The sequence below is a fragment of the Shinella sp. GW835-FHT14H05 genome (assembly GCF_058793575.1).
Map to the genome: position 1 here is coordinate 1 of NZ_JBXAFY010000009.1, position 54,848 is coordinate 54,848.

Annotated in this window: 56 protein-coding genes and 3 tRNA genes (1 of these 59 running past the window's edge); 29 read left to right on the plus strand and 30 right to left on the minus strand. The window is 64.2% G+C overall.

The genetic code is table 11. The annotated features are described in order from the left end of the window. Positions 1-7: 7 nt before the first annotated feature. From AC1Q6Z_RS23450 to gloA, 5 genes are all read right to left on the minus strand, one after another. A tRNA-Glu gene (locus tag AC1Q6Z_RS23450) sits at positions 8-82 on the minus strand. Between the two features lie 559 nt (positions 83-641). After that, positions 642-1,037: a hypothetical protein gene (locus AC1Q6Z_RS23455; RefSeq protein WP_492649482.1), complete on the minus strand. Its 396-nt coding sequence runs from the start codon at positions 1,035-1,037 to the stop codon at positions 642-644. A 225-nt stretch (positions 1,038-1,262) separates the two neighbouring features. Continuing rightward, positions 1,263-1,337: transfer RNA gene (locus AC1Q6Z_RS23460), tRNA-Glu, on the minus strand. Positions 1,338-1,477: 140 nt separating this feature from the next. Then, the gene (locus AC1Q6Z_RS23465; protein ID WP_492649630.1) at positions 1,478-2,803 is read right to left on the minus strand and encodes a YcbK family protein; all 1,326 of its coding nucleotides are present in this window, start codon (positions 2,801-2,803) and stop codon (positions 1,478-1,480) included. Between the two features lie 350 nt (positions 2,804-3,153). Then, entirely contained in the window at positions 3,154-3,594 is a 441-nt protein-coding gene (gene gloA / locus AC1Q6Z_RS23470) for a lactoylglutathione lyase (protein ID WP_439616896.1), read from the minus strand. A 196-nt stretch (positions 3,595-3,790) separates the two neighbouring features. On the opposite strand from gloA, the gene AC1Q6Z_RS23475 reads away from it, so the two are divergent. The 5 genes from AC1Q6Z_RS23475 to AC1Q6Z_RS23495 all read left to right on the plus strand — a co-directional run bounded on the left by AC1Q6Z_RS23475 (position 3,791) and on the right by AC1Q6Z_RS23495 (position 6,466). After that, positions 3,791-4,369: a cold-shock protein gene (locus AC1Q6Z_RS23475; RefSeq protein ID WP_492649483.1), complete on the plus strand. Its 579-nt coding sequence runs from the start codon at positions 3,791-3,793 to the stop codon at positions 4,367-4,369. A gap of 50 nt (positions 4,370-4,419) precedes the next feature. Further along, entirely contained in the window at positions 4,420-4,866 is a 447-nt protein-coding gene (locus tag AC1Q6Z_RS23480; RefSeq protein WP_435265443.1) for a DUF192 domain-containing protein, read from the plus strand. A 96-nt stretch (positions 4,867-4,962) separates the two neighbouring features. Beyond that, positions 4,963-5,039 (plus strand) — tRNA-Pro (locus tag AC1Q6Z_RS23485). Positions 5,040-5,387: 348 nt separating this feature from the next. Then, positions 5,388-5,573, plus strand: a complete 186-nt coding sequence (locus AC1Q6Z_RS23490) for a hypothetical protein (protein WP_435265444.1) — start codon at positions 5,388-5,390, stop codon at positions 5,571-5,573. A 404-nt stretch (positions 5,574-5,977) separates the two neighbouring features. Continuing rightward, a complete protein-coding gene (locus AC1Q6Z_RS23495; protein ID WP_492649484.1) occupies positions 5,978-6,466 on the plus strand; it encodes an RrF2 family transcriptional regulator in 489 nt (162 codons plus the stop codon). A 57-nt stretch (positions 6,467-6,523) separates the two neighbouring features. On the opposite strand, the gene AC1Q6Z_RS23500 is transcribed toward AC1Q6Z_RS23495, so the two are convergent. Beyond that, complete coding sequence (locus AC1Q6Z_RS23500) at positions 6,524-7,450, minus strand: pseudouridine-5'-phosphate glycosidase (protein ID WP_256115698.1); 927 nt, start codon at positions 7,448-7,450, stop codon at positions 6,524-6,526. 58 nt (positions 7,451-7,508) lie between these two features. Continuing rightward, complete coding sequence (locus tag AC1Q6Z_RS23505) at positions 7,509-8,456, minus strand: carbohydrate kinase family protein (protein ID WP_492649485.1); 948 nt, start codon at positions 8,454-8,456, stop codon at positions 7,509-7,511. A 230-nt stretch (positions 8,457-8,686) separates the two neighbouring features. On the opposite strand from AC1Q6Z_RS23505, the gene recA reads away from it, so the two are divergent. The 3 genes from recA to AC1Q6Z_RS23520 all read left to right on the plus strand — a co-directional run bounded on the left by recA (position 8,687) and on the right by AC1Q6Z_RS23520 (position 14,189). After that, positions 8,687-9,781, plus strand: coding sequence for a recombinase RecA (gene recA, locus AC1Q6Z_RS23510; protein ID WP_435265447.1), 1,095 nt, complete (start codon positions 8,687-8,689; stop codon positions 9,779-9,781). 409 nt (positions 9,782-10,190) lie between these two features. Beyond that, a complete protein-coding gene (alaS, locus tag AC1Q6Z_RS23515) occupies positions 10,191-12,854 on the plus strand; it encodes an alanine--tRNA ligase (RefSeq protein ID WP_492649486.1) in 2,664 nt (887 codons plus the stop codon). Between the two features lie 102 nt (positions 12,855-12,956). After that, entirely contained in the window at positions 12,957-14,189 is a 1,233-nt protein-coding gene (locus AC1Q6Z_RS23520; protein ID WP_492649487.1) for a GGDEF domain-containing protein, read from the plus strand. On the opposite strand, the gene AC1Q6Z_RS23525 is transcribed toward AC1Q6Z_RS23520, so the two are convergent. After that, positions 14,186-15,853, minus strand: a complete 1,668-nt coding sequence (locus AC1Q6Z_RS23525) for a SulP family inorganic anion transporter (protein WP_492649488.1) — start codon at positions 15,851-15,853, stop codon at positions 14,186-14,188. The two genes, AC1Q6Z_RS23520 and AC1Q6Z_RS23525, sit on opposite strands and share 4 nt — an antisense overlap. A 184-nt stretch (positions 15,854-16,037) precedes the next feature. Here AC1Q6Z_RS23525 and AC1Q6Z_RS23530 point away from each other — a divergent pair, with 184 nt between their 5' ends. After that, entirely contained in the window at positions 16,038-16,895 is an 858-nt protein-coding gene (locus AC1Q6Z_RS23530; protein WP_492649489.1) for an AraC family transcriptional regulator, read from the plus strand. Positions 16,896-16,922: 27 nt separating this feature from the next. On the opposite strand, the gene AC1Q6Z_RS23535 is transcribed toward AC1Q6Z_RS23530, so the two are convergent. Both AC1Q6Z_RS23535 and AC1Q6Z_RS23540 read right to left on the minus strand, forming a co-directional pair. Then, on the minus strand, positions 16,923-17,561 hold the full coding sequence (locus AC1Q6Z_RS23535; RefSeq protein ID WP_492649490.1) for a glutathione S-transferase family protein: 639 nt from the start codon (positions 17,559-17,561) through the stop codon (positions 16,923-16,925). 113 nt (positions 17,562-17,674) lie between these two features. Next, positions 17,675-18,889, minus strand: coding sequence for an NADP-dependent isocitrate dehydrogenase (locus AC1Q6Z_RS23540; protein ID WP_435265453.1), 1,215 nt, complete (start codon positions 18,887-18,889; stop codon positions 17,675-17,677). Between the two features lie 217 nt (positions 18,890-19,106). Here AC1Q6Z_RS23540 and AC1Q6Z_RS23545 point away from each other — a divergent pair, with 217 nt between their 5' ends. The 9 genes from AC1Q6Z_RS23545 to AC1Q6Z_RS23585 all read left to right on the plus strand — a co-directional run bounded on the left by AC1Q6Z_RS23545 (position 19,107) and on the right by AC1Q6Z_RS23585 (position 27,408). Beyond that, positions 19,107-19,682 (plus strand): hypothetical protein, encoded by a 576-nt coding sequence (locus AC1Q6Z_RS23545; RefSeq protein WP_492649491.1) that lies wholly within the window; start codon positions 19,107-19,109, stop codon positions 19,680-19,682. A gap of 68 nt (positions 19,683-19,750) precedes the next feature. Continuing rightward, a complete protein-coding gene (locus tag AC1Q6Z_RS23550; RefSeq protein ID WP_492649492.1) occupies positions 19,751-20,587 on the plus strand; it encodes an RNA methyltransferase in 837 nt (278 codons plus the stop codon). Next, on the plus strand, positions 20,571-21,386 hold the full coding sequence (murI, locus tag AC1Q6Z_RS23555) for a glutamate racemase (protein ID WP_492649493.1): 816 nt from the start codon (positions 20,571-20,573) through the stop codon (positions 21,384-21,386). Before AC1Q6Z_RS23550 ends, murI begins: the two co-directional genes overlap by 17 nt. An 18-nt stretch (positions 21,387-21,404) precedes the next feature. Further along, positions 21,405-22,205: a carbonic anhydrase gene (locus AC1Q6Z_RS23560; RefSeq protein ID WP_492649494.1), complete on the plus strand. Its 801-nt coding sequence runs from the start codon at positions 21,405-21,407 to the stop codon at positions 22,203-22,205. A gap of 139 nt (positions 22,206-22,344) precedes the next feature. Next, the gene (locus tag AC1Q6Z_RS23565) at positions 22,345-23,856 is read left to right on the plus strand and encodes an ATP-binding protein (protein WP_492649495.1); all 1,512 of its coding nucleotides are present in this window, start codon (positions 22,345-22,347) and stop codon (positions 23,854-23,856) included. Between the two features lie 221 nt (positions 23,857-24,077). Further along, positions 24,078-24,695 (plus strand): 30S ribosomal protein S4, encoded by a 618-nt coding sequence (gene rpsD / locus AC1Q6Z_RS23570; protein ID WP_256115713.1) that lies wholly within the window; start codon positions 24,078-24,080, stop codon positions 24,693-24,695. Between the two features lie 73 nt (positions 24,696-24,768). Beyond that, positions 24,769-25,698 (plus strand): glutaminase, encoded by a 930-nt coding sequence (locus AC1Q6Z_RS23575; RefSeq protein WP_492649496.1) that lies wholly within the window; start codon positions 24,769-24,771, stop codon positions 25,696-25,698. A gap of 31 nt (positions 25,699-25,729) precedes the next feature. Continuing rightward, positions 25,730-26,590, plus strand: a complete 861-nt coding sequence (gene ttcA / locus AC1Q6Z_RS23580; protein ID WP_492649497.1) for a tRNA 2-thiocytidine(32) synthetase TtcA — start codon at positions 25,730-25,732, stop codon at positions 26,588-26,590. Further along, on the plus strand, positions 26,587-27,408 hold the full coding sequence (locus tag AC1Q6Z_RS23585; RefSeq protein ID WP_492649498.1) for an inositol monophosphatase family protein: 822 nt from the start codon (positions 26,587-26,589) through the stop codon (positions 27,406-27,408). The genes ttcA and AC1Q6Z_RS23585 overlap by 4 nt, the downstream gene beginning before the upstream one ends. Before the next feature lie 172 nt (positions 27,409-27,580). On the opposite strand, the gene AC1Q6Z_RS23590 is transcribed toward AC1Q6Z_RS23585, so the two are convergent. From AC1Q6Z_RS23590 to AC1Q6Z_RS23615, 6 genes are all read right to left on the minus strand, one after another. Beyond that, on the minus strand, positions 27,581-28,786 hold the full coding sequence (locus AC1Q6Z_RS23590; RefSeq protein ID WP_256116176.1) for a multidrug effflux MFS transporter: 1,206 nt from the start codon (positions 28,784-28,786) through the stop codon (positions 27,581-27,583). Positions 28,787-28,913: 127 nt separating this feature from the next. After that, entirely contained in the window at positions 28,914-29,246 is a 333-nt protein-coding gene (gene grxD, locus AC1Q6Z_RS23595; RefSeq protein WP_256115717.1) for a Grx4 family monothiol glutaredoxin, read from the minus strand. A 152-nt stretch (positions 29,247-29,398) separates the two neighbouring features. Next, on the minus strand, positions 29,399-29,662 hold the full coding sequence (locus tag AC1Q6Z_RS23600) for a hypothetical protein (protein WP_492649499.1): 264 nt from the start codon (positions 29,660-29,662) through the stop codon (positions 29,399-29,401). A 6-nt stretch (positions 29,663-29,668) separates the two neighbouring features. Beyond that, positions 29,669-29,902, minus strand: coding sequence for a BolA/IbaG family iron-sulfur metabolism protein (locus tag AC1Q6Z_RS23605; protein ID WP_256115719.1), 234 nt, complete (start codon positions 29,900-29,902; stop codon positions 29,669-29,671). A 19-nt stretch (positions 29,903-29,921) separates the two neighbouring features. Then, on the minus strand, positions 29,922-32,159 hold the full coding sequence (gene purL, locus AC1Q6Z_RS23610; protein ID WP_492649500.1) for a phosphoribosylformylglycinamidine synthase subunit PurL: 2,238 nt from the start codon (positions 32,157-32,159) through the stop codon (positions 29,922-29,924). Between the two features lie 104 nt (positions 32,160-32,263). Then, positions 32,264-33,682, minus strand: coding sequence for an aminotransferase-like domain-containing protein (locus AC1Q6Z_RS23615; RefSeq protein ID WP_492649501.1), 1,419 nt, complete (start codon positions 33,680-33,682; stop codon positions 32,264-32,266). A 94-nt stretch (positions 33,683-33,776) separates the two neighbouring features. Between AC1Q6Z_RS23615 and AC1Q6Z_RS23620 the strand changes: the two genes are divergently transcribed. After that, positions 33,777-33,992: a DUF1127 domain-containing protein gene (locus tag AC1Q6Z_RS23620; protein ID WP_492649502.1), complete on the plus strand. Its 216-nt coding sequence runs from the start codon at positions 33,777-33,779 to the stop codon at positions 33,990-33,992. Positions 33,993-34,002: 10 nt separating this feature from the next. Here the strand turns inward: AC1Q6Z_RS23620 and AC1Q6Z_RS23625 are convergent, their stop codons facing one another. The 5 genes from AC1Q6Z_RS23625 to purC are packed head-to-tail and all read right to left on the minus strand — an operon-like array spanning position 34,003 to position 36,439. After that, on the minus strand, positions 34,003-34,395 hold the full coding sequence (locus AC1Q6Z_RS23625; protein WP_256115723.1) for a hypothetical protein: 393 nt from the start codon (positions 34,393-34,395) through the stop codon (positions 34,003-34,005). Between the two features lie 47 nt (positions 34,396-34,442). After that, entirely contained in the window at positions 34,443-35,114 is a 672-nt protein-coding gene (purQ, locus tag AC1Q6Z_RS23630; protein WP_319321620.1) for a phosphoribosylformylglycinamidine synthase subunit PurQ, read from the minus strand. Next, on the minus strand, positions 35,111-35,368 hold the full coding sequence (locus AC1Q6Z_RS23635) for a hypothetical protein (RefSeq protein WP_256115725.1): 258 nt from the start codon (positions 35,366-35,368) through the stop codon (positions 35,111-35,113). Before AC1Q6Z_RS23635 ends, purQ begins: the two co-directional genes overlap by 4 nt. A gap of 19 nt (positions 35,369-35,387) precedes the next feature. Beyond that, positions 35,388-35,630 (minus strand): phosphoribosylformylglycinamidine synthase subunit PurS, encoded by a 243-nt coding sequence (gene purS, locus AC1Q6Z_RS23640; protein ID WP_256115726.1) that lies wholly within the window; start codon positions 35,628-35,630, stop codon positions 35,388-35,390. A gap of 44 nt (positions 35,631-35,674) precedes the next feature. Continuing rightward, a complete protein-coding gene (gene purC / locus AC1Q6Z_RS23645) occupies positions 35,675-36,439 on the minus strand; it encodes a phosphoribosylaminoimidazolesuccinocarboxamide synthase (RefSeq protein WP_256115728.1) in 765 nt (254 codons plus the stop codon). Positions 36,440-36,663: 224 nt separating this feature from the next. Between purC and AC1Q6Z_RS23650 the strand changes: the two genes are divergently transcribed. Beyond that, positions 36,664-36,984: a DUF1476 domain-containing protein gene (locus AC1Q6Z_RS23650; RefSeq protein ID WP_319321611.1), complete on the plus strand. Its 321-nt coding sequence runs from the start codon at positions 36,664-36,666 to the stop codon at positions 36,982-36,984. A 61-nt stretch (positions 36,985-37,045) separates the two neighbouring features. On the opposite strand, the gene AC1Q6Z_RS23655 is transcribed toward AC1Q6Z_RS23650, so the two are convergent. Together AC1Q6Z_RS23655 and AC1Q6Z_RS23660 are read right to left on the minus strand one after the other, a co-directional pair. Beyond that, positions 37,046-39,634: a sensor domain-containing protein gene (locus tag AC1Q6Z_RS23655; RefSeq protein ID WP_492649503.1), complete on the minus strand. Its 2,589-nt coding sequence runs from the start codon at positions 39,632-39,634 to the stop codon at positions 37,046-37,048. A 95-nt stretch (positions 39,635-39,729) separates the two neighbouring features. Next, complete coding sequence (locus AC1Q6Z_RS23660; RefSeq protein ID WP_256115732.1) at positions 39,730-40,290, minus strand: RBBP9/YdeN family alpha/beta hydrolase; 561 nt, start codon at positions 40,288-40,290, stop codon at positions 39,730-39,732. A gap of 171 nt (positions 40,291-40,461) precedes the next feature. On the opposite strand from AC1Q6Z_RS23660, the gene AC1Q6Z_RS23665 reads away from it, so the two are divergent. Next, complete coding sequence (locus tag AC1Q6Z_RS23665) at positions 40,462-41,265, plus strand: DUF2189 domain-containing protein (protein WP_492649504.1); 804 nt, start codon at positions 40,462-40,464, stop codon at positions 41,263-41,265. A 114-nt stretch (positions 41,266-41,379) separates the two neighbouring features. Here the strand turns inward: AC1Q6Z_RS23665 and AC1Q6Z_RS23670 are convergent, their stop codons facing one another. The 7 genes from AC1Q6Z_RS23670 to AC1Q6Z_RS23700 all read right to left on the minus strand — a co-directional run bounded on the left by AC1Q6Z_RS23670 (position 41,380) and on the right by AC1Q6Z_RS23700 (position 47,197). Beyond that, a complete protein-coding gene (locus AC1Q6Z_RS23670) occupies positions 41,380-41,664 on the minus strand; it encodes a hypothetical protein (RefSeq protein WP_492649505.1) in 285 nt (94 codons plus the stop codon). A 64-nt stretch (positions 41,665-41,728) separates the two neighbouring features. Further along, positions 41,729-43,036, minus strand: coding sequence for an adenylosuccinate lyase (gene purB, locus AC1Q6Z_RS23675; protein WP_492649506.1), 1,308 nt, complete (start codon positions 43,034-43,036; stop codon positions 41,729-41,731). 59 nt (positions 43,037-43,095) lie between these two features. Continuing rightward, on the minus strand, positions 43,096-43,626 hold the full coding sequence (locus AC1Q6Z_RS23680) for a hypothetical protein (RefSeq protein WP_492649507.1): 531 nt from the start codon (positions 43,624-43,626) through the stop codon (positions 43,096-43,098). 2 nt (positions 43,627-43,628) lie between these two features. Next, complete coding sequence (locus AC1Q6Z_RS23685; protein WP_492649508.1) at positions 43,629-44,363, minus strand: DUF2259 domain-containing protein; 735 nt, start codon at positions 44,361-44,363, stop codon at positions 43,629-43,631. Then, complete coding sequence (gene rpe, locus AC1Q6Z_RS23690; RefSeq protein ID WP_492649509.1) at positions 44,360-45,037, minus strand: ribulose-phosphate 3-epimerase; 678 nt, start codon at positions 45,035-45,037, stop codon at positions 44,360-44,362. The genes AC1Q6Z_RS23685 and rpe overlap by 4 nt, the downstream gene beginning before the upstream one ends. A gap of 81 nt (positions 45,038-45,118) precedes the next feature. Further along, on the minus strand, positions 45,119-46,120 hold the full coding sequence (locus AC1Q6Z_RS23695; protein WP_492649510.1) for a P1 family peptidase: 1,002 nt from the start codon (positions 46,118-46,120) through the stop codon (positions 45,119-45,121). Further along, the gene (locus tag AC1Q6Z_RS23700; protein WP_492649511.1) at positions 46,121-47,197 is read right to left on the minus strand and encodes an ABC transporter substrate-binding protein; all 1,077 of its coding nucleotides are present in this window, start codon (positions 47,195-47,197) and stop codon (positions 46,121-46,123) included. It abuts the gene before it with no gap. Positions 47,198-47,382: 185 nt separating this feature from the next. Here AC1Q6Z_RS23700 and AC1Q6Z_RS23705 point away from each other — a divergent pair, with 185 nt between their 5' ends. The 8 genes from AC1Q6Z_RS23705 to AC1Q6Z_RS23740 all read left to right on the plus strand — a co-directional run. Continuing rightward, positions 47,383-47,865 carry a flavin reductase family protein gene (locus tag AC1Q6Z_RS23705; RefSeq protein ID WP_256116177.1) on the plus strand — a complete coding sequence of 161 codons (483 nt, stop codon included), beginning with the start codon at positions 47,383-47,385 and terminating at the stop codon, positions 47,863-47,865. Between the two features lie 78 nt (positions 47,866-47,943). After that, a complete protein-coding gene (locus AC1Q6Z_RS23710; protein ID WP_435265528.1) occupies positions 47,944-48,819 on the plus strand; it encodes an AAA family ATPase in 876 nt (291 codons plus the stop codon). Positions 48,820-48,828: 9 nt separating this feature from the next. Continuing rightward, the gene (locus AC1Q6Z_RS23715) at positions 48,829-50,055 is read left to right on the plus strand and encodes a vWA domain-containing protein (RefSeq protein WP_492649512.1); all 1,227 of its coding nucleotides are present in this window, start codon (positions 48,829-48,831) and stop codon (positions 50,053-50,055) included. Between the two features lie 10 nt (positions 50,056-50,065). Then, complete coding sequence (locus tag AC1Q6Z_RS23720) at positions 50,066-50,398, plus strand: XdhC family protein (RefSeq protein WP_492649513.1); 333 nt, start codon at positions 50,066-50,068, stop codon at positions 50,396-50,398. Beyond that, a complete protein-coding gene (locus tag AC1Q6Z_RS23725; RefSeq protein ID WP_492649514.1) occupies positions 50,398-51,096 on the plus strand; it encodes an XdhC family protein in 699 nt (232 codons plus the stop codon). Before AC1Q6Z_RS23720 ends, AC1Q6Z_RS23725 begins: the two co-directional genes overlap by 1 nt. Further along, positions 51,093-52,703 (plus strand): NTP transferase domain-containing protein, encoded by a 1,611-nt coding sequence (locus tag AC1Q6Z_RS23730; RefSeq protein WP_492649515.1) that lies wholly within the window; start codon positions 51,093-51,095, stop codon positions 52,701-52,703. Before AC1Q6Z_RS23725 ends, AC1Q6Z_RS23730 begins: the two co-directional genes overlap by 4 nt. A gap of 3 nt (positions 52,704-52,706) precedes the next feature. Next, a complete protein-coding gene (locus AC1Q6Z_RS23735; protein ID WP_435265479.1) occupies positions 52,707-53,024 on the plus strand; it encodes a TfoX/Sxy family protein in 318 nt (105 codons plus the stop codon). A 110-nt stretch (positions 53,025-53,134) separates the two neighbouring features. After that, positions 53,135-54,848 carry the 5' portion of a TonB-dependent receptor domain-containing protein gene (locus AC1Q6Z_RS23740; protein ID WP_492649516.1) on the plus strand. The gene runs 404 nt beyond the window's last position, so 1,714 of the gene's 2,118 nt are visible here — the first part of the coding sequence; it begins with the start codon at positions 53,135-53,137; the stop codon falls past the right edge of the window.

Here is a 54,848-nt window from a genome sequence, read left to right on the forward strand (position 1 = left end):
GGGGAAGTGGCACGCCCTAGGGGAGTCGAACCCCTCTTTTCAGAATGAAAATCTGACGTCCTAACCGATAGACGAAGGGCGCGTGCGGTGGGCGTCTTCTAATCAGGACCGGCCGGATGCGCAAGACGGAAAATCGCGAAAATCGCAACTTTTTCATCGGTGGAAACCGGAACCCACAGGGTAGGGCGCCGTCGTTGAATTGACGACTGGCAATTTCGCGGAAGCCTTCCCATATAATCCTTGCTGAAGGTCCTGAGGTTGCCGCCGTTGACCCTCCCGGCGGTGCCCGTTGGCTCAGCTCCGTTGCCGTTGTCGGCAACACGCAGCCGCTCGTCCGGCATGCTGGGCCGGACGAGCGGTGCGACTGAGCGGATCGAGACCCCGGAGCGCTGGGCCATACTCGACGGGGCCTCTCTCCCGACCGCGTAAGATCGCAGCCGTAAATCCTCAACGATCCTTAACCATATGTCGTTCCACGCCAAGGCAAGCACGAAAAGCTTCGGGCGGTCATGAATGCGTGATATGGTGGGAAAGTGGAACGCGCGGGGTAAAGGACTCGAATAAAATCATTGAGTTACCGCCGCGCTCGCCATAGGCGGCTTAGCCGTCTGATTGATCGGCGAGCGATATAAAACTGTTGGCTATGCCTTCAGGATTCTCAACATTTCTTCCTGCTCACTATCGTCAATGTCCCCATCAATTAAATCTCCGATCTCATCGAACCTTCCGATGATTTCTACGATCATTTCCTCGTCACCTGCATCGTACGCGATATCAATAGGATGAAGCGCTCCACTGGTGTTTCCGGAAATATAGCCACGTCGTACAAATGACGCCCATTGATGGACGGCATCAGCACTGCAGTGGCCACTGCGCCACTCCTCCAATACTCTTATTAAGGCGAAGCGGGATACTTTTAGCTGGGGACGTTTCGCAGCCGCATCCTGTAGCTTGGGATGGCTAGCGGCCAGAACGACAGCGAGGCAATTTATGTTTCCTTCTACGACTTCTGTGATGGCTGCTTCCAAACTTTCCATTGTGCACATCCAGTGGTAGCGCTGTCGGTGCCCGTTTCGAGCGAGCGCACGTCTTCATTCTACTGTGTCTATGCCGCAGAAGGCATCTTCCCCAAGATTTCAGATTGGCAGCACTATCTCCTATTGCGCCGAAAAATTGAGATAACCGAAGCTAAAACCCGATGCATTCACCGAGACAGCAAAATGGTCTCAATGCAGGAAGGTATGGATTTTGGTGAGGGAGGGTGGCACGCCCTAGGGGAGTCGAACCCCTCTTTTCAGAATGAAAATCTGACGTCCTAACCGATAGACGAAGGGCGCGTGCGGTGGGCGTCTTATAGAAGGGCGCTTTGGCTTCCGCAAGCGGGAAAAAGCCGTTGTGACAAAAAAATGAAAAGCCGCCCTGAGGGCGGCTTCGGATGCGGGAAAGCGCACCAATTACAGACGCTTAGGCCAAAAGCCTATTTGCGCCGGCGGCAGCGCCAGTTCCAGTCGCGTTCCGGGCCGACGTCGATATGCACGGATTCGGTGTGGCAATAGGTGCCCACGCCGCCGCGGCCGGGCATGCTGCGTAGATATTCCGCAAGCTCCCATTTGGTGACGCCCGCGATCTGGATATCGGCGGCCTCGCAGCGCGTATGCAACGATTGTTTTGCGCGGTTGCGTTTCAGGTCGCGCAGGCCCGATGTGACAATGATCGGCTTGTCATAATGCGTTTCGATCGTCTTCAGCACCTGCAGCAATTCCGGCTTGAAACAGCCGGTCTTCACCTTTTCCGTCTGTAGCCACAGGCCGTTCGGCGCGAGCCGCGCAAGGCCGGCAAGCGAGGCCACTTCCTTGAACTGCGGCGCGTCGTCCTCGACCTCTTCGGATTCCGAATGATCGGTCGAAAACAGCGCATTGGCGGTCGAAACGCCGGGAAGCGTGCCGAGCGACGCCTTGCGCGTCGCGTTTGCGCTGTCGCGGTTGAGGACGCGGCGCGGCTGCTCGGCAAAACGATCGCCGTCGAACTGGTCTTTGGCTTCGCGCTTGCTGGCGAAGAGCGAGGCGAGCGTCACCGTCTTGCGCGGCTGGTCCTTCTTCGTCTGCGTCTCGGCAAGACCAGCCTCGGCCGTCGTTTCCGGCAGCGTCACGCTGTCTTCGGCTGGCGTCGTGAGGGCAAGATCGGCCGCATTGCCGGCCGCTGCCTCCGCGACGAGCGCCGTGCGCGCGGTCTTCGGGATCGGCACGTTCTCCGGCAGCACCACTTCGGCCTGCTCGTCGCCGAGCGTTTCGAGCGGCTGCTGCCCGGTCGATTCGACCTGCGGCATATCCTCGACCGGCAACCGGCCGGACTGGTCGGCGCCCTGCGCCTCGCCGGAACCGGCATAGAGGCTCTTGACCGAGGCATTCGTGCCCGACGTCTGCGTCGCATAGGCGGTGCTGGTCTGCCCGCCATTCGCATAGATGCTCGACTGGCCGGCATTCAGCGTGGTCTGCTGCATGACGAGGCCCGCCATGTCGCGCCCGGCCTCTTCGCCGGCGACCTGGCCGCTCGCCGTCGCTCCGGCGTCCGCCGTGACGGATGGATCCTTCGCCGTGCCTTGAGCGGCGTCGGCGCTCACCACCGGCGTGGTGGTGTCGTCGGTGCTGCCCTCGGCGACCGTCTCTTCATTTTCCTGCACGGCCTTGTTTTCCGCGCGCATATCCGTGGAGACTGCGGAAACGCAGCCCGAGAGCGTGGCGACCGACACGGCCAGCAGCAATCCATACCGCAGCGCCTTCAGGCCTGGCCACTTTCCCTGCATGTCCTGCAAAGGCTTTCCCCCGCTTTCGACGTTCGCGCCCTCGGTCTTGCCGCCGATCGGGCCATTTCTTCAAACAGTCGCAACCGCAAGCGAGAAAAGCCAAAGGGCCAGGCTGCGGTTGCCGCGATGTTACCGTTTCGGCCAAAAGTGTAAAGGCCGAAGCGTGTGGAGCCGAGAACGCAATACGGGAAGCAAACCGGCCGGAATCGGCCAAGGCGCCCCTCTCGCTGGCGATCGACCGGAAGGCAAGAAATCCCGGCCAAATACGGCGAAACGATGGTCTTGTGACAAAGCTATAGGACGCAAGCTTTGCCCGGAGCTTGCGTCCCGCAGGACTTGCCGGGCAGGTGCTACCAGACGCCGGTATTGCCCATCGACGCCCAGGGTTCGGCCGGCGCCAGGTTTTCGCCCTTCTGCAGGATCTCGATGGAGATGCCGTCCGGCGAGCGCACGAAGGCCATGTGGCCGTCGCGCGGCGGACGGTTGATGGTGATGCCGTTGTCCATCAGCTTCTGGCAGAGCGCATAGATATCGTCGACCTCATAGGCGAGGTGGCCGAAATTGCGCCCGCCGGCATAATCCTCGGTGTCCCAGTTGTAGGTGAGCTCCAGGCAGGGCGCGGCCTTTTCGCGCGCGGCGTCGACATCCTCGGCGGCTGCCAGGAAGATCAGCGTGAAGCGGCCCTTTTCGTTCTCGTAGCGGCGCACTTCCTTGAGACCGAACAGCGTCGAGTAGAAGTTGAGGGACTGGTCGACGTCTTTGACGCGGACCATCGTGTGGAGATAACGCATTGGAAAATCCTCTGAATGTGGGGTCGTCCGAAAGAGTAGGGTTTTGTCAGCCTCAGGCAAGCCTTGCAGCCTACCAATAGGGCCGGCAAAACTTTCAAAGGGGCTTGCGCATTCGCATCGGGACAATGTTATTCTGGTTATCAAGAATCAGTTAACCGTAAACTCATGTGACGCGTAAACGAGGGGCTGGCAGGTCATGGTGGACAGGGTGTCTTCAAAGGAAATCACGACCCGTGATGACCAGAGCAATGACGCCGTCGATCTGATCGAGATCACCGGCATCATCAAATGGTTCGACGTCGCCAAGGGCTTCGGCTTCATCGTGCCGGACAACGGCATGCAGGATGTCCTGCTGCACGTCACCTGCCTCCGGCGCGATGGCTACCAGACGGTTCTGGAAGGAACGCGCGTCGTCGCGCTGATCCAGAAGCGCGACCGCGGCTATCAGGCCTTCCGCATTCTTTCCATGGATCAGTCGACCGCCGTGCATCCCTCGCAGATGCCGCCGGTGAAGACCCACGTTCAGGTCACCCCGTCGAGCGGGCTGGAGCGCGTGCTGGTCAAGTGGTTCAACCGCACCAAGGGTTTTGGCTTCCTGACGCGCGGCGAGGGCACCGAGGATATCTTCATTCATATGGAGACGCTGCGCCGCTTCGGCCTCACCGAGCTTCGCCCGGGGCAGGTCGTGCTCGCGCGCTTCGGCGATGGCGAAAAGGGCCTGATGGCCGCGGAAATCCACCCGGACATGCCGGTTCCCGGCAACAGGGCGCACTGATGGGGCATCTCGCGCGGACGTTCGGCTTCGCGCGCCTCGCGAGCGCCGTCATGGCGCTTTTTTTCTGTTTCTCGCTCGTCGCTCACGCTGCGGAAACCTTTGACAAGCAGCCGCTGACGATCGTGACCAAGGATGGCAAGAGCCATGTCTTCACGGTCGAACTGGCCGTCACGCCGCGCCAGCGCGAGCAGGGCCTGATGAACCGCCGCGAAATGGCCGAGGACCACGGCATGCTCTTCGCCTTCGGCGAAACGCGGCAGGTCTTCATGTGGATGAAGAACACCTACCTGCCGCTCGACATGCTGTTCATCGCCAAGGACGGCAAGGTGCGCGCCATCAAGGAAAATGCCGAGCCGCTTTCGGAAGCGATCATCGATTCGCAGGGACCGATCGACTACGTGCTGGAACTCAACGGTGGCACCGTCAAGCGCCTCGGCATCCGCGCCGGCAACCGCGTTAAGAACGAACTCCTGGAATCCCAGCGCAAGGCGCAATAGACCGTCCCCGCATTTCTCGCGACAAGCGCCCGAAAGCGCCTATTAGCTGTTGCGGCAGCCGGCGGATGCGTGTATCTCCCCCTTCGCCGGGACGGACGGAGTGTAGCGCAGTCTGGTAGCGCATCTGGTTTGGGACCAGAGGGTCGGGAGTTCGAATCTCTCCACTCCGACCATCGGCAAGGCCCTGAGAAGCCAACGTTTCCCGCCCCAGTATTTGATTAGTCAAATTTACGTTGTGAGCGCACTGTGGGAGAGAACAGCCTCCTTCAGGTGCGTCATCATTTACTCGGGTGGACGGACTTCTCTCAATTACGAGGCGATTGAGCCCGCACCAATCCGGTAGCCGATCAGAAAATCCTTCAGAAATTATCCCCGTCTTGTTGGGCGGTTTTAATATGGCCGAGCGATCAAGCATAACCCCGGAGTTGCCGGAGAATGTGGCCGTCGCTCTAAGAGCGAACATTACTCGCTCTTAGATTTGGGTAGGCAATTGGGTCACCCAAATATGAAGGAGACTGAAAATGGCTTTGACAAATGAAGACTTGAAGGGCGTTCGCGCAGCGGTCTGCGACACAGTATGGCGAATCGTCAACCGGAACGTTTCGGATGATCCCAGTAATGATGGAAAACTCAGCCGCGAGGGTGTGAAGACCGCAGCTCAGCAGCAATTCAATACGTATTTCAGCGGCACGCTGCCGGTCTCCTAACCAGTTTGGCCCGCCCTGATGACCCCAATAGCAGTAAACAGGGCGGGCCGTTCCATTCTAAAGCTCAATATGGTTCGGAGCGCGTTGCGCGCGAGGCTTCGGCCTTCCCAACGACCAGATCAAGAAGACCACAAAGAACGGGGTGCGCTGGCAGGAGGAAAGCATGCTTTCGAACCTTCCTGCGCATATAGGCAGGCACTTATGACAGCAAACTAGGTTAAATTACATAAACCGAAATCTGACAGCCAAGTGCGAGAGAACCCGTCGCTGGTCATCCGGGTCAGCGGTTTTTCCTAAAGCTCTTCGCGAGAATCTTGGCCCTGTACCTGCAATCTCCTCACCCCGCCGTTTACAAAAAGCATAGAATACGGATAATAAATATCCTTATTGCGCGGATGGGTTTGATGATCCTCAAGAGCCAAGTCGAATGGGCACTGCACTGTTGTGCCATTCTCGCCGGACTTCCAGACGGGCGTTATCTTTCCACCAAGGCTCTGGCCGAATTCCATGGCCTGCCGAAGGAATATCTCTCCAAGGCATTGCAGAGCCTTTCCCAGGCGAAGCTGGTCGAATCGACGCTGGGGCCGAGCGGTGGTTATCGCCTTGCTCGCCCGACCGCGGAAATAACCTTTCTCGATGTGGTGGAGGCGGTGGAAGGCAAGGAGCGGACCTTCGCCTGCAGCAATATCCGCGCCAACAATCCCTGCCGTCCCGAAGGCTATTGCGAGGCCGGCCCCTGCGCGGTCGCCCGCGTCATGTGGGATGCGGACGAGGCATGGCGCGCAAAGCTGCGCAGCGTCAGCCTCGCGGCACTCGTCCAGACTCTGGAGCAGGAAATCCCGACCACGCTCTGGCAGAGCAGTTTCCAATGGGTGTTGAAACGCGCGGGTTGATCCAGGTCGGATAAAAGCGGAGGAGGCGGCCGGCGCAAACCGGCCACCTCCGGATTGTCAATCCACCAGCGCCACGGCGATTTCCGCCGCGAGCCGGGCATTGTTTTCGACGAGCGCGATGTTCGTCTTCAGGCTGCGGCCGTCCGTCAGGCGGAAAAGGCTGTCGAGCAGGTAGGGTGTCACGGCCTTGCCGGCGATCTCGTCGCGTTCGGCATTGTCGAGCGCGCGGGCGATGTAGATCTCCATTTCCTCGCGCGGGATTTCGTCGGCCTCCGGCACGGGATTGGCGATCAGCATGCCGCCGTCGACGCCGAGCTGGTCGCGCACCGTCTGGAAATTGGCGATGGCCGCCGGGCTGTTCAGCGTCAGCGGGCTCTTCAGCCCCGAATCGCGCGACCAGAAGGCGGGGAAGACCGGGCTGTCATAGGTGACGACCGGTACGCCGCGGGTTTCCAGCACTTCCAGCGTCTTCGGGATGTCGAGGATCGCCTTGGCGCCGGCGCAGACGACGATGACGCCGGTGCGCGACAGCTCGTCGAGGTCGGCGGAAATGTCGAAGGTCTCTTCGGCCTTGCGGTGCACGCCGCCGATGCCGCCGGTGGCAAAAACCCGGATGCCGGCGCGCGCGGCACCGATCATCGTCGCGGCGACGGTGGTGGCGCCCGTGCGCCGCTCCGCGATCGCGAAGGCGAGGTCCGCGCGCGACAGCTTCATGGCGCCTTCGGTCTTCGCGAGCGTTTCGAGCGTCGCATCGTCGAGGCCGATATGCAGCACGCCATCGATGACGGCGATCGTCGCCGGCACGGCGCCTTCCTCGCGGATGATGCGCTCGACGCTGCGGGCCATGTCCAGGTTGCCCGGATAGGGCATGCCATGGGTGATGATCGTCGATTCGAGCGCGACGATCGGCGCGCCGCGCGCCTTGGCGGCGGCGACTTCTTCCGAATACTGCATCGGCAGGAGGGCGGAGGCGGGTCTGGTCATGCTGGATCCTTGCGGAAATCTGGTCGAATTTTCAGGCGGAATTTTCGGCAAGAAAGTCTCATGCCATCCATTCGGCCTGAGGCACAAGAGAAAGTGCGGCGGCAAGGGCCGCCTGCGACATTTCTTCAGCCACGGCCAGCGGCGAGCGCACGGTGATCGCGGCCGCTGCCGCGCCGTGGCGCAGCGCCTCGCCGAGGTCCCGCCCGGCGAGCCAGGCGCTGACGAAACCGGAGGCCAGCGAATCGCCGGCACCCGTGACATCACCGAGCGCCGGGATTTCCGGCGGCGTGACCAGCGCCGCGCCCTTCGCATCGAAAGCGATGACGCCCCGCCCGCCGCGCGTCACCACGCCCGCGGCAAGGCCCGCGGCGCGCAAGGCCTTCGGCCAGTCGGCCGGGTTTTCCGGTGTAGCCCCCGTCAGCGTGCGTGCCTCCGCCTCGTTCATGAACAGGAAGGCGAGGGCGGACAGGGTTTGTTCGAACCGCACGACCTTGGCCGGCGAGATGGCGATGCCGGCGATCGGCACGCGGGCTTCAGCCGCGGCCTTCGCCATGGCGCCGAGCGTTTCGGCCGGCAGGTTGGCATCGGTGAGGATGAGGCCTGCCGCCGCGACCGCCTCGCGCATAGCTCGCTGCTGCAGGCGCCGCGGCGAGAACAGCCGGTAGAGGTCCATGTCGGCAAGCGCGATGACGAGGTTGCCGTCGCGTTCGATGATCGCCGTGTAACTCGGCGTCGCCCGGTCGAGGAAGGTGAAGGGGGTGTCCTCGATACCCGCCGCCGCAGCAGCCGCCGCGACGATATCGCCGTCCGCATCGCCGCCGCGCGGCGAGACGAGCCGCACCGCATGCCCCAGCCGCGCGAGGTTGCGCGCCGCATTGAAGGCGCCGCCGCCCGCTTCCACGAACCAGCCGCCGGGATTGCTCGCCCCCGGCGTCGTCTCGCCGGCAATGCGTCCGCGCCTGTCCACATGGGCGCCGCCCATCACCAGTATCGTCTTTCCCGTCATCGTCTTCCTTCGCACCCGCCCGATTCGGCCCAGAAGGCCGGGCACCAGGGCGGGTATACCCTTGTTCCTGCGTGGCTTTATCCCACCGAAACGAAAATAGAACACGCCCCCGATTCACAAAAACATTCAAAAGGATAAATGCACCTTGCGAAATGAGAACAAAATGTGTACATAGCTTTCATCGGCGGGTTCGTTGCCTGTCTTGCTTCAATAACCTAAAGGTGGACGGAATGGCACAGAACACTTTGCGGCTCGTAGAGGATAAAGCAGTGGATAAAAGCAAGGCACTCGAGGCGGCACTCTCCCAGATCGAGCGCTCCTTCGGCAAGGGCTCCATCATGAAGCTCGGCGGTAAGGACAGCGTCATCGAGATCGAGACGATCCCGACCGGTTCGCTGAGCCTCGACATCGCGCTCGGCGTCGGCGGCCTGCCCAAGGGCCGCATCATCGAGATCTACGGCCCGGAAAGTTCGGGCAAGACGACGCTGGCTCTGCAGACCATTGCGGAAGCCCAGAAGAAGGGCGGCATCTGCGCCTTCGTCGACGCCGAACACGCGCTCGACCCGGTCTATGCCCGCAAGCTCGGCGTCGATCTGGAAAACCTCCTGATCTCGCAGCCCGACACCGGCGAGCAGGCACTGGAAATCACCGATACGCTGGTGCGCTCCGGCGCAATCGACGTGCTCGTGATCGACTCGGTCGCCGCACTCACGCCGCGCGCCGAAATCGAAGGCGAGATGGGCGAGAGCCTGCCCGGCCTCCAGGCCCGCCTGATGAGCCAGGCGCTGCGCAAGCTGACGGCATCGATCTCCAAGTCCAACACGATGGTGATCTTCATCAACCAGATCCGCATGAAGATCGGCGTCGTCTACGGTTCGCCGGAAGTGACGACGGGCGGCAACGCGCTGAAGTTCTATGCCTCCGTCCGCCTCGACATCCGCCGCATCGGCGCGGTCAAGGAGCGTGACGAGGTCATCGGCAACCAGACCCGCGTCAAGGTCGTCAAGAACAAGATGGCGCCGCCCTTCAAGCAGGTCGAGTTCGACATCATGTATGGCGAGGGCGTCTCCAAGACGGGCGAGCTCATCGATCTCGGCGTCAAGGCCGGTATCGTGGAGAAGTCGGGCTCCTGGTTCTCCTATAACAGCCAGCGCCTCGGCCAGGGCCGCGAGAACGCCAAGACGTTCCTGCGCGACAATCCGGATCTCGCCAACGAGATCGAGACGTCGCTGCGCCAGAATGCCGGCCTCATCGCCGACCGCTTCCTGGAAAACGGTGGCCCTGATCCGAACGATTCCAGCGACGACGACGCCGCGGCGATGTAATCACCGCGCAACGCCCGCAAGAATATCGAAAAACCGGCCTCTTCTTCCTGAAGGGCCGGTTTTTTGATGTCTGGACAGGTGCCGAGGCGGGCGATAAAAGCCTTCAGTTCTCGCGCGCGACCAAAGGTTTCCGACCTTCCGCAAGACAGGCGGCAGGCGCGCAGTTTCGACGGAATTCGTGGGTGGATGGCCTTCACGGACCTTCCGGGCGGGCACTCTGCGGCGTCGCGCGTCGAACAAGACGCGCAAGGACGCCGTAGCAATTTGAATTCGCTGCCTATTTCCCAAATCGGGTGCGGTTTGGGAAATAGGCAGCAGCCGGCGAGGCGGTTGCGCCGTCGTTGCGGGACAATTGGGTGGGTAATGCGCCGGTTTTCAGGTGCAGCGGTGCAGAGATGAAGGACGCGATATGAACGGCGTGAATGAAATCCGGTCGACTTTCCTCGACTATTTCCGAAAGAACGGACACGAGGTCGTGCCGTCCAGCCCGCTCGTGCCGCGCAACGACCCGACGCTGATGTTCACCAATGCCGGCATGGTGCAGTTCAAGAACGTCTTCACCGGCCTGGAATCGCGCCCCTATTCGACGGCGGTCTCCGCGCAGAAATGCGTGCGCGCCGGGGGCAAGCACAATGACCTCGACAATGTCGGTTATACCGCGCGCCACCACACCTTCTTCGAGATGCTCGGCAATTTCTCCTTCGGCGACTATTTCAAGGAGCGCGCGATCGAGCTTGCCTGGAACCTGATCACCAAGGAATTCGGCATCGACAGAAACCGCCTGCTGGTCACCGTCTACCACACGGACGACCAGGCCTTCGACCTCTGGAAGAAGATCGCCGGGCTTTCCGACGACCGCATCATCCGCATTGCGACCAGCGACAATTTCTGGGCGATGGGCGATACCGGCCCCTGCGGTCCCTGTTCGGAAATCTTCTACGACCATGGCGACCATATCTGGGGCGGCCCGCCCGGCTCGCCGGAAGAGGATGGCGACCGGTTCATCGAGATCTGGAACCTCGTCTTCATGCAGTTCGAGCAGATCACCAAGGAAGAGCGCGTCGACCTGCCGCGCCCGTCGATCGATACCGGCATGGGCCTGGAGCGAGTCGCGGCTCTCCTGCAGGGCAAGCATGACAACTACGACATCGACCTCTTCCGCGCCCTGATCGACGCCTCCGTCGAGGCGACCGGCGTGAAGGCCGAGGGCGAGGCGCGCGCCAGCCATCGCGTCATTGCCGATCACCTGCGCTCCTCCGCTTTCCTGATCGCCGACGGCGTGCTGCCGGCAAAGGACGGCCGCGGCTACGTGCTGCGCCGCATCATGCGCCGCGCCATGCGCCACGCGCAGCTGCTCGGCGCCAAGGATCCGCTGATGTGGAAGCTGCTGCCGACGCTCGTCGGCGAGATGGGCCGCGCCTATCCGGAACTGCAGCGGGCGGAAGCGCTGATCTCCGAGACGCTGAAGCTGGAAGAAACCCGTTTCCGCACGACGCTGGAACGCGGCCTGACGCTGCTTTCCGACGCAACGACCACGCTCGGCAAGGGCGACATGCTGGATGGCGAGACCGCCTTCAAACTTTACGACACCTACGGCTTCCCGCTCGACCTGACGCAGGACGCGCTGCGCGCCCGCGAAATCGGCGTCGATCTGTCCGGCTTCACCGATGCGATGGAGCGCCAGAAGGCCGAGGCCCGCTCGCACTGGGCCGGCTCCGGCGACAAGGCGACCGAGACGATCTGGTTCGAACTGAAGGAAAAGTTCGGCGCGACCGAATTCCTCGGTTACGACACCGAGACCGCCGAAGGTGTCGTCCAGGCGATCGTGCGCGACGGCAAGGCGGTCGATGCCGCCTCGGCCGGCGACGAGGTGCAACTGGTCGTCAACCAGACACCGTTCTACGGCGAATCCGGCGGCCAGATGGGCGATACGGGTGTGATTTCGGCCGACAATGCCAAGCTTGACGTGTCGGACACGCAGAAGAAGGGCGAGGGCGTCTTCGTCCATGTCGCAACCGTCAAGGACGGCACGCTGAAGGTCGGCGACGCGGTGGCACTCACCGTCGATCACGCCCGCCGCTCGCGCCTGCGCGCCAACCATTCTGCAACGCACCTGCTGCATGAGGCGCTGCGCGAAGTCCTCGGCACGCACGTCGCTCAGAAGGGCTCGCTGGTCGCGCCCGAGCGCCTGCGCTTCGACGTCTCGCACCCCAAGCCGATGTCGGCGGAGGAACTGCGCGTCATCGAGGACATGGCCAACGAGATCATCGTGCAGAATTCGCCGGTCACCACCCGCCTGATGACGGTGGACGACGCGATCGCAGAAGGCGCCATGGCGCTGTTCGGCGAAAAATACGGCGACGAGGTGCGCGTGGTCGCCATGGGCACCGGCGTGCGTGGCGCCAAGGCGAACCGGCCCTATTCGGTCGAACTCTGCGGCGGCACGCATGTCGCGGCCACCGGCGAGATCGGCCTCGTGCGCATCCTGTCCGACAGCGCCGTCGGTTCCGGCATCCGCCGCCTTGAGGCGCTGACGGGTGAGGTGGCCCGCGCCTATCTCGCCGAGCAGGACGAACGCGTGAAGGCGCTTGCCACCACGCTGAAAGCGCAGCCCGGCGAAGTGCTCGCCCGCGTCGAGGCGCTGGTCGACGAGCGCCGCAAGCTGGAGCGTGAACTGACCGAGGCGAAGAAGAAGCTGGCGCTTGGCGGCGGCGGCACGAGTGGCGGCGACGATGGCGTGCGCGATGTCGCGGGCGTCAAATATCTCGGCAAGGTCGTCACCGGCGTCGAGCCGAAGGATTTGAAGAGCCTGGCGGACGAGGGCAAGAAGAGCCTCGGTTCCGGCGTCGTCACCTTCGTCGGCGTTTCGCCGGACGGCAAGGCAAGCGCCGTGGTCGCCGTGACCGACGACCTGACCGGCCGCTTCAGTGCTGTCGATCTGGTGCGCCGCGCCTCCGAGGCGCTCGGCGGAAAGGGCGGCGGCGGACGGCCCGACATGGCGCAGGCCGGCGGTCCGGACGGCGCAAAAGCGGCCGACGCCATCGAGGCGGTCGCCGGTGCCATAGCCGGCTGACGAAAGCTTTTTCACGGTAGAACGGCGGGCCTTGCCCGCCGTTTTCGTTTGCGAAGTCTTCAACGTTTCCGCCTAGCCTGTCGGCCGTGCGGAGTGTGTGTATTGATTGAAGACGTCATCAGCATATCGACTTTGATGATCTGTACTTTCCTGGCGACGACTGTCGTCGGGATTTTCATGTTGCAGGTCTGGTTGACCGACCGGCGGCATGCGGCGGCGGCGGGGTATTGGTGCCTTTCCATGTGGGTCGGCTCGCTGTGCACCATCCTCTTTGCATTGCGTCCGGTCGGGCCGCCGCTCCTCACCGTTGGGCTGGGAAATGCACTTGCCGCCTGCGGTTATGCCTTGATGTGGGCCGGATTCCGCGTCTTCGATCGCCGCCGTGTCTATCCTGCCGTGGTGCTGGCCGGTCCCCTTGCGTGGTCGCTTCTTTATTTGCTGGTGCCGCCGGTGACGGGTGACGTGAACAACCGCATCGTCGTGATCTCGGTAGTCATCACCGCCTATTCGTTGTGGATTGGCGCGGATATCTGGCGCGAACGCCGCACCGAACCGCTGCCGACCCGCGTACTTGCAGCATTCTTCTTCCTGTCGCACGGCATCATCTATTCGCTGCGCATCCCCATGGCGATAGTCGCGCCCGCACCCATTGAGCACGGCACCGCCTATTCCGCCTGGTTTGCGATCTTCTCGCTGGAGCTATTCGCCCATACGATTCTCGCCGCCGTCGCCATGCTGGTGCTCATCAAGGAGCGCGGCGAGGCGCTTTATCGCAAGGCGTCCCGCACCGACGCGCTGACGGGCATCGCCAATCGCGGCTCCTTCCTGGACGACATGCAGAAGCGGCTGGCCGACCGTTCGCCCGGCACCCTGATGATCTTCGACCTCGATCGCTTCAAAGCGATCAACGATACACACGGCCATGTCGCGGGCGATATCGTGCTGAAACGGTTTTCCGCCCGCATTTCCACCGGGCTGGAGGCGAACATGCTGTTCTGCCGCTTCGGCGGGGAAGAATTCGCGCTCTATGCGCCGGGGCATGACATCGCGCGCGCCGAACAGTTCGCCGAAGGGCTGCGGCGCGAGGTCGAGGCGCTCGAGATCAGCAACGAGGGCCGCGACATCGCGGTTTCCGTCAGCATCGGGCTTGCCGATGTCGCCACCTTCGGCACGGATTTCGACCGCCTGCATTCGGCGGCCGATTCTGCGCTCTATGCAGCGAAGGCGGGTGGGCGCAACCAGGTCATGCGCGCAGTGCCCACCGCCGGCCTTGCCGATCTCGCGGAGCGCATGCGCGCACCCGTCATTTCCCCCGTCGGCATCGCCATCGGCTAACGCGCGGCAATCTCGTTCATGGCCGCGTCCACCGTGGCGGTGAAGGTGACGCGCGGCGGATGCAGCTCGTGGGCTTCCAGCATGCGGCGCATGTCGGGTTTGAGCCCGGTGATGAACACGCGCACACCGGCGCGTTCCGCCTTGCGCACGAGGCCTTCGATCACGCTCGCCGCCGTCGAATCCAGCAATGGCACGTCCGCGCAATCGAGCACGAAGTTGCGGCGCTGGTCGGCGATGCGGTCGAGCACGGAGCCGACGCTGGCCGCAGCACCGAAGAAGAACACACCGCTGATGCGGTAGATCACCGTATCCGGATCGTTCGCGACGACGGGCCGCTCCGGCAGGCCGGTGTCTTCCCCGGCATTCTCGATTGCCTGCACGATCTGCGGCACCGTCTCCTCACGGATGTTCACCGCCTTGCCCATGCGGTCGATGAACAGCACGGCGCCAAGCAGGAAGCCGACGACGATGCCCTCCGTCAGGTCGCGGAAGACGACGAGCAGGAAGGTGACGGCGAGCACCGCCGCGTCACCCCGCGACGAGCGGAAGAGGGCGGCGATGGCGGGCCGTTCGACCATGTTGAACGACACGACCGCCAGCACGCCGGCGAGCGCCGCAAGCGGAATGTAGCTTGCGAGCGGCGCGGCGACGAGCATGAAGAGCAGCAGGAAAACCGAATGCAGCATGCCGGAAACCGGGCTGGTGGCGCCCGAGCGCACATTGGTTGCCGTACGCGCGATCGTGCCCGTCACGCAGATGCCGCCGAACAGCGCCGAGCCGATATTGGCGAAGCCCTGCGCGATCAGCTCCATGCTGGAGCGGTGGCGCCGCCCCGTCATGCCGTCGGCGACGACCGCGGAGAGCAGCGATTCGATGGCGCCGAGCAGCGCGAAGGCGACCGCATCGGGCAGCACGGCGATGACGAGGTCCGGCGAGAAGGACGGCAGCGCCGGCACCGGCAGGCCACGCGGAATGCCGCCGAAGCGGGTGCCGATCGTATCGGCCGGCAAGGAGAGGAGGGCGGTTGCCGCGGATGCGATGGCGACGGCGATGAGGAGATTGGGCCAGGTGGGACGGAAGCGCCGCAGCAGCAGGATGATGGCGATGGTGACGCCGGCAACGCCGAAGGCGGCGGGGCTGAAGGTCGGCCGTGCCGCCCAGAGTGCCGCGAGCTTTTCGAGGATCGGTCCCGGCTCCTGTCCGCCAAGCTTCAGGCCGAGGAGCTCGCCGATCTGGCCGGCGAAGATGATGACGGCGATGCCGGCGGTGAAGCCGACCGTCACTGGATAGGGAATGAACTTGATGAATTTGCCGAGCCGCAAATAGCCGGCAAGCGCGAGAATGATGCCGGAGAGAAATGTCGCAAGCAGCAGGCCTTCGACGCCGTGCCGTGCGACCGTTGCGGCGACGAGCACGATGAAGGCGCCGGCCGGTCCGCCCACTTGGAAGCGGCTGCCGCCCAGCGCGGAGACGAGGAAGCCGCCGACGATCGCCGTATAGAGGCCGCGGTCGGGCGTGACGCCGGAGGCAATCGCGATCGCCATGGAGAGCGGCAGCGCGACGATGGCAACGGTGAGGCCGGACAGCACGTCCGCCTTCAGTCGCGCCGGCCCGTAACCCTCAGCGAAAACGCTGGCGAGCTTTGGCATCAGGGTATCGGTCATGGGGCGCCTCAGGAGGCCGGTGGAAGGAGAAAGGCTGGCCGGCGAGGGCATCTCACGCCGAGTCGCCCGTTTTTGCAATGACGGACGTCAAAGCCTTGTGAAAATTGCAAGGCAAGGCAGAAGCGCAGGATTTGTGAAATCGCCGCATGCTTGGTTGAATGGGTCCCGACGAAAGAGGTGCGGCATGGGCGAGAATGAAATCTGGGCGAGCTACGAGAAGCGTCTGTCGCGCGTATCCGCCTATATCTACGATCATCTGGACGAGGATATCGACCTCGACCGGCTGGCGGAGATCGCCTGCCTTTCGGCGCATCACTGGCACCGCGTCTACCGGGCCGTGCACAACGAAACGCTGGCGGCGACCGTCCGCCGGCTCCGTCTGCACCGGGCCGCGGGCGACCTGGTGCGGTCCGACCAAACCGTACGGGACATCGCCGCGCGATGGGGCTACCCCAATCTCCAGTCCTTCACGCGCACCTTCGCGGCCGCCTATGGCATGCCGCCGGCGCGCTACCGGCGGGAGGGGGGCCATCGCGCCTTCGAACCCCAAAGCGGCAAGGAGCCGACCCGCATGTACGACATCACCATCCGCACCCTACCCGAACAGACGCTGCTCGGCGTTCCCCATGCCGGGTCCTATATGGGCATCGGCAAGGCCTTCGAGGCGCTTTACGGCGCGCTGTTCTCCCGCAACATCTTTCGGCCGGACATGCGCATGGTCGGGGTTTTTCTCGACGATCCGGATCTCGTGGCGGAGGACAAGCTGCGCTCCTTCGCCTGCGTTACGGCGGACGGCGCCGTTCCCGCCGAAGCCCCGCTGGTTCGCCGCACGCTTGCAGGCGGCGATTATGCGGTGCTGCGCCACCAGGGGCCGTATGCCAATATGGGCGCGGCCTACCACTGGCTCTACGCCACCTGGCTGCCGGCCTCCGGCCGTTCCATCCGCGACGAGGTGATGTTCGAGACCTATCTCAACAATCCGCGCGAGGTGTCGCCAAGCGAACTGCTGACGGAAATCCACCTGCCGCTTCAGCCCGTCTGATGAAGGCGGGGCGGGTAAAGGCCCGCCCTAGCCGGCCTTCGCCGCCGCAAGCTGGCGGTGCATTTCCTCGTCGTCGATGGCGGTGGCGCGCTTGCTGGCCGGGCGTTCCTTCAGCCGGTCCCAATAGGCCTTGAATTCCGGCCGGGGCTCCAGCGAGCCGAACTGGAGGCCCCAGCTGATATGGGCGCCGACATAGACATCGGCGGCGGTGAAGCTGTCGCCGGTGATGTAGGGATGCCGCGTGACGGCATAGGCGAGGGTGTCCATCACCGATTCGTAGCTGCCGCAGCCGATGCTGCGGTGACGCTCCTTCGGCACCTCCAGCCCGAAGGCCTTGATCGAGACAGCCATTTCCAGCGGGCCGGCGGCGAAGAACAGCCAGCGGTAATAGTCGCCGCGCTTGTCGGTCGGCGGCGCAAGGCCGGCCTCCGGAAACGCATCGGCAAGATAGGCGCAGATCGCGGCGGCTTCCGTCACGATGGTCTTGCCGTGGCGGATGCACGGCACCTTGCCCATCGGGTTGATCGCCAGATAGTCGGGCGATTTCATCGATCCGTCGAAAGTCAGCCATTCCGTGCGATAGGGTGCGCCGACTTCCTCCAGCATCCAGCGCGCAATGCGTGCGCGCGACATCGGATTGGCATAGAAGATCAGGTCCTCGGCCATGCTGTTCTCCTCTCACAAATGTTGGACGGGAGGATAGGGCGCGGGGTTGCCGCCGCAAGGGCGGACAAAGAAAAAGCCCGGCGCGAGGCCGGGCTTTCGGTAGGTTGTCTGGCTCAGGCCGCCATGGCCTTGCGAAGGTTCTCGTCGATCTTGTCGAGGAAGCCGGTGGTGGAGAGCCACGGCTGGTCGGGGCCGATGAGAAGGGCGAGGTCCTTCGTCATGAAGCCGGATTCGACCGTATCGACGCAGACCTTTTCCAGCGTGTCGGCAAAGCGCGCGAGCTCGGCATTGTTGTCGAGCTTGGCGCGGTGCGCGAGGCCGCGCGTCCAGGCGAAGATCGAGGCGATCGAGTTCGTCGAGGTTTCCTCGCCCTTCTGGTGCTGGCGGTAGTGGCGCGTCACTGTGCCGTGCGCGGCTTCCGCTTCCACCGTCTGCCCGTCCGGCGTCATCAGAACCGAGGTCATGAGACCGAGCGAGCCGAAACCCTGGGCCACGATGTCGGACTGCACGTCGCCATCGTAGTTCTTGCAGGCCCAGACGTAGCCGCCGGACCATTTCAGCGCGGACGCGACCATGTCGTCGATCAGGCGGTGTTCGTACCAGATCTTCGCTTCCTTGAACTTGTCGGCGAATTCCTTGTCGAAGACTTCCTGGAAGATGTCCTTGAAGCGGCCGTCATAGACCTTGAGGATGGTGTTCTTGGTCGAGAGATAGACCGGCACCTTGCGCTGCAAACCGTAGTTCAACGAGGCACGGGCGAATTCGGTGATCGAATCGTCGAGGTTGTACATGCCCATTGCAACGCCGGCGGACGGGGCGTCGAATACGTCGTATTCGATTTCCTTGCCGTCCTCGCCGACGAACTTCATCGTCAGCTTGCCCTTGCCGGGGAACTTGAAATCGGTGGCGCGGTACTGGTCGCCGAAGGCGTGGCGGCCGACGATGATCGGCTTGGTCCAGCCGGGCACGAGGCGCGGCACGTTCTTGCATATGATCGGCTCGCGGAAGATGACGCCGCCGAGAATGTTGCGGATCGTGCCGTTCGGCGACTTCCACATCTTCTTCAGCTTGAACTCTTCGACGCGGGCTTCGTCCGGGGTGATCGTCGCGCACTTGACGCCGACGCCGTGCTTCTTGATGGCGTTGGCCGCGTCGATCGTCACCTGGTCGTCGGTGGCGTCGCGGTTTTCCATGCCGAGGTCGTAATATTCGAGGTCGACGTCCAGGTAGGGATGGATCAGCTTGTCCTTGATGAACTGCCAGATGATGCGCGTCATCTCGTCGCCGTCGAGCTCGACGACGGGGTTGGCGACCTTGATCTTTGCCATGGAGAGCCTCGTGTTTTGTAGGGGCTGGGCGCCCCGGATCGTGGACTTGAAAGAACCGTTTGGCCCTATAGCATTCAAGGCCGGCAAGGCAAAGCCAACGATCGGATGAGGCGGTTTATTTTCGCCGGCGGACGGAATAAGTTTCGCCAAAATTCCGTTCCAGGAAAGTTCGCTCACGGCGCCCATCCGGGCCTGCCGTCACCCAATGGAGAATGTCATGTCGCGTTTCGGTCTCGTTGCGCTCGTCCTTCTGCTTCCCGTTTCCGCCGAGGCGGCCGACTACAAAGCGCCGGTGTCGGAAATCATGTCTGCGGCGACCACCAACTGGCAGGAGATGGGCACCGACAGCGACACGCCGCCGCCCTATACCGACTACTTCTCCGAGGACTTTCTGACGCGGCTCTACAGCAAGGATTTCGTGGCCAAATACAAGGAAGCCGCGAAGTACCCCGCCTATGACGACGGCGGCTCGCCTTTCGACTACGACCCGATCATTGGCGGCCAGGACGGCTGCGCGCTAAAGGACATCACGGTGACGGAAGGCCAGCCCGCGGGCGGCGCGGAGGACGTCACGGTGACCTTCGACAACAGCCACTGCTTTGGCGAGCGCGCCACCGACTGGGAGCCGGAAAAGCTCGTCTTCAAGGTGATCGACGAGGACGGCCGGGCCGTCATCAACGATATCGAGCGCCCGAGCTTTGAAGAGGCCGCGTCGCTGAAGAAGGAATTGCAGGAGATCGCCCAGGAAGGCGCCAATGGCGGGAGCGGCACGGCAGAGGAAAACCCGGAATAAGCGGCTGCCGCTTTTCATTTTCAGCCATTTGTGCCAGTGAAGCCCGACTTTTCTAGGGAAATATGGGTATGGCAGGCACGAACAGCGAACGCACGCTGATCGCCGAAGGACCGGCGATCATCCTCGTTCATCCGCAACTGGGCGAAAATATCGGCATGGTGGCGCGCGCCATGGCGAATTTCGGCCTTGCCGAATTGCGCCTGGTCAATCCGCGCGACGGCTGGCCGAGCGAGAAGGCGATCTCCGCCGCCAGCAAGGCCGACCATGTCATCGAGGCAGCCAAGGTCTATCCGTCGCTGGAGGCGGCCGTCGCCGACCTCGAATTCGTCTATGCGACGACCGCGCGTGACCGCTATGGCTACAAGGAAGTGCGTTCTCCCGTCGTTGCCGCTGATGACCTGCGCATTCGTTTCCGGGCCGGCGAAAAGACCGGCATTCTCTTCGGCCGCGAGCGCACGGGCCTCACCAATGAGGAAATCGCGCTTGCCGACGAGCTGGTGACCTTCCCGGTCAACCCCGCCTTCGCCTCGCTCAATCTGGCGCAGGCCGTGCTTCTGATGAGCTACGAGTGGATGAAGAGCGGCCTTGCCTCCGTCGAGGACACCCCGTTCGACGCGCTGCCCCAGCGCCCCGCCAAGAAGGAAGAGTTGCAAGGCCTGTTCGACCATGTCGAGGAGACGCTCGATGCGCGCGGCTATTTCCGGCCTGCCGAAAAAAAGCCCAAACTGGTGGAGAACCTGCGCGCCATCCTGACGCGTCCTTCCTTCACCGGCACGGAGATCCAGGTGCTGCGCGGCATCATCTCCTGCCTCGATCGTTTCACCCCGGAATCGCCCCGTGGCGCGACGAACCCGAACCGTACACGCAACCGCCGGCCCAAGGTGCCCCGTGACGACGACGAATAGTGCCAAACCTATCCTGGTCTTCGATAGCGGCATCGGCGGTCTGACCGTTCTGCGCGAGGCGCGCGTGCTGATGCCGGAGCGGCACTTCATCTATGTCGCGGACGATGCCGGGTTTCCCTATGGCCCTTGGGAAGAGCCGGCGCTGAAGGCGCATGTCATCGCGCTCTTCGGCAAGCTGCTCGCAGAACACGACCCGGAAATCTGCGTCATCGCCTGCAACACCGCCTTCACGCTGGTGGGTGCCGATCTGCGCGCCGCCTTTCCCGCCATGCCTTTCGTTGGCACCGTGCCCGCCATCAAGCCCGCCGCCGAGCGCACGCGCTCCGGCCTCGTCTCGGTGCTCGCCACCCCCGGCACGGTCAAACGCGCCTATACGCGCGACCTCATCCAGTCCTTCGCCAGCCAGTGCGACGTGCGCCTCGTCGGCTCGGAGCGCCTTGCGCCCATGGCGGAGGCCTATATCCGCGGCGAAACGCTCGCCGACGACACGGTGCGCGCCGAGATCGCGCAATGTTTCATCGAACAGGACGGCCGTAAGACGGACATCGTCGTGCTCGCCTGCACGCATTACCCCTTCATGGCGAACCTCTTCCGCAAGCTCGCGCCCTGGCCGGTCGACTGGCTCGATCCCGCCGAAGCCATCGCCCGCCAAGCCCGCCGCCTCGTGCCGCCGCTCGAAACGCTGGCGCCGGGCGAGGATATCGCCGTCTTCACCTCCGGCAATCCGGATTTCTCCACCCGCCGGCTGATGCAGGGCTTTGGATTGCAAATCGAATCGAACTCACGCACAAACCGTTGAGGCGCCTGAATTTACGGGATGTCGGCGTTGCGGAGCATCTTGGCGTACTTGCCTTGGATGTTCGGTTATTGCGATCGGCGCCTTGAAGAGGAACACATGGAAATGAAACTTTCGAAGCGTCTTTTCCTGAAGGGCGCCTGCTGTGGTGCGGCTGTGCTCGGCACCGGCTTTGCAGCGTCGGCCTCCGCCGCAGACAATACGGTCGTTGCGCATGCGCCCGCGCCGACCGGTCTCTCACCGGACGAGGCGCTGGCGCTCTTGAAAAAAGGGAATGACGATTTCGTCGCCGATCGTGTTCCGGTTCTTCACATCGACCGCAAGCGCCGGCTGGAAATCGCCGAAGCGCAGCATCCCTTTGCCGTGCTTGTGGGATGCTCCGATTCGCGCGTTCCGCCGGAACTGCTGTTTGCGTGCGGATTGGGTGATCTGTTCATCGTGCGCGTCGCCGGAAACACGGTCGACATGGTCGGACTCGGCAGCATCGAATATGCGGTCGAGCATCTCGGCGTACCGCTGGTCGTGGTTCTTGGCCACGAACGCTGCGGTGCGGTGGCCGCGGCCGTCGCGGCGGTGAAGGATGGTGCGGACTACGACAGCGCGATCGAGGCGATGGTGGCGCCGATCCTGCCCTCCGTCCTGCATTCCACCCGCCTGGAGGGGGATTTGCTGGACAATTCCGTTCGGGAAAACGTCAAGCGCGTGGTTGAGCGCTTGCGGATTTCCACCGACGTCATCACCAGCAAACTTGAGGCCGGTAAGCTGAAGATCGTCGGAGCCCGTTACGACCTCGATGAAGGAAAGGTCGATTTCTTCGTCTGACCCTCATCTGGGGTCTGCCGCAAAACTGTGGGTTTTGCGCGTTGTTGCGGACAAATCGCGCGGATCGGTGATAGACCTCCCGCCACGCGCGCGGTCCAACAGAACCGCGGCTGTCTTTCGGACGGAAACGAGGAATGGCATGAAGGTCGGCATCGACATGGGAACGGTGCAGGGCGGCGCACCGGCCAGGCTCGATATCGAGGAACTGCTGGCGACCCGCCTGCTGGTGCAGGGCAATTCGGGCTCTGGAAAGTCGCATCTGCTGCGCCGCCTGCTCGAACAGTCCGCGCAATGGGTGCAGCAGGTCATCATCGATCCCGAAGGCGACTTTGTCACGCTGTCGGACCGATTCGGCCATGTGGTCGTCGATGGCGAGCGCACGGAAGCCGAACTCGTCGGCATCGCCAACCGCATCCGCCAGCACCGTGTCTCCTGCGTGCTCTCGCTCGAAGGGCTTGAAGCCGACGAGCAGATGCGCGCGGCCGGCATCTTCCTCAATGCGCTCTTCGATGCGGACCGGGACTTCTGGTATCCGGTGCTCGTTGTCGTGGACGAGGCGCAGCTCTTTGCGCCGGCCTCCGGCGGCGAAGTGTCGGAAGAAGCGCGAAAACTCTCGCTCGGCGCCATGACCAACCTGATGTGCCGCGGCCGCAAGCGCGGCCTGGCCGGCGTCATCGCCACGCAACGGCTGGCGAAACTCGCCAAGAACGTCGCGGCCGAGGCCTCCAACTTCCTGATGGGCCGCACCTTCCTCGATATCGACATGGCGCGCGCCGCCGACCTGCTCGGCCTCGACCGCCGGCAGGCGGAAATGTTCCGCGACCTGCCGCGCGGCTCCTTCGTGGCGCTTGGCCCCGCGCTGTCGCGCCGCCCGCTGCCGGTGGAAATCGGCGCCGTGGAAACCTCCGCGCGTTCGACCAGTCCGAAATTGATGCCGCTGCCGGATGCACCCCAGGACGTCGAAGACCTGATCTTCACGCCCGACCCTGAGGAATTTTCACGCCCGCTGGTGCGCCGCGCGCCGCCGGCGCCGCGGCCGACGACGGATATTCTCGCCGAATTGTCCCGCGTCCGGCCGGAGCCGGTGGCGGAACCGGCGAAGGCGGCGGCGCCTGAAATTACCGCCGAGGAGCGCGAAGACCTGCTCGACCGCACGCTTGCCGAAATCCTCGGTCATCCCGATGCGGCCTTCCGGGCGGATGCTGAACTGTTCCAGGATTTCCTCGTGCGCTGCCGCATTCGCCGCGTGCCCGGCGCGCCGCTCTCGCTGCCGGCCTTCCGGCGCAAGATGGCGGTGGCGCGTTCGGGCGTCGATGCCGAGACGGCGGGTACGGAGATCTGGGCGAGGGCGCTCGATCTGTCCCGCAGCGTCACCGAGGACCTGCAGGGCGTGTTCCTGCTCGTGGCGCAGGCCGCCGTGCGCGGCCTTGCCTGCCCGTCGGATGCGATGATCGCGCGCGCCTACGGCACCCATTCTGCCCGCCGTGCGCGGCGTCTGCTCGGCTATTTCGAGGAGCAGGGGCTTGTCGTCGTGCACAGCGATCTCGCCGGCCATCGCATCGTCGCCTTCCCGGATCTCGGCTGCGAGACGAAGCCCGGCGATGCCAATGGGCCGGACCTGACGGATTCCCGGCAGGATGCGGCGGAATAGTCGGATTTTCCGGGCGCCGCGCGTTGACAAATTTGTGAAACCCGCCTAATGACCCGCCAACGCCGGGCAGCAATGTCCGGTGTTTCATTTGACATGTCCCGTGGATTCTCCGGTCGCGATCGTGAGAAACCTGTCGGAGCCTCGAAAAGGTTCAGAGGAGGGCGTGTTTCCTTCAGCCGGTCCGGCAACGGGCAGGCGATAACAAGACTAAAGGAAATGCGATGAGCAAGCGCGCTGCATCCAAGTACAAAATCGACCGCCGTATGGGCGAAAACATCTGGGGCCGTCCGAAGTCCCCGGTCAACCGCCGCGAATACGGCCCCGGCCAGCACGGCCAGCGCCGCAAGTCCAAGCTTTCGGACTTCGGTGTTCAGCTCCGCGCCAAGCAGAAGCTGAAGGGCTACTATGGCGACATCCGCGAGAAGCAGTTCCGCGCGATCTTCGCTGAAGCCGAGCGCCGCAAGGGCGACACCCCGGAAAACCTGATCGGCCTGCTCGAATCGCGCCTCGACGCGATCGTGTACCGCGCCAAGTTCGTTCCGACGGTCTTCGCTGCCCGTCAGTTCGTCAACCACGGCCACGTCAAGGTCAACGGCGTTCGCGTCAACATCGGTTCCTACCGTTGCAAGCCGGGCGACGTCATCGAAGTCAAGGACAAGTCCAAGCAGCTCGTCACGGTTCTGGAATCCGTTGGCCTCGCTGAACGCGACGTTCCGGACTATATCGAAGTCGATCACAACAAGATGGTCGCCACCTTCGTCCGCATCCCGGTTCTCTCCGACGTGCCCTACGCCGTCGTCATGGAACCGCACCTGGTCGTCGAATTCTACTCGCGTTAATCGCGGTCGACACCTTGCGAAATCTGGAAAAGCCGCCAAGAGATTGGCGGCTTTTTCTTTTGGGGGAAACGGCATGACGGATTTGCAGGCTATCGTCGACGAGATCCATGCGACGCTGACGCCGCGGCGCGGTGAGGGCAGGGTGGCGAATTACATTCCGCAGCTTGCGCATGTGGACCCGCAGAAGTTCGGCATGGCTGTCGTCAGTGTCGATGGCACGACATATCTCGCGGGCGACGCGGAAGAAGCCTTCTCGATCCAGAGCATCTCCAAGGTTTTCACGCTCACGCTGGCGCTCGGCAAACATGGCGAGGCGATCTGGAAGCGGGTGGGGCGCGAGCCGTCGGGTTCCGCCTTCAACTCCATCGTCCAGCTGGAGCACGAGGGCGGCATTCCGCGCAATCCCTTCATCAATGCCGGCGCCATCGCGATCACGGACCTCATTCTGGCCGGCCATACGCCGAAGGAGGCAATCGGCGAGATCGTGCGCTTCCTGCGCTACCTCGCGGATGAGGACGACATCATCATCGACCAGGCCGTGGCGCGGTCCGAGCAGGCGACGGGGTTTCGGAATTTCGCGCTCGCCAATTTCATGCGCTCCTTCGGCAAGCTCGACCACGCTGCCGAACTGGTGCTCGGCGTCTATTTTCACCAATGCGCGCTGGCGATGAGCTGCCGCCAGCTCGCCAAGACGGGGCTGTTCCTCGCCAACAGCGGCACCAACCCGCTGACGGGCCACCGCGTCGTCTCGCATATGCGCGCGCGGCGCATCAACGCGCTGATGCTGACCTGCGGCCACTATGACGGCTCGGGCGACTTCGCCTATCGCGTCGGCCTGCCGGGCAAGAGCGGCGTCGGCGGCGGCATCCTCGCCGTGGCGCCGGGCAAGGCCTCGGTTGCGGTGTGGTCGCCGGGGCTGAACGACAACGGCAACTCGCTGCTCGGCTCGCTGGCGCTGGAAATGCTGGCGGCGCGGACGGGCTGGTCGGTCTTCGGGGCTTGATTGTGAGCCGCGTTCGGGGCATTGCAAACCCATGACCCTCGCATTTGCAGATACCGACGACGACGCACCGGACGACGGCCGTCATCCGCTCTTTGCGGATGCGCCCCGAAGCGTCTCCTTCAACAAGCTGCGCAAGCGCCTGCTGCGGCAGGTGCGCCAGGCGATGGACGACTTTTCCATGTTGAAGGGCCAGAAGCGCTGGCTCGTCGGCGTCTCCGGCGGCAAGGACAGTTATGGCCTGCTGGCGCTGTTGATGGACCTGCAATGGCGCGGCCTGCTGCCGGTAGAACTCATCGCCTGCAATCTCGACCAGGGCCAGCCGAATTTTCCAAAACACATCCTGCCGGAATACCTGTCCTCGATCGGCATCGAGCACCGCATCGAATACCGCGACACCTATTCCATCGTGAAGGAAAAGGTGCCGGCGGGGGCGACCTATTGTTCGCTGTGCTCGCGACTGCGGCGCGGCAATCTCTATCGCATCGCGCGCGAAGAGGGCTGCGATGCGCTGGTGCTCGGCCATCATCGGGAAGACATTCTCGAAACCTTCTTCATGAATTTCTTCCACGGCGGCCGGCTCGCCGCCATGCCGCCGAAGCTCCTGAACGACGAGGGCGACCTCATGCTGCTGCGCCCGCTCGCCTATGCGGCGGAGGAGGACCTCGCGAAATTCGCGGCCGCCATGCAGTTCCCGATCATTCCCTGCGATCTCTGCGGCTCGCAGGACGGCCTCCAGCGCAATGCGATGAAGGCGATGCTGGCCGATATCGAGACGCGCATGCCGGGCCGCAAGGACGCCATGCTGCGGGCACTCGGCCACACCAACCCGTCCCATCTTCTCGACCCGAAACTTTTCGATTTCTCCTCCCTCGAAACGGTAAGACACGAATGACGACGATTGACATCAATGCCCTGGCGCTGGTGCTTGCACAGGCGGCAGAGGCCGAAATCCGCCCGCGCTTTCGCGCACTCGCCAAGAGCGACATCCGCACCAAGGCGGACGCCAACGATCTGGTGACGGAGGCCGACGAAGCGGCCGAACGCTTCATCAAGAAAGAGGTCGCGGCACAGTTCCCCGGCGTGCTCTTCGTCGGCGAGGAATCGGTCGCGGCCGATCCGGCGCTGCTCCCGAAGCTTGGCCGTGCCGAGCTTGCCATCGTCGTCGACCCGATCGACGGCACGTTCAACTTCGCCTCCGGCGTGCCGCTCTTCGGCGTCATGGCGGCGATCGTCTCCGGCGGCGAGACCGTCGGCGGCATCATCTACGACCCGATGGGCGATGATTTCGTGATGGCGGAAAAGGGCGGCGGCGCCTGGCAGACCGGCGATCACCGCCCGGCCGTCAAGCTGAAGACGCGGGGCGCGGCGCCGCTCGAAGCGATGACCGGCATGGCCTCCACGAGCTTCCTCGATCGCGATCGTCGCGCGCGCATCCTGTCGAACCTCGCCAAGGTGGCCTTCGTTTCGAACTATCGCTGCGCGGCGCACGAATACCGCACCTTCGCCGGCGGCCACTTGCATTACCTGATGTACAATAAGCTGATGCCCTGGGACCACCTGGCCGGCACGCTCATCGCCCAGGAAGCCGGTGCCTACGCCGCCCGCTTCGACGGCTCGCCCTACCAGCCGCACCATGTCGAGGGCGGCCTGCTGGTCGCGCCTGACAAGGACAGCTGGGAGATGCTGCGCCGCGAGGTCTTTGTCGACTGAGGCGGTTTCCGATCCAACAAAAAGGCCCGGCTGCATCCGCAACCGGGCTTTTTCTTTGCCTGCAACTTCTCCTCCCGTCATCCTCGGGCTCGACCCGAGGATCCATCCGCACCCGCAGCGTGGATGGTCGGGTCAAGCCCGACCATGACGGCGGAGAGGTATGGAGCCTGCTTCAAACCGGCTGGTTATGCGGCTGGAACAGCTTCCCGTGCTCGGCGATCAGCACGAAGATCAGGCCGATGATCGACAGCGAGAAGAAGCCCATGACGAGGGGCAACGCCGTGCCGTTGAAAGCCTGGCCGATGATCGCACCGAGGATCGTGCCGCCGGCCGTGCCCATGAAACCGAGCACCGAGGAGGCCGTGCCGGCGACGTGGCCGAGCGGCTCCATGGCCAGCGAGTTGAAGTTCGAGCCGATCCAGCCGAACTGGAACATCGACAGCGCGAAGAGCACGATGAAGATGGCGAATGGCACATGCGGCGCCCAGACGAGCGTCAGAAGCAGCCACAGCGTGTTGACGGCGAGGAAGCCGAGCAATGCGCCATGCGACAGCCGGCGCATGCCGAACTGGCCGACGAGCCGCGCATTGACGAAGGACGACAGCGCCATGAAGGCCGCAACGCCGGCAAAGGCGACCGGGAACCAGACGCCAAGCCCGTAGATGCCGACATAGATCTGCTGCGCCGAGTTGATGAAGCCGAACAGCGCACCGAAGATGAAGGTGCTCGCCAGCGTGTAGCAGAGCGCCACGCGGTTGGTCAGCACGATGCGGAAGCCTTGCAGCACCGAGCGCACCGTGAAGGGGCGCACGTCATCGGCATGCAGCGTTTCCGGCAGGCGAAAATACATCCAGGCCCACACGACGGATGCCATGACGGCCATGAAGACGAAGATCAGGTGCCAGTCGCCGAACAGCATGACGACCTGGCCCGTGCCCGGCGCCAGCACCGGCACGACCATGAAGACCATCATGATGAGCGACATGACCTCCGCCATCGCGCGCCCGCCGAAAATGTCGCGCACGATGGAGATGGTGATGACGCGCATGGCGGCCGAGCCGATGCCCTGGATGAAGCGCAGCGCGAGCAGCGCCGCGAAGCTCGGCACGAAGATTGCAGCCAGCGATGACACGACATAGACACCGAGGCCGAAGAACATCGGCGCGCGGCGGCCGAACCGGTCCGATATCGGGCCGTAAAGCAGCTGCGCGAAGGCGAAGCCGATCAGGTAGGCGGAAATGACATATTGCCGGTGGTTCTCGTTCTCGACGCCGAGGCTGGCGCCGATTTCCTGCAGGCCGGGCAGCATGATGTCGATGGCGAGAGCATTGAGCGCCATCAGCAGCGCCATGAGCGCAATGAATTCTATCTTGCCCATGCCTTTGAGGCGCTGGGCCGATTCGGGGGATAGTCCGGACATAAGAATTTATTCCATAAAAGAGAGAAGGCGCCGCTGGGAATGCGGCGCCTTTAAAAGCTTGGCCGGCCGGAAGGACCGTGAAGCGTCAGGCAGCGCCCTTGATCGAAATACCCTGTTCCTGAAGATGGGACTGCAATTCGCCCGACTGGAACATCTCGCGCACGATGTCGCAACCGCCGACGAACTCACCCTTCACATAAAGCTGGGGAATGGTCGGCCAGTTGGAATAGTCCTTGATGCCCTGGCGGATGTCGGCGTCGGCGAGCACGTTGATGCCCTTGTAGTCCACACCCACATAGTCGAGGATCTGCACGACCTGACCGGAGAACCCACACTGCGGGAACTCCGGCGTGCCTTTCATGAAGACGACGACGTCGTTGTTCTTTACTTCGTTTGCGATGAAATCGTGGATGCTCATTGCAGTATTCCTTGGCAAATCGGCTTCAAGGGCCGATGCGATGAACCGTCCGCCCTAGATAACAATCTCGGATGACAATTGCCAGAAGGCCCTCAGAAAAAACGCAAGGGGCTCCCTTACGATTTCCGGGGCTGTTGCGCGATGGTCGCGCCCTACCGGCTGCGCTGGCGCGAGCGGCTGGCGGCGGTGCGGCGTCGGCTCACCTGCTTGCGCGTGCGCCGGGCCGGCTTCTTCGCCGCCGGCTTCAGCGCCGCTTCGAGGATGTCGCCGAGGAGACCGCCGGAGGCCTTCTTGCGCGTCGTCGTCCTGCGGCGCGTGCGCTTGGCCGTTGTCTTGCGCACGCCGGTCTTCTTCAGCACTTCCTTGAGCGCCGCATCGACCACGCCGGAGACGAGTTCATCGAGGAGACCGGCCATGGCGGATTACTCCGGAATGGAGGTCTGGAGGGCGAGCGCATGCAGCACCCCGCCCATATTGCCCTTCAGGGCGTCATAGACCATCTGGTGCTGCTGCACCCGGGTCTTGCCGCGAAACGCTTCCGCGACGACCTCGGCCGCATAGTGATCCCCGTCGCCGGCAAGATCGCGGATGACAACCTTCGCGCCGGGAATGCCGGACTTGATCATGTCTTCGATATCGCCGGGTGACATAGGCATGTGGACTGCTCCCTTATAATTATTCCGCGGCGGCAGCGGCGTTGCCGTTGCCATCCATGAAGTCAGGGAACCACGATTCATGGGTGTTGCGCAATTGCTCAATGGCGAGCGACAGGCGACCCTCCACGACGAGCGCATCGCCGCCCACCGTGCCCAGACGGCGGAACGGCACGCCCGCACCCTCGGCATTGGCGCTGAGGAAGTTGGCGAGATCGGCCGGGACGGCGATGACGTAACGCGCCTGGTCTTCGCCGAAGAGCAGCGCGTGTGCCGGGCCGTTCGAACCCGAGAGATCGACCGTGGCGCCCTTGCCGGACGACATCGCCATTTCGACGAGTGCGACCACGAGGCCGCCCGAGGAAATGTCGTGGCAGGCGGTAACCTGGCCGTTGCGGATGGCCGAGCGCACGAAATCGCCGTTGCGACGTTCCGCATGCAGGTCGACTTCCGGCGCCGGACCATCGACGATGCCGAGCACGTCGCGCAGATAGACCGACTGGCCGAGATGGCTGCCGTCGACGCCGATCAGGATAAGCTGGTCGCCGTCCTTCGCGCCGCCGATCTTGGCCATGGTGGACCAGTCCGGCAGCAGGCCGACACCGGCAATGGTGGGGGTCGGCAGGATCGCGATGCCGTTCGTCTCGTTGTAGAGCGAGACGTTGCCGGAAACGATCGGGAAATCGAGTGCGCGGCAGGCTTCGCCGATACCCTGGATGGCCTTGACGAACTGACCCATGATTTCCGGCTTTTCCGGGTTTCCGAAGTTCAGGTTGTCGGTGGAGGCAAGCGGCTCTGCGCCGGTCGCCGTGATGTTGCGCCAGCATTCGGCAACGGCCTGCTTGCCGCCTTCGAACGGATCGGCCTCGACATAACGCGGGGTGACGTCGGAGGAGAAGGCGAGCGCCTTGGTGGCATGGCCTTCGACGCGCACGACGCCGGCGTCGCCACCGGGGATCTGCAGCGAATTGCCCTGGATCAGCGTGTCATACTGCTCGTAGACCCAGCGGCGGCTCGACTGGTTCGGCGAACCGACGAGCTTCAGCACGGCCTCATTGTAGTCGGCTGGCTCGGCCACCAGGTTTGCCGGCAGCGGCGAGGGCTTGCCGGGCTCGCGCCAGGGGCGGTCATATTCCGGGGCCTGGTCGCCCAGGTCCTTGATCGGCAGGTTCGCGACTTCCTCGCCCTGGTGCAGGATGCGGAAGCGCAGGTCGTCCGTTGTGTAGCCGACGATGGCGAAATCGAGGCCCCACTTGACGAAGATCGCCTTGGCGACCTCTTCCTTGGCGGGCTCCAGAACCATGAGCATGCGCTCCTGGCTTTCCGACAGCATCATCTCGTAGGCGGTCATTTGCTCTTCGCGGACGGGCACGAGATCGAGGTCCAGCTCGATGCCGAGGTCGCCCTTGGCGCCCATTTCGACGGCGGAGCAGGTGAGGCCGGCCGCACCCATGTCCTGGATGGCGATGACAGCGCCGGTCTGCATCAGTTCGAGGCAGGCTTCCAGCAGGCACTTTTCGGTGAAGGGGTCGCCGACCTGTACGGTCGGGCGCTTCTCCTCGATCGACTCGTCGAATTCGGCCGATGCCATGGTGGCGCCGCCGACGCCGTCACGGCCGGTCTTGGCGCCGAGATAGACGACCGGCAGGCCCACGCCCTTGGCTTCCGACAGGAAGATCGCATTGGACTTGGCAAGGCCCGCCGCAAAGGCGTTGACGAGGATATTGCCGTTGTAGCGCTCGTCGAACTCGACTTCGCCGCCGACCGTCGGCACGCCGAAGGAATTGCCGTAGCCGCCCACACCGGCAACGACGCCGGACACGAGGTGGCGGGTCTTCGGGTGGTCGGGCGCGCCGAAGCGCAAGGCGTTCATCGCCGCAACCGGGCGGGCGCCCATGGTGAAGACGTCGCGCAGGATGCCGCCGACGCCGGTCGCAGCCCCCTGGTAGGGCTCGATATAGGACGGGTGGTTGTGGCTCTCCATCTTGAAGACCACGCAGTCGCCATCGTCGATATCCACCACGCCGGCATTTTCGCCCGGGCCCTGGATGACGCGCGGACCCTTGGTCGGCAGCGTGCGCAGCCAGCGCTTGGAGGATTTGTATGAGCAGTGCTCGTTCCACATGGCCGAGAAGATGCCGAGTTCGGTGAAGGTCGGTTCGCGGCCGATCAGCGAGAGGATGCGGTCATATTCATCCGGCTTCAGCCCGTGGGCGGCAATCAGCTCCGGGGTGATCGGGCGGGTGTTCGAAATGGTCATCGTCGCTCGTCTTGTCGGTGGAGGGCAGCTTTGCGGTCTCTTTACCTCATGCTGCTTTGCAGTGCGACAGGAAAATGACCTGCAATCACAGGCGAAGGAGGCCGTCAGGCGAGGCTGTCGTAACCCGTCGGGCCATGGACGAGCAGACGGCGAAGCCGCGTCAGGCCGGACACGACATCCTCGCGGTTTTCCGGCGGCGAGAAGCCGATGCGGACACGGTGAAACGTCTTCTCCGAGCGGCCGGCCTTGAACTCGTCCTCGTCGTCGATGAGGATATCTTCCGCAAAGGCGGCCTGGCGGAACGTGCCGGACAGCCAGGGATCGGGCAGCTTCAGCCAGAGGAACGGCACGCGCGGATGCGACGCAAAATCCAGCCCGGCGAAAATCTCCCGCGCGATCGCCTCGCGCGCCTGCACCTCGTCGGCGACGGCGCTGCGGATGGCGTCGGCCGTGCCTGAGAGCACGAGGCGGGCGGCGACTTCCGCCAGCAGGAAGGGCAGGCCGCCGCTCACCATCTTGTGGGCAATGCGCACGCGCTGCGCCAGGTGCGGCGGGCAGGCGATCCAGCCGCCGCGAACGCCGGCAGCCACGCTTTTCGACAGGCCGCCGACGAGGAAGGTCCGATCCGGCGCGATCTCGGCCAGCAGCGGAATGCCGTTGTCGACGGTGGCGCCGTAGAGATTGTCCTCGATCAGCCAGACATTGTGCCGCTTGGCAATGGCCGCGATGGCGCGGCGGCGGTCCTCGGGCATGGTGGAGAGCGTCGGGTTTTGCGCGGCGCTCATCAGGAAGGCGAGCTTGGGGTGCTGCTGCACGCAGACGCGCTCGAAATCGTCCGGGATCACGCCATAGGCATCCGATTCGACGAGCGCCGTCTGGCGGCCGAGCAGGGCGGTGCCGCGGCTGACCTGGGAATAGGTGAGGTGCTCGAAGACGATACGGTCGCCGGGCGCGGTGATGACGGAGACGGCGGCGATGATGCCCGCATGCGCGCCAAGCGTCGGCACGATGCTGTCGATGCCGGGCTGCCAGCCGCCGCTGCCGAGCCAGCGCTGGCCCGCTTCCAGCCAGTGGCGCGGGAAATTGCGCGTGTAGCTCGCAATCTCGTTCGGCTGCTCCCGGCAGATTGCCGCCAGAATATCGGTAACGGCTACGGATTGGCCGATATCGGTCGCTGCGGTCGTGTCGAAGCGCAGTTTTCCGGGCGGCGCATTGGCGGCGCGCGTGCCGGCAAGCCTCGCGCTGACGGGATCGACGGCAGGGGAGGGATTGTGCTCCGACGTACCCAGCACATAGGTGCCGCGGCCCACTTCGCCGCTGACGAGGCCGCGTTCGCGCACCATGCTGTAGGCGCGGCTGACGGTGCCGATGGTCACGCCGATGTCATAGGCGAGGTTGCGCTGCGGCGGCAGCTTGCTGCCCGAGGCGAGCGCGCCGGCATTGATCGCCTGCTCGATCTGGTCGGCGATGCGGACATAAAGCGGCCCGTCGGAGGCCTGGAGATCGGGAAGCCAATTTGTCATGGTGCCAATTCTTATATTGCACCACCGACAGAGTCAATTATCTCTTGAATGTATCGATTGCTACTATTGCAGTGGCTTTTCAGGAGAATTGACAATGACAATTGATACAATATTCGCCGAATCCGGCCTCGAACCGCGTAGATCCCTGCGTGCAATTGCCTATCGCGGCTGGCTCGCCTTGCGCGCCCATTGCCTGAAGCGGCGCACGCGCCATGCCCTGCTGGAGCTCACCGACGACGAGCTGCGCGACATCGGCATCACCCGCACCGAGGCGCATCGCGAGGTCCGGAAATCGTTCTACTGGGATTGAGCCTTGGTGCTCAGCAGCCCTTGCCGCCGCCGGCCCAGCGCTGGACATCGCTCGCGATGCGCGCGCCGACGGCTTCGCCCATCATCGGGCCAAAGGCATCGAGCTTTGCCGGGTTGCCTTCCGCCTGCACGACGAGCAGCGGACGGGATTCCGGCGAATTGCGGTGCACGACGAGGATGCGCGGGCGGCCGGAGAAGGAGTTCAGCTCCGGCGCGAGGCGATAGGCCTTGAAGGCCGGGTCGCCCGACTTGAACCAGCAGCTGTTTGCCGCAAGTGCCACGCGCTCCATGGTCGGCAGCGCGCCGCCATTGACCTTCGGCGCCGGGGTCTTCGTCTGGCAAGCGGCCAGAGCCGCGACGGCGGCGAGCGGCAGGAGAAGCTTGGCTGGGAGAAGAGGGCGCATGAAAAGCCTTTCGGGAATGGACATGCGCCCTTGATAACAAGCGTGCGTTAAGCAGCGATTACGTCGAGCACCGATGCGAAGAGGCCGCGGCCATCCGAACCGCCATGCGCGGCCTCGATAAGGTTTTCCGGATGCGGCATCAGGCCGAGCACGTTGCCCTTCGCGTTGATGACGCCGGCAATGTCGTTCAGCGAGCCGTTCGGGTTGGTGCCTTCGGCATAGCGGAACACGACCTGGCCATTGCCTTCGATCGCGGCAAGCGTCTCGGCATCGGCGAAGAAGTTGCCGTCGTGGTGGGCGACCGGGCAGCGGATGATCTGGCCCTTGTCGTAAGCGCGGGTGAAGTCGGTCTCGGCATTCGCCACTTCCAGCTTCACTTCGCGGCAGACGAATTTCAGCGAGGCATTGCGCATCAGCGCGCCGGGCAGCAGGCCCGCTTCGAGCAGGATCTGGAAGCCGTTGCACACGCCCAGAACCTTCACGCCGGCTTCCGCCTTCGCCTTGATCGCCTGCATGACGGGCATGCGCGCGGCAATCGCGCCGCAGCGCAGGTAATCGCCATAGGAGAAGCCCCCTGGAATGACGATCAGGTCGACATCCGGCAGGTCTGTTTCCGTCTGCCAGACGGTGACCGGTGCTACGCCGGAAATCTTGGTCAGCGCCGCGATCATGTCGCGGTCACGGTTGAGGCCGGGAAGTTGGACGACGGCGGACTTCATGGGTGTGGTTCAAACCTTGCCTGGGCCTCGGCGAGTTCACGCAGTTCGAGGCGGTTTTCGATACGGTCGAGGCGTTGGTCGACGCGCTCCAGCCGCGAATAGATGTGATGAACGTCCTGCTGCACGGTCACGATTGCTCCGCGCATCGTGATCATCTCGCTACGAAGGTCGGAAAGGCCCGTGTCCAATTTGTCCATTCGGGCATGGATGCTTTTCAGCACCTCGTAGAGCAGTTCGTTCGTGACCTCTGCCATTGCCTATGTCCTTCAACCGTCAGGCGAGGGCGATAGTATAATTCTCGATTACCGTGTTGGCCAGCAGCTTGTCGCACATCGCCTTGAGGTCGGCTTCGGCCTTGGCGCGGTCGGCGGTGGCGAGTTCCAGGTCGAAAACCTTGCCCTGGCGGATAGCGCCGACGCCTTCGAAGCCGAGGCTGCCGAGCGCGCCTTCGATCGCCTTGCCCTGCGGGTCCAGAACACCGTTCTTGAGCGTCACCGTTACGCGTGCCTTGATCATGTCTTCCTCTTCAAACCAAATATGTTCGGCTGGCCGGTGAAGGGTTACTTCACCAGGACCGGACCGGTGCCGCGCACGGGCTCGTTTTCGTTGATGATGCCCAGGCGCCGGGCGACTTCCTGATAGGCTTCCAGCAGCCCGCCGAGATCGCGGCGGAAGCGGTCCTTGTCCATCTTCTCCTGGGTCGCGATGTCCCACAGGCGGCAGCTGTCCGGTGAAATCTCGTCGGCGATGATGATACGCATCATGTCGCCTTCATAGAGGCGGCCGCACTCGATCTTGAAATCGACGAGCTGGATGCCGACGCCGAGGAAGAGGCCGGAGAGAAAGTCGTTGACGCGGATGGCGAGCGCCATGATGTCGTCGAGTTCCTGCGGGCTCGCCCAGCCGAAGGCGGTAATGTGCTCTTCGGAGACCATCGGGTCTTCGAGCGCATCAGCCTTGAAATAGAATTCGATGATGGAGCGTGGAAGGACGGTGCCTTCCTCGATGCCGAGGCGCTTGGAGAGCGAACCTGCGGCGACGTTGCGCACGACCACTTCGAGCGGGATGATCTCGACTTCCTTGATCAGCTGCTCGCGCATGTTGAGGCGGCGGATGAAATGGGTCGGGATACCCATCTTGTTGAGCTGCGTGAAGAGGAACTCGGAGATGCGGTTGTTCAGCACGCCCTTTCCGTCGATGACATCGTGTTTCTTCTTGTTGAAGGCGGTCGCATCGTCCTTGAAGAACTGGATCAGCGTGCCTGGCTCAGGGCCTTCATAAAGAATCTTGCCCTTGCCCTCGTAGATACGGCGGCGACGGTTCATGGATTTTTCTCTGTTGTTGGCGCGCTTGGGGGCCGCGCAGGTGTCGTTCGTTTGCGCTCCCATAAACGAAATGCTGCACTTTAACAATCGGCGTCTCGCCCGATCCCCCGTTTTCCGGCCTTCCCGGAACTTCCGAAGTCACGAAAGTTCGCGTTGCACTTTTGCCGTCGTTTTGATTTATGGGCGGGGAACCCAACGGGCAAAAGAATCTACGGGAGTCATGGATGACCAACATGCAGGATCGGGAAAAGGCCTTCGAGGCCAAGTTCGCGCTGGACGAGGAACTGCGCTTCAGGGCCGAGGCACGCCGCAACAAGCTGGTCGGCCTCTGGGCTGCCGGCCTGCTCGGCAAGACGGACGCCGATGCGGACAGCTATGCGAGAGACGTCGTGGCCGCCGATTTCGAGGAAGTCGGCCATGAGGATGTCGTGCGCAAGATCAAGGCCGATTTCGACGCTGCCGGCGTTGCCCGCAGCGAAGACGAAATCCGCGTCCAGATGCTGGAGCTTCTCGCTGTCGCGATCGCCCAGGTCGAAGCGAGCTGATCAGCGGCTGCAATCACCTACAGGAAAAGCCGTCCGGTGATGCCGGGCGGCTTTTTCATTTCTATTGGATGATGGCGCGGCGGACTTCATTTTGCAGGTCGCGCACGGTACCGGCCTGGCTGCGCCATTCCTGCCGCTGCACGAAATCCGGTATGGCCTCGGCCGGCATGGGGCGGGCGAGCGCGTAACCCTGCAGGATATCGCAGCCGAGATCGCGCATGATGGCGACATGCGCCGGCGTCTCGACGCCCTCGGCCACGACCTCGATGTTCAGCGAGCGGCCGATTTCCACGATGGTGGCGACGAGCTTGCGCTGGCCCGGCGAGCGGCTGACCGGCTTGACGAGCTGGCGGTCGATCTTGAGGCGCCGGGGGCTCAGCTTCATCAGGCTGACGATGGAGGCATGGCCGGTGCCGAAATCGTCGATTTCGATATCGATGCCGAGCCTGCGCATCTCCGAGAGGTTTTCCAGCACGGTGCGGTCGCAATCGTCGAGGAAGATCGATTCCAGCAGTTCGAAGGAGAGCGATTTGGGGCGGATGTCGAGCGTGCGCAGCGAATGGGCAAGCTCCGGGTCGTGCAGGCGTTTCGACGAGACATTGGCCGAGATCTTGGCGATGCCCAGCCCCTGTGTTTCCCATCGCGCAAAATCGGCAAGCGACTGTTCCAGCACGATGCGGTCGATCGTCGCCACGCAGTCGAGGTCTTCCGCGATCTTCAGGAAGGCATCGGGCGCGAGAATGCCGCGTGTGGGGTGATCCCAGCGGGCCAGCGTCTCGACGCCGACGATATCGAGCGTGCGGGCGCAGAACTGCGGCTGGTAATAGGGCAGGAAGCGCCGCTGCTCGATGCCGGAGAGGATCTCGTCGGCCGTCTGCTTGTTGACGATGATCTGCGCCTGGAAATCGCTGGTGAAGAATTCGTGCCGGCTTCGCCCGCGGTTCTTGGCGCGGTAGAGCGCGAGGTCGGCATTGACGAGCAGCTGCTTGGCATCGATCGCCGCGCCCGAAAGGCTGGCAATGCCGACGCTGGCGCCGAAGCGGCAAATATGGCCGTTGAAGGTGACGGGCTTGCGCATGGCATCGACGATCGCCTCGGCAAGCGTCGCGAGGTTGCGCCCACCCGAGCCCGTGGAAAGGAAGACGAATTCGTCACCGCCGATGCGCGCGACAAAATCATCCGGTCCCTTCAACGCGTTCAACAGGCCCGCGGCATGCACCAGCATCTGGTCGCCGGCGAGGTGGCCGAGCGTGTCGTTGATCTCCTTGAAGCGGTCGAGATCGATATGCAGCACAGCGAGCCGGCTGCCGGTCTCCTGCGCCTCCTTCGCGGCGGCCTGGATGGTTGCGTCGAGATAGCGGCGGTTCGGCAGGCCGGTCAGGTGGTCGTGCAGCGCGGTATATTCGATGCGCGCCCTTGCCGCTTCCAATTCGTCGTTGCGGGCTTCGGCAAGATCCTTGGCGCGCTTCAGCTCTTCCTGCAGGCGCACGTCGCCGGTGACGTCCCAGTTCGCGCCGATGAGGCGGGGTACGCCGGTGAGGTCGACATAGGGTGCGGCGCGTCCCCGCACGTGACGGATCTCGCCATCGCCGCGGATGATACGGAACTCGTTGACGAAGTCCTGGCCGCGGAAGATGCCGTCGGCGACGGTCATCGTGGCCTTGAGGCGATCGTCAGGATGAAGCGCGCGCTCCCAGGTCTCTGAATCCGGGTCTCCGTCGAGGCCATATATGCCGATCATGCGGTCGTCCCAGCGCACGTCGGATGTCTTGAGATTGATCTCGAAGACACCGATTCGCGATATGTCGAGGGCCAGTTCCAGGCGGCGGGACATCTGCGCGAGCCGTTCTTCCGCTTCCTTGTGCTCCGTGATGTCCGTGTCCGTGCCGGCGATACGGCTCGGCTTGCCGTCCGGGCCGTATTCGACGACCGCACCACGGCTCTCGATCCAGATCCAGTGTCCGTCCTTGTGCCGTTCGCGGTAGCTGAAGACGTTGAAGGATGCTTCGCCGCTTTCCTGCTTGGCGATTTCGGCCAGCACATGCGCCCGGTCGTCCGGATGCACGGTCTGGATCCACGTGTCGAGCGAGGTGTCAATCGGATCGTCCGGCCGCAGGCCGCGGATGGTGCGCCACTGGCGGGAATAGAAGAGGTCGCCGCGCGCGAAATCATGGTCCCAGACGCCTTGGCCGGCGGATTCCAGCGCATGGTTCCAGCGGCTTTCCCGTTCCGCCAGTTCGAGCGCGTTGCGCTTGCGTTCGTCGACATCGATCGTCTGGACGATCATGGCCGGGCTCAACGCCTCGCCGGGAAGGGCGGGCGGCTCGATGAAGGAGGCGAGCACCCAAAATTCGCTGCCGTCCGCCCGCAGCAGGCGCACTTCCCAGGGCGCCTGTTCGGCGAGGTGCGGGCGCATGGCGAAGGCGATGGCCGGGCGATCCTTGGGCGACACGCAATCCGTGAAAGGCGGGAGATCCGCGAAAGACGCGACGCCGAATGCGCGCAGCAGGCTGGCATTCGCATCGATGATGCGGCCATCGGCGTCGAGCGCTGCAAAACCGAAGCCGGAGCGCGCAAAAAGCTGGCGATAAAACGGCTCGGGCTCCGCTTCTCGCACGGCAATGGAGGTCGAACCGAAAGGTTTGGCCATGAAACGCGGCGCCTGCTTGAACTAAACAGCCAGAGCGTGCAGGATTTCTATGAAATTCCTCTTAATGACGAAATACCACCTTCGTCATAGAAGCTTCATTCGGGGGCCTTCAGACGGCTCAGGAACTGCGCGAAGACCATCGTGCCCTCCGGCCAGGGGCCGTGGCCGGATTCCGTGTTGATATGCCCGGCCTCACCGGCATCGAGCAGCAGCGAACCCCAGGCGGCGGCGATGTCGTCGGCATGTTCATAGGTGCCGAACGGGTCGTTGCGGCTGGCGACCACCAGCGACGGGAAGGTCAGCGGCTCGCGGGGATACGGCCCGAAGGTCGTCAGGTGTTTCGGGCGGATATCCGGGTTGGCGACATCCGGCGGTGCCACGAGGAAGGCGCCTGCGACCTTGTTGCCGAAATGGGGCGCGGCATGGATGGCGGCGGCGACACCGAGCGAATGGGCGACGAGCACGACGGGTTTCGTCGCGGCGGCCACTTCCTCGACCACGCGCTGGACCCAGTCTTCCCGCACGGGCTTCGACCACTCGGCCTGCTCGACGCGGCGCGCCGAGCCGAGCTTGTTCTGCCAGCGGCTCTGCCAGTGTTCCGGCCCGGAATTAGTGTAGCCGGGAACGATGAGGATTTCTGCTTCTGACGCTTTCATGCGGTCGCATGTGCGTTCACGAAGTCCTGAAGTCAAGAGGGGAGGACAAATCGCCGCCCGGGTGTATAATCCCCCATCTTCGATGCAATGACGGCCGGCCGTACTGGCGGACGATTGCCCTCCACGCGCGCACGGGCCGTGACGGTTTCAAACCGGCAAGGAGGCGTGATCATGGCGACTTTTCATGTGATGGCAGGCTCGGACAGCGTGGTGGCGCGTCCGGCGATCCGCCGGATCGGGCTGTCCGACGTGTGGGATGCATTGGCGCGCGGTTTTGACGATTTTCGCGCAAAACCCTCGCACTATGTCTTCCTCAGCCTGATCTATCCGATCTCGGGCGTGGTGCTGGTCACCTGGAGTTCCGGCGCCAACCTGCTGCCGCTGATCTTTCCGCTGATCGCCGGTTTCGCGCTGCTCGGCCCGTTCTTCGCCATCGGCCTCTACGAGATCAGCCGGCGGCGAGAGCGCGGCATGGACACGTCCTGGCGCCATGCGCTGGAGGTGCGCCATTCGCCGGCGCTGCCCTCCATCCTTGCCGTCGGCGCCATGCTGATGGCGCTTTTCGTCGCCTGGCTCGTCTTCGCGCAGATCCTCTATACCAACCTGTTCGGGCCGGAGCCGCCGCAGTCGCTGGCGCTGTTCCTCGCCTCCATCTTCAGTTCCGAAAACGGGCTGCTGCTGATGCTGGCGGGCAATGCCATCGGCTTCTGCTTCGCGCTCGTCGTGCTGGCGACGACCGTCATCGCCTTTCCGATGCTGCTCGACCGGGATGTCGGCGCCGTCTCGGCGATGGAAACGTCGCTGCGCGCGACGCTGGTCAACCCCGTGCCGATCGCCTGCTGGGGCCTGATCGTCGCGGCGCTGCTCATCATCGGCACGGTGCCGCTCTTCGTCGGCCTTGCCGTGGTCATGCCGATCCTCGGCCATGCCACCTGGCATCTCTACCGCAAGATCGTGGTCGATGAACCGCAATAGAACGTTCGCGGGTGGAACGAGCGCCAGGAGGAGGGCGCAAGGCCGCCCGTCAGAGGGGGGCGATGGCGCCATTGGCGGCGATGGCGCCATTGGCGCCATCGCCGTTTCTGGCCCTCACTTGGTCAGCGGATAGCACTTGTCGGTGGAGAAGGTGCCGTCGTTGAAGCCCATCTGGCAGACGACGACCCCGTCGTCCTTTTGCAGGAAGACTGCATAGCTTTCGGAAATCGGCGCCACGTTGATAATGTCGTAGCCGGCCTTCAGCAGTTCGATGATGGATTGCGGCGTTTGCGCCTGCGCGGTGCCGGCGAATGATGCGGCCAAAGCAATTGCAGAACAAAATGCGGCAGCAAGAAACTTCATGTTCAGCCCCCAGGATGCGTGCGGCATTGCACGCAAGGGAAGTCTAATACAGAGTTTCCGGCCGGCGAAGGGGCTTCGCCGGCACGTTTGGGGATCGATGTCAGACGGTGCCAAAGACGCGATGGAAGATCGTGTCGACGTGCTTGGTGTGGTAGCCGAGGTCGAATTTTTCGCGGATCTGCTCTTCGGACAAGGCGGCGCGCACTTCGGTGTCGGCGAGCAGCTCTTCCAGGAAATCCTTGCCCTGTTCCCAGACCCGCATCGCATTGCGCTGCACGAGGCGGTAGGCGTCTTCGCGCGAAACGCCGGCTTGCGTAAGGGCAAGCAGGACGCGCTGCGAATGAACCAGCCCGCGGAACTTGTTGAGATTCTTCAGCATGTTGTCCGGATAGATCACCAGCTTCTCGATGACGCCGGCAAGCCGGTTCAGCGCGAAGTCGAGCGTGACCGTCGTGTCCGGGCCGATGGCACGCTCGACGCTGGAGTGGGAAATGTCGCGCTCGTGCCAGAGTGCCACGTTTTCCATCGCCGGCGTCACGGCCATGCGCACGAGGCGAGCGAGGCCCGTCAGGTTTTCCGTCAGCACCGGGTTGCGCTTGTGCGGCATGGCTGAAGAACCCTTCTGGCCCGGCGAGAAGAACTCTTCGGCCTCCAGCACTTCCGTGCGCTGCATGTGGCGGATCTCGATCGCGACATTCTCGATCGACGAGGCGATGACGCCGAGCACGGCGAAGAACATGGCGTGGCGGTCACGCGGGATGACCTGCGTGGAGACCGGCTCCGGGGTCAGGCCGAGCTTTTCGCAGACATGCTCTTCGACGCGCGGATCGATATTGGCGAAGGTGCCGACGGCGCCGGAGATCGCGCCGGTGGCGATTTCGGCGCGGGCCGCGACGAGGCGGGCGCGGTTGCGGTCCATCTCGGCGTAGAAGCGGGCGAGCGTCAGGCCCATCGTCGTGGGCTCGGCGTGGATACCGTGACTGCGGCCGATGCGGATCGTGTCCTTGTGCTCGAAGGCGCGGGCCTTCAGCGCGGCCAGCACGCGATCCATGTCGGCGAGCAGGATATCGGCGGCGCGCACGAGCTGGATGTTGAAGGTCGTGTCGAGCACGTCGGACGACGTCATGCCCTGGTGCACGAAGCGGCTGTCGGGGCCGACGAATTCGGCGAGATGCGTCAGGAAGGCGATGACGTCGTGCTTGGTGACGGCTTCGATCTCGTCAATGCGGGCGACGTCGAATTCCGCCTTGCCGCCCTTTTCCCAGATGGTCTCGGCCGCCGATTTCGGGATGACGCCCAGATCCGCCAGCGCGTCGCAGGCATGCGCCTCGATCTCGAACCAGATGCGGAACTTCGTTTCGGGCGACCAGATGGCGACCATGTCCGGTCGGGAATAGCGGGGGATCATCGGCTCAAGACTTTCTCAGGTGGGCGTTGCCGCCGCTTTAGCAAAGATGGCCGGCAAGCTCAACGCATGTATGCGGGCATGCAACGCGCGAGCCACAGGCTGGCGCCCGCAAGCAGCGGCAATCCCGCCGGCAGGTAGAGCCCGAGGCCCATGACGAGGAACTGGTAGCAGGCGCCGAGCGACGTGAAGACGAACTGGTAGGCCCAGATGCGCGTGCCGAAGGGCTGGTGCCATTGCGCATAGAAAAGCCGGTAGTCCATGGCGAAGAAGAAGGCGGTCAAGGCGACGGTGCCGAGGCCGAGCAGCGCGAAATGGGCAGCAAAACGCGTCTCGACGGTGCGGCGACGCGTTAGCAGGCGCGCCATCGGTAGCGCGATGAGCCAGGCGGCAAGGCCGCCTGCGGCATAGATGGACAGGATCGTTTGGAGATGAAAGGTCTCGGCGCGCCCCTGCATCACAAGCGAGATGTAAGCACAGGCGGCCATCAGCAGGCTCCAGCCGATGGCGCCGCCGAGATGGAGCGGCAGGGCGGGCAGGATTGGAGTCGGTTCGCGGAAGGCTGCGCCCGTCGTGCCTGCCGCAAGTTCCATGCTCAAGGCCGGAAGGGAACGGCGATCCAGCGGCCGTCGCTGCCCTCGAAGCCGAAGCTGCGCACGAGCACCAGCGCGACATGGACCGGATCGGCGCCGAGCGGGCTGAAGGTCACGGCACCGGAGATCTGGTAGGAATGGGGGCAGTTGCGGCTGTCCGGAACGCGCGTGTCCTCGTGGAGCACCTCATCGGCCGCCGCACCGTTGCGCTTGACGAGCTTCAGGCGAAAACCCTTGCCGCCCTCGATCACCAGGTCGCGGCAGCGGTCGGACACCTCGAGCGGGATGTCGTCGATCGCCAGCGCAAAGCTGCCGCCGGGCGTCGGTTCGATGGCATATTGCAGATATTCGAGGCGCTTGCGGTCGACGCCCACTTCGCCGACCGGGTTGAAAGCAGCCAGCGCGCCGGGATTGGAAAGCACCTTGTGCTGTTCGATCAGGCTTTTCGCCTTGCCGAGGCTTTCGGCGCGCGCCTTGGCAAGGTCCGCCTCCTCGTCATCGATGCGCACGCGGATCGGCGTGCCGGAGAGAAAGGAATCCTTCTCCGTGTCGATGAAATAGAGGTTGGAATAGGGAAAGCCGGACCCGTCCTGGACGCCGAATTCCTCGTAGGCGAAGACCTTTCCGTCCGGCGAGAAGCCGAGCGTCTGGTAGCTCGCGAAGTCGCCGGCCGATGCGCCGGCCGCAGCCAGCAGGGAGGCGAGCAGCGCGATCGTCGCCCTTCCGAAAACCGTCACGCCCGCGCACCCTCCGCATTGCTGCGCAGAGTGTCGATGGTTTTGCGATAGGCGTCAACATGGCCGCCGCCGAAGATGGCGGAGCCGGCGACGAAGACATTGGCGCCGGCGGCGGCGGGCAGCGCGATCGTATCGACCGCGATGCCGCCATCGACCTGGATGTCGATCGGCCGGTCGCCGACCATTTTACGCACGCGGCGCAGCTTTTCCTGCATCGACGGAATGTATTTCTGGCCGCCGAAACCCGGGTTGACCGTCATGACGAGGATGAGGTCGATCTTGTCGAGAAGGTAGTCGAGCACGCTTTCCGACGTCGCGGGATTGATCGACACGCCGGCGCGTTTGCCCAGCGCCTTGATCGCCTGCAAAGAGCGGTCGAGATGCGGGCCGGCCTCGGCATGCACCGTGATGCTGTCGCAGCCCGCCTTGGCGAAGGCTTCGAGATAGGGATCGGCCGGCGCGATCATCAGGTGGCAGTCGAAGAAGGCGTCGGTGTGCGGGCGCAGCGCCTTGATGACATCCGGGCCGAAGGAAATGTTCGGCACGAAATGCCCGTCCATGATGTCGAGGTGGATCCAGTCCGCCCCGGCCGCGACGACGTCGCGCACTTCCTGGCCGAGCTTGGCATAGTCGGCGGCGAGGATGGAGGGCGCGATCCGGATGGGAAGGGTCATGTCAGGCTCCTTGAGAAAGGATGTGGGCACGGATTTTGCCGTCGCCATACCATTCCGGATGAGGGCGAACAACGGGCGAATTTACCGCATCGACCAGCTTGGCATGACATCGCCGAGCATCGGCACCGCATCATGCACGCCGCGGGCGATGGCGCGGGCCATGGTGGAGGCGGCGGCCGCGCAGAGCGCGATGAAATCCTCCGGTGCCGGCGTGCGGCCGCTCCTGCCGGTGGCCAGCGCGAAGACGAGGTCGCCATCGAGCGGCGTGTGCGCCGGCCAGAGCGCTCGGGTAAAACCGTCATGGGCGGCGATCGCCAGCCGCTTGGCCTCCACCTTGCTCAGCACCGCATCGGTGGCGATGACGGCAATGGTGGTGTTTTCCACGCCCGTCGGGCGTCGCGACAGTTTGGTGCGCGGCATGCGGGCATCGGCGGGGAAGGGCACCGGCAGGCCGAGGCCGCCGAACTCGTCGCCTTCTTCGAAGGGCGCCGCCCAGAAGTGCCGGGTGTCGCCGATGGTCGCGGAGCCGAGTGCATTGACCGCCACCAGCGCGCCGACGGTGAAGCCACCCTCCAGCACGCTGGAGGCCGAGCCGAGCCCGCCCTTGACGGTGGCGGTGAGCGCGCCGGTGCCGGCACCCGCACTGCCGGTCTCGAAATCGGCGGCCGCATTGGCGAGCGCCGCATAGCCGAGCTCGCGATAGGGCGGGTAGCGCCCCCAGTCCTTGTCACCACCGTTCATCAGGTCGAACAGGATGGCGGCGGGCACGATCGGCACACGAAAGGGTCCGACGGCAAAGCCGCGCCCCGCCTCGCGCAGGCCCGCCTGCACGCCGGACGCCGCATCGAGCCCGAAGGCCGAGCCGCCGGCAAGCACGATGGCATCGACCGTCTGCACCGTGTTGTGGGGCTCCAGAAGATCGGTCTCGCGCGTTCCCGGCGCGCCGCCGAGCACCTGCACCGCGGCGGTGGCGGGGTTTTCGCAGACGACGACGGTAACGCCGGAGCGCAGGGCATGATCCGTCGTATTGCCGACCTTCAGGCCGGCGACATCGGTGATGCTGTTTTTGGCGCCCGGCTTCATCTATTCGCTCTCAGGCGCGGTCCCGGCCGGCACAAAGGCACCCCCGCGCCAGACGAGCAGGCGATAGGGATTGTCGCCGAGCTCATGGTCCGCGCCGAAGGCGACCGTGCCGATCGCCGTCGCGAAACGGCCGCCGGCGAGTTTCTGCGCAAGGTCGCCACCCGTAGCGGCCGCGCTTGCCAGTGCGGTAATGGCGGCGTGTGCGGGCAGCACGTAACCCTCGGCGACGATGCCCTTCGCCTTCAGGGCCGCTGCGACAGGTTCGCCCTCGGGCAGCGCGCCATAGTCCGGCAGCGCGATCGCTTCGACGCCGTCGGTCATCGGCACGCTGGGATCGGCACCGAGCAGCGCCTCGCCGCCGAGCAGCGCCAGCGACACCTTTTCGGCCTTCGCATCCCGCGCGATCACCGCGATATCCGTGCGGTCGCCGCCGACGAAGACATGGGTGACGCCGGTCTGGGAAAGGCGGCGCACGAGGGTGAGCTGCTGTTCCTGCGCCGGGCGATAGGTGTCGACGAAGACGGCCTTCATGCCGACCTCCTCCAGCCGCAGCCGGATGGCCTCGACGAGTTCGCGGGCATGGATCGTGCCGTCGTCGATGAGGGCGAAGGGTTCGGATTTCCAGTCGCGGGTGATGACCTCCACCGCCTTGTCGGCCTCTGCCTTCGGGCCGGGCGCCAGGCGGAAGAGCGGCCATGTCTTCTTCAGCGCATCCTCCATCAGGATGCCCGAGCGCACGGAAAGCGTGATGGCCGGCACCTTTGCTTCGGCGAGCGCTGGCAGCGAGGCCGCAAGCCCTTCCGTGCAGAGGAAGCCGACGGCGGCAACGGCGTTCGCGGCCAGGATCTGCTTGGCGATCCCGTCGCCATCGGTCTCGTCGCAGGCTTCCGCGATCTCCACGATCGTGTCGCCATTCGCCTCCGCCGCAAAGCGCGCGCCATCGCGCACCTGCTGGCCGAGGATCGCGAGCGGCCCGTCCGCGGGCGCCACGACGGCAAAGGTGAGGCCGGCGGCCGTCGCCGGCAGGGCCGTAAACACCGAGGCGCCGATGAGGCTGGCGAAGAAAAACGTCTTCATTCTCAATCCATGGATCGCGATGATGCCCTTTGTAAGGGCCGCACCGGCGGGGTCAAAGAAAATATCGTCGCAATTCTCCGCTTGTCTCTGGCAGGACAGGAAAATTCGACGACGGGGCTTACATTTTTCTTCACTTTCGCCATGTATCTCCTGTGTTGAAGGAGAATGCCGTGTTGGACAGATTGATGCTGGACCCGTCGCTCTACCGCGATGCGATGAGCCGCTATGCCGGCCATGTGCAGATCGTGACGACGGCGCACGAGGGCGAGAAGCGCGGCGTAACGATCACCGCCGCCTGCTCGGTGTCTGACAATCCGGCCATGGTCCTCGCCTGCCTCAACGCCTCCAACCCCAACAATGCGATCTTTTCCAAGAGCGGCCATTTCGCGCTGAATTCGCTTTCCGCCGACCAGGTCGAACTCGCCAATGCCTTTTCCGGCCGCGATCCGGCCATGACGTCGGAAAAGCGCTTTGCCATGGGCAATTGGGGAGAGCTGGTGACCGGCGCGCCCGTGCTCATGGATGCGCGCGCCGCCTTCGATTGCCGCCTCGTCGAATTGAAGGTCATGGCGACGCACATGATCCTGATCGGCGAGGTGATGGGCATTTCCACCGGCGAGCACAAACCGGCGCTTCTCTATATGGACCGGGGCTACCACACGCTATAAGTTCGACCTCCAGAACGGAGGAGCGGCGTGGTTTACCAGCGCGGACACATCCCGCAATCGATCGACGAAACCGTGGAGATGCTTTCGGCCGGCAATTATCTCGCCGGGCGCTCGCTCGCCACCGTGCTGTTTCTCGCGCTGCGCATGAAGCGGCCGCTGTTCCTGGAAGGCGAGGCCGGCGTCGGCAAGACGGAGATCGCCAAGGTTTTGGCCGCCTCGCTCGACCGCCCGCTGATCCGCCTGCAATGTTACGAAGGCCTCGATATTTCCTCGGCCGTCTACGAGTGGAACTACCCGGCGCAGATGCTGGAGATCCGCCTTGCTGAAGCCTCCGGCACCACCGACCGCGGCCGCATCGAGGCCGATATCTTCTCCGAGCGCTACCTGATCCGCCGCCCGGTGCTCCAGGCGCTCTCCGCGCCGGACGGCCGTGCGCCCATCTTCCTGATCGACGAGCTGGACCGTACAGACGAAGCTTTCGAGGCCTTCCTCTTGGAAGTGCTGTCCGATTTCCAGGTGACGGTGCCGGAACTCGGCACGATCCGTGCCGCGGAGCCGCCGATCGTCATCATCACGACGAACCGCACGCGCGAGGTGCATGACGCGCTGAAGCGGCGCTGTCTCTATCATTGGGTCGATTATCCGCAGGCAGCCCAGGAACTGGAGATCATCCGCCGCAAGGTGCCCGGCTGCAACGAAACGCTGTCGCGCCAGGTCGTAGCCTATGTGCAGAAGCTGCGCATGCTCGATCTCTTCAAGAATCCGGGCGTCGCCGAAACCATCGACTGGGCGACGGCACTGACCGAACTCGACCGCGTGGCGCTCGATCCGGAGACGGTCGCCGACACGCTCGGCACGTTGCTCAAATACCAGGACGACATTGCGCGCATCGACGGCGCGGAGGGCCGCAAGCTGCTCGACGACGTCAAGGCCGGCCTGGCAGCGGCGGGCTGAGCGATGGCGATGGCGGCGGAAAGCGATGTTTCGAGCGCCGTGGATGGGCGCCTCGCCGACAATATCGTGTTTTTCGCCCGCGTGCTGCGCAAGGCCGGCCTGCGCATCGGGCCGGCGGCCGTCACGGATGCCATCGAGGCCGTGCAGGCGATCGGCATCGGCGACCGCGAGGAGTTTTACACGGCGCTGCATGCGACGCTCGTCAAGCGCCATGAAGACGACGCCGTCTTCGACGAGGCCTTCCGGCTCTTTTGGCGCGCGCGCGACCTTGCGGCGAAAATGATCGCGCTGATGTCGCCGGTCGTCACGCGGCATGAGGAGCGCGAGAAGCGCAAGGCGGGCGAGACCCGTGTGTCGGACGCGTTGTTCGGACGGCAGGAGCAGCGCCTTCGCGACGAGCCGGATATCGAGATCGACGCGCGGTTCACCGCTTCCGGCAGCGAGGTGTTGCGCCGCACGGATTTCGCGCAGATGACGGCGGCGGAGCTTGCCGGGGCCAAGCGCGCCATCTCCAACCTCGTGTTGCCGATGGACGAGGTGCGCACGCGCCGTTTCCGCCGCTCCACCCGGCCGGTGGTGATCGATGCGCGCGCCACGATGCGCCACGCCATGCGCACCGGCGGCGCGCTGATCCTGCCGCGCCATCGCGAGCCGAAGACCGTGCATCCACCGCTCGTCGTGCTCGCCGACATTTCCGGCTCGATGAGCCAGTACACGCGCATCTTCCTGCATTTCCTGCATGCGCTCGCCGAACACCGCCGCCGCATGCATGCCTTCCTGTTCGGCACGCGGCTCAGCAACGTCACCCGGCCGATGCGCCATCGCGATCCCGATCTCGCCGTCGAGGCATGCAGCCAGACGGTCAGCGATTGGTCCGGCGGCACACGCATCGGCGAGACGCTGAAGGAATTCAACCGGCTGTGGTCGCGGCGCGTGCTGGGGCAGGGCGCCGTCGTGCTGCTCATCACCGATGGGCTGGAGCGCGAGGGCATCGAACTGCTGGAAACGGAAATGGACCGGCTGCACCGCTCCTGCCGGCGGCTGATCTGGCTCAACCCACTGTTGCGCTTCGAGGGTTTCGAGGCGCGGGCGCGCGGGGTCCGTGCCATGCTGCCGCATGTCGACGACCTGCGGCCCGTGCACAATCTGGAGGCCATGGCGGATCTGGTCGCAGCGCTTTCCGGCGCCGCCCCGCGTGGCGTCGGCGACCCGCGGCGTTTTCTGCCGGCGGCATGAGGAGATGAAGATGGACGCAACCGCAAACGACGTGCTCGACCCGCTGACCATCGCAGAACGCTGGATGGACGACGGGCGCATGGTGGCGCTCGCCACCGTGGTCGAGACCTGGGGCTCGGCGCCGCGCCCCGTCGGCAGCCACCTGGCCATCGACGGCGAGGGCAATTTCCATGGCTCCGTGTCCGGCGGCTGCGTCGAGGGTGCGGTGATCGGCGAGGCGATGGAGGTGATTTCCGAGGGCGAGCCGCGCATGCTGGAATTCGGCGTCGCCGACGAGACCGCCTGGCGCGTCGGCCTCTCCTGCGGCGGGCGCATCCGCGTCTATGTGGAGCGTATCGGCTGATGGATCCCTACCTGCTGCGCAAACTGAACGCGGAACGCACGGCGCGGCGCGCCGTCATCCACCTGACGGATCTCGGCGACGGGCGCGACCGGGTCATTCGCGAGGGCGATCCGGTTGCGGGACCGCTCGGCGAAGCGATTGCAAGCGCCCTGCGCTCCGGTAAATCCGGCGTGGTGGAGGCGGAGGAGAGAAAATTCTTCCTCAACGTGCACCTGCCGCCGGCGCGCATCGTCGTCATCGGCGCGGTCCATATCAGCCAGGCGCTCGCACAGATGGCCAGGGTGGCAGGCTTCGATATCACGATCATCGATCCGCGCACGGCCTTTGCCACCGAAGAGCGTTTTGCCGGCATCGATCTCGTCGCCGACTGGCCGGAGGATGTGCTGAAGGCGCGGCCGCTCGATGCCTATACGGCGCTCGTCGCGGTCACACATGATCCGAAGATCGATGATTTCCCGTTGTCGCAGGCGTTGGCCACCGGCTGTTTCTATGTCGGCGCGCTCGGCAGCCGGAAGACCCACGCCAAGCGTGTCGAACGCCTGACGGCGCTCGGGCACGGCGAGGCGGCGATCGCCCTCATCTCCGCCCCCATCGGCCTCGATATCGGTGCCGCCAGCCCCGCGGAGATCGCCGTCGCCATCCTGGCGGATATCGTCGCGCATCTGCGCCGCCGGCCCTTGCTCGGTGCCGGACCATGATTTTCGGTGAGGTCCCGGTTGCCGATTCTGTCGGCGCGCGCCTGGCGCATGGCGTGCGGGTCGAGGGCCTGTCGCTGCACAAGGGGCATGTGGTGACGGCGGAGGACCGGCAGGCGCTGGTCGTGGCCGGCATCGCGACCGTCATCGCCGTGCGGCTTGAAACAGGCGATATCGGCGAGGACGAGGCGGCATCGCTGATTGCCGCGGCAATCCCCCCGGACCATCTCACCTTCAGCCCGCCTGCGACCGGCCGCATCAACCTGCATGCGACGGCGAACGGGCTTTTTGTCGCCGACCGTGCGGCGATCGACCGGTTCAACCGGGTCGATCCGGCAATCACCATCGCCACCCTGCCGGATCATGCCAGTGTCGCGGCCGGCGACATGGTGGCGACGATCAAGATCATCCCGCTTGCCGTTTCCGGCGATCTTGCGCGAAAGGCCGCGGCCGTCATGGCGACCAGCCGGGCGCTGGAGGTCAAACCCTTCGCCGCGCACCGCGTCGGCCTCGTCGCAACCGAGCTGCCGACGCTCAAGGTCTCCGTCATGGACAAGACCCGCCGCCTGGTCGAGCAGCGCCTGCAGCCGTCCGGTAGCCGGCTCACGGGCGAGGTGCGGGTGCCGCACCAGGCGGGCGTGCTTGCAGAGGCGATCCATCGCTCGGCCGCGGACAACGACCTCGTCCTCGTCTTCGGCGCCTCCGCCGTCACCGATCAGAACGACGTGATCCCGGCGGCGATCCGCGCCGCGGGTGGCGTTGTCGACCGTGTCGGCATGCCGGTCGATCCTGGCAACCTGCTGGTTCTCGGCCGCGTGGGCACGGTGCCGGTGATCGGCGCACCGGGCTGCGCCCGCAGCCCCAAGGAGAACGGCTTCGACTGGATCCTTGCCCGCATCTTCGCCGGGGAGAATCCGGGGCCGATGGAGATAACGGGAATGGGCGTCGGCGGTCTTCTCGCGGAAATCCCGACCCGCCCGCAGCCGCGCGACCTGCGCGGGCCGGAACGGCCTCTCTCCGTCGCAGCTCTGGTGCTGGCCGCCGGCCGCGCCAGCCGCATGAACGGCAGCCACAAGCTGCTCGCCGCCTTCGACGGCGAGGCGTTGGTGCGCCGCTCGACCGAGGCGGCATTAGATGCAAAGCCGGCGCGGGTCTTGGTCGTCACGGGACACCGGGCGGAAGAAGTAGAGGCGGAGCTTGCGGGGTTGAAAATCGATATCGTGCGCAATCCGGACCACGCGCATGGCATGTCGACCTCCCTTCGCGCCGGTATTTCCGCGCTTGGGCCGGGTTGCGACGGCGTCGTGGTCATGCTGGCCGACATGCCGCATGTCGCCGGCGCCGATGTCCGCCTCCTGCTCGATGCCTTCGCCGCGGCCGGCGGACACGCCATCGTGCGGGCCGTCTCCGGCGGCAAGCGCGGCAATCCCGTCGTGCTGCCGCGCGCGACCTTTACCGCCATCCGCGCGCTGGAAGGCGATGTCGGCGCGCGGCATATCGTCGAGAGCGCCGGGCTCGACATTGTCGACGTGGAGATCGGCGAGGCGGCGCATATCGATGTCGACACACCGGAGGCGGTGCTCGCCGCGGGCGGCGTTCTGAAAGGGTAGGGCATGGATCGCGACGGGATCGAAGAGATGTTCCAGGCGCTGGGGCCGGTGACGATCAAGCGCATGTTCGGCGGCAAGGGCATCTATCACGAGGGCCGCATCCTGGCGCTGGAGGTGCAGGGCGAGATCCTGCTGAAGGCCGACGAGGAAAGCGCGCCCGACTTTTCCGCTGCCGGCAGCCGGCAATGGTACTATGATGGCAAGAGCGGCAAGCCGGTGAAGATGCCCTATTGGTCCATTCCCGACGAGGCGCTCGACGATCCCGACGTCATGGCGATCTGGGTGCGCCGGGCCTACGAGGCGGCGTTGCGCGCGCGATAAAAACCCGCCCGGAAAACGCCGCAATCAAACTTGACTTATATTGTCATGTTGTCCATTACCGGACGGTTCACGCCTGAGTTTGCGTGGACGAAATGTCCGGTGAGGTTTCCATGACATACGATCGTTCTTCCGCGTCGACGCTTCTCGCGGGCACGGCCATGGCGCTTGCGCTTCTGGCCACCGCGGCACCCGTCAAGGCGCAGGATGCGGCCGCCACGGACCTCCAGCAGATCAACATCGAGGGTGACAGCGACGGGGATGGCATCATCGACATCCCGGCCGCGGTTTCGAAGGCCGATCGCGTCAAAATCCAGGAAGATTACGCCGGCGACGTCGCGCAGGTGCTGCGCTCTTCGCCCGGCACCTTCACCCGCGAACCGTCGGACCAGCCGGGCATCACGGTCAATATTCGCGGCCTACAAGGCATGGGCCGGGTCAACAGCATGATCGACGGCGTGCCGCAGACCTTTCGCAACCTGTCCGGCCACGGCGGCACCTTCGACAACATGCTCTATGTCGAGCAGAACATGCTGGTCGGCGTCGACGTGACGCGCGGTGCGGTCTCCGGCGCGGAGGGCATGGGCACGCTGGCGGGTGCAGCCAATTTCCGCACGCTCGATGTCGACGACGTGCTGCTGCCCGGCCGCGACTATGGCGTGATGACCTCGGTGCGCGCCGGCACGAACGGCTTCGACTATTCCCGCCTGCTGACGGGTGCAGCGCGCACCGATATCGGCGGCGAGGGTGAGATCGGCATTGTCGGCGCGCTCAGTGATACGAAGAAGAGCCCCTACGACAACGGCGACGGCGTGACCTATCCGTTTGCCGGCGACCAGCATCCGAAATCGGGCCTGTTCAAGATCAACCTTTCGCCGGATTCCGATCACAAGCTTGCGCTCGGCGTCATCTGGTACGGAAACGACTTTCTGCCCGGCAGCTCCGGCTACAACTGGCAGATCGAGAACCAGACCTATACGGCGAAATACACCTACCAGCCGGGCAGCGACCTGATCGATCTCAGCATCAACGCCTATCTCAACATCACCGATCTCGAATTCGACGGCAGCAATGGCAATGTCACCACCTTTGACGGCCGCAAGGGCACCAACACAACGACCGGCTTCGACATTTCCAACCGCATGCGCTTCGACCTCAGCGACGAGACCGAACTGAAGCTCACCTATGGCGGAGCTTACAGCCGCGATAAATATGAGGGGAACGCCAAGCGCGGCGCCAATCCGGATGGAACGCTGGTCAAGGCCGGCGTCTTCAGCGAAGCGACGATCACGCACGGAATTTTCGACCTGACCGGCGGCCTGCGCTACGATTACTGGTCGCTGGAAGGCATCAGCGGCTATGACGCGCCGGGCACCAATGGTTGCGCAGCCGATGGCCAGCCGTGCCCGATGGAAGAACTGTCGCGCGACGGCGGCGACGTCAACCCGAAGATCACCCTTGCCGCGCGCCCGCTCGACTGGCTGCAGCCCTACGTGACCTATGCCCACACATCGCGCCCGCCGACGGCGGCGGAAATGTTCTATCCGGGCGGCCACAGCTTCGACGGCTCCTCGGACCCGGTCAACAACAACCCCAACCTGCTGCCGGAAAAGAGCCGCGGGTGGGAATTCGGCGTCAACATGACGACGGACGATCTGCTCACGCCCGGCGATTCCGCCTGGCTGAAGGTCGGTTATTTCCACAACCGCATCCGCGACTACATCACCTATGACATCGGCGAGGATGGCGCCGCGCGTTGGGTCAACGTTGATGGAACGACGGTCATGAAGGGGCTTGAGGTCGAAGGCGGCTACGATGCCGGCCGGT

Coding starts and splice junctions, on each gene's coding strand:
- AC1Q6Z_RS23455 (WP_492649482.1), bottom strand. CDS start 1,037: ATGGAAAGTTTGGAAGCAGCCATCACAGAAGTCGTAGAAGGAAACATA.
- AC1Q6Z_RS23465 (WP_492649630.1), bottom strand. CDS start 2,803: ATGCAGGGAAAGTGGCCAGGCCTGAAGGCGCTGCGGTATGGATTGCTG.
- gloA (WP_439616896.1), bottom strand. CDS start 3,594: ATGCGTTATCTCCACACGATGGTCCGCGTCAAAGACGTCGACCAGTCC.
- AC1Q6Z_RS23475 (WP_492649483.1), top strand. CDS start 3,791: ATGGTGGACAGGGTGTCTTCAAAGGAAATCACGACCCGTGATGACCAG.
- AC1Q6Z_RS23480 (WP_435265443.1), top strand. CDS start 4,420: ATGGCGCTTTTTTTCTGTTTCTCGCTCGTCGCTCACGCTGCGGAAACC.
- AC1Q6Z_RS23490 (WP_435265444.1), top strand. CDS start 5,388: ATGGCTTTGACAAATGAAGACTTGAAGGGCGTTCGCGCAGCGGTCTGC.
- AC1Q6Z_RS23495 (WP_492649484.1), top strand. CDS start 5,978: ATGATCCTCAAGAGCCAAGTCGAATGGGCACTGCACTGTTGTGCCATT.
- AC1Q6Z_RS23500 (WP_256115698.1), bottom strand. CDS start 7,450: ATGACCAGACCCGCCTCCGCCCTCCTGCCGATGCAGTATTCGGAAGAA.
- AC1Q6Z_RS23505 (WP_492649485.1), bottom strand. CDS start 8,456: ATGACGGGAAAGACGATACTGGTGATGGGCGGCGCCCATGTGGACAGG.
- recA (WP_435265447.1), top strand. CDS start 8,687: ATGGCACAGAACACTTTGCGGCTCGTAGAGGATAAAGCAGTGGATAAA.
- alaS (WP_492649486.1), top strand. CDS start 10,191: ATGAACGGCGTGAATGAAATCCGGTCGACTTTCCTCGACTATTTCCGA.
- AC1Q6Z_RS23525 (WP_492649488.1), bottom strand. CDS start 15,853: ATGACCGATACCCTGATGCCAAAGCTCGCCAGCGTTTTCGCTGAGGGT.
- AC1Q6Z_RS23530 (WP_492649489.1), top strand. CDS start 16,038: ATGGGCGAGAATGAAATCTGGGCGAGCTACGAGAAGCGTCTGTCGCGC.
- AC1Q6Z_RS23535 (WP_492649490.1), bottom strand. CDS start 17,561: ATGGCCGAGGACCTGATCTTCTATGCCAATCCGATGTCGCGCGCACGC.
- AC1Q6Z_RS23540 (WP_435265453.1), bottom strand. CDS start 18,889: ATGGCAAAGATCAAGGTCGCCAACCCCGTCGTCGAGCTCGACGGCGAC.
- AC1Q6Z_RS23545 (WP_492649491.1), top strand. CDS start 19,107: ATGTCGCGTTTCGGTCTCGTTGCGCTCGTCCTTCTGCTTCCCGTTTCC.
- AC1Q6Z_RS23550 (WP_492649492.1), top strand. CDS start 19,751: ATGGCAGGCACGAACAGCGAACGCACGCTGATCGCCGAAGGACCGGCG.
- AC1Q6Z_RS23560 (WP_492649494.1), top strand. CDS start 21,405: ATGTCGGCGTTGCGGAGCATCTTGGCGTACTTGCCTTGGATGTTCGGT.
- AC1Q6Z_RS23565 (WP_492649495.1), top strand. CDS start 22,345: ATGAAGGTCGGCATCGACATGGGAACGGTGCAGGGCGGCGCACCGGCC.
- rpsD (WP_256115713.1), top strand. CDS start 24,078: ATGAGCAAGCGCGCTGCATCCAAGTACAAAATCGACCGCCGTATGGGC.
- AC1Q6Z_RS23575 (WP_492649496.1), top strand. CDS start 24,769: ATGACGGATTTGCAGGCTATCGTCGACGAGATCCATGCGACGCTGACG.
- ttcA (WP_492649497.1), top strand. CDS start 25,730: ATGACCCTCGCATTTGCAGATACCGACGACGACGCACCGGACGACGGC.
- AC1Q6Z_RS23585 (WP_492649498.1), top strand. CDS start 26,587: ATGACGACGATTGACATCAATGCCCTGGCGCTGGTGCTTGCACAGGCG.
- AC1Q6Z_RS23590 (WP_256116176.1), bottom strand. CDS start 28,786: ATGGGCAAGATAGAATTCATTGCGCTCATGGCGCTGCTGATGGCGCTC.
- grxD (WP_256115717.1), bottom strand. CDS start 29,246: ATGAGCATCCACGATTTCATCGCAAACGAAGTAAAGAACAACGACGTC.
- AC1Q6Z_RS23600 (WP_492649499.1), bottom strand. CDS start 29,662: ATGGCCGGTCTCCTCGATGAACTCGTCTCCGGCGTGGTCGATGCGGCG.
- AC1Q6Z_RS23605 (WP_256115719.1), bottom strand. CDS start 29,902: ATGCCTATGTCACCCGGCGATATCGAAGACATGATCAAGTCCGGCATT.
- purL (WP_492649500.1), bottom strand. CDS start 32,159: ATGACCATTTCGAACACCCGCCCGATCACCCCGGAGCTGATTGCCGCC.
- AC1Q6Z_RS23615 (WP_492649501.1), bottom strand. CDS start 33,682: ATGACAAATTGGCTTCCCGATCTCCAGGCCTCCGACGGGCCGCTTTAT.
- AC1Q6Z_RS23620 (WP_492649502.1), top strand. CDS start 33,777: ATGACAATTGATACAATATTCGCCGAATCCGGCCTCGAACCGCGTAGA.
- AC1Q6Z_RS23625 (WP_256115723.1), bottom strand. CDS start 34,395: ATGCGCCCTCTTCTCCCAGCCAAGCTTCTCCTGCCGCTCGCCGCCGTC.
- purQ (WP_319321620.1), bottom strand. CDS start 35,114: ATGAAGTCCGCCGTCGTCCAACTTCCCGGCCTCAACCGTGACCGCGAC.
- AC1Q6Z_RS23635 (WP_256115725.1), bottom strand. CDS start 35,368: ATGGCAGAGGTCACGAACGAACTGCTCTACGAGGTGCTGAAAAGCATC.
- purS (WP_256115726.1), bottom strand. CDS start 35,630: ATGATCAAGGCACGCGTAACGGTGACGCTCAAGAACGGTGTTCTGGAC.
- purC (WP_256115728.1), bottom strand. CDS start 36,439: ATGAACCGTCGCCGCCGTATCTACGAGGGCAAGGGCAAGATTCTTTAT.
- AC1Q6Z_RS23650 (WP_319321611.1), top strand. CDS start 36,664: ATGACCAACATGCAGGATCGGGAAAAGGCCTTCGAGGCCAAGTTCGCG.
- AC1Q6Z_RS23655 (WP_492649503.1), bottom strand. CDS start 39,634: ATGGCCAAACCTTTCGGTTCGACCTCCATTGCCGTGCGAGAAGCGGAG.
- AC1Q6Z_RS23660 (WP_256115732.1), bottom strand. CDS start 40,290: ATGAAAGCGTCAGAAGCAGAAATCCTCATCGTTCCCGGCTACACTAAT.
- AC1Q6Z_RS23665 (WP_492649504.1), top strand. CDS start 40,462: ATGGCGACTTTTCATGTGATGGCAGGCTCGGACAGCGTGGTGGCGCGT.
- purB (WP_492649506.1), bottom strand. CDS start 43,036: ATGATCCCCCGCTATTCCCGACCGGACATGGTCGCCATCTGGTCGCCC.
- AC1Q6Z_RS23680 (WP_492649507.1), bottom strand. CDS start 43,626: ATGGAACTTGCGGCAGGCACGACGGGCGCAGCCTTCCGCGAACCGACT.
- rpe (WP_492649509.1), bottom strand. CDS start 45,037: ATGACCCTTCCCATCCGGATCGCGCCCTCCATCCTCGCCGCCGACTAT.
- AC1Q6Z_RS23695 (WP_492649510.1), bottom strand. CDS start 46,120: ATGAAGCCGGGCGCCAAAAACAGCATCACCGATGTCGCCGGCCTGAAG.
- AC1Q6Z_RS23700 (WP_492649511.1), bottom strand. CDS start 47,197: ATGAAGACGTTTTTCTTCGCCAGCCTCATCGGCGCCTCGGTGTTTACG.
- AC1Q6Z_RS23705 (WP_256116177.1), top strand. CDS start 47,383: ATGCTGGACCCGTCGCTCTACCGCGATGCGATGAGCCGCTATGCCGGC.
- AC1Q6Z_RS23710 (WP_435265528.1), top strand. CDS start 47,944: ATGCTTTCGGCCGGCAATTATCTCGCCGGGCGCTCGCTCGCCACCGTG.
- AC1Q6Z_RS23715 (WP_492649512.1), top strand. CDS start 48,829: ATGGCGGCGGAAAGCGATGTTTCGAGCGCCGTGGATGGGCGCCTCGCC.
- AC1Q6Z_RS23720 (WP_492649513.1), top strand. CDS start 50,066: ATGGACGCAACCGCAAACGACGTGCTCGACCCGCTGACCATCGCAGAA.
- AC1Q6Z_RS23725 (WP_492649514.1), top strand. CDS start 50,398: ATGGATCCCTACCTGCTGCGCAAACTGAACGCGGAACGCACGGCGCGG.
- AC1Q6Z_RS23730 (WP_492649515.1), top strand. CDS start 51,093: ATGATTTTCGGTGAGGTCCCGGTTGCCGATTCTGTCGGCGCGCGCCTG.
- AC1Q6Z_RS23735 (WP_435265479.1), top strand. CDS start 52,707: ATGGATCGCGACGGGATCGAAGAGATGTTCCAGGCGCTGGGGCCGGTG.